Origin of the sequence: Winogradskyella ludwigii (genome assembly GCF_013403985.1) — a bacterium.
Lineage (GTDB): Bacteria > Bacteroidota > Bacteroidia > Flavobacteriales > Flavobacteriaceae > Winogradskyella > Winogradskyella ludwigii.
The window spans coordinates 1-57,671 of record NZ_JABFDF010000003.1; the positions used below are offsets into that span (position 1 = coordinate 1).

A 57,671-nucleotide genomic window follows, 5' to 3' on the forward strand; every position below is an offset into this window, starting at 1 on the left:
TGTTATTTCCTCAAGTTCTTTCTTCATTACTTTCAATTTGTTTTTTAGAGTGCCGTTCGTAAATTACTGGCAACGTGATTGTGTATGGTTAGTTGCGTGGTTCAGCAACTAAATTAGTAAACTTTTACGAACCCGTGAATATTCCGCAGGAATATTCGCAAGTAAGCTCAATAAAGCAATTAATTATACACGGTGTTAGCAAACGTTATTTTATTATTTGCAATTTTTGGAAATCAGACGTTTATTAAATTCATTCCAGAATTTTAATGAGTCTTTAAAAGTTAATTCTATATTCATCCGTTCCAAATTAAGAATCGCATCAGTTTCCAAAAAGTTTAATTCAGTATTATTCGTTCCAACGTATTTGATTATCGCTTTCGTTTTGTCTCTCCATTCTCCAAATGTCTCAAAGTAGAGAGTATCATTTTTAATTTCAATTTTTCTCCATTTTGATAATTCAACCCATACATTTTCTGAAGCGACTCTCATAGAATCTTTTTTGAAATAAACTTCTGTATATTCTCCATCAATACAAGACGAGTAATTTCCAAATAATGTTCCCGTATTTTGACAACCTAAAAAAAGGGTGGAAATTAAAATTATATTCCAGAAGTTTCGTTTCATTATATGTGGCTAACGTTTTTGATTTTATTCAAGGCACATAAACTAATTGAATGTCAATTAAATATTCACTATTGTTTTCTCTTATTTCAGCATTCAGAACTAAATCGCTCAATCCTTCGTCTTTTGTATAAAGGTCGATAAGTACATTCCAATAATCTCCATAACAAATATAAACTGATGAATTCCAAGTTTCATTCGGAAGTTCAACTAATTCTTCTCCATAATCTTCAATATATTCTTTGATTTGTTCAGCAGTTTCATTTGAAATCGGATTCACGTTTTTTATTTCTGAACTTAAATTATAATCTCCTTTAACAAAAGCGTTTATAATTGCTTTAAAACTCGGTCTCCAAATGTGAGGTATTGGAAGTTCATTTTCCTCGTTTTTCTCAACTTTAATTTCAGTCATTTCTTATAATTTATGATTTCCAAATTCAATTATTTCCTTTGTTGAGTTAGAGTGGTTAATGTTTGCTAACACTATTATATATGTTATTTATTAAAGATAGAAGAATTTAATAAAAAAACAATAAATCCTTTGTTTATAATTACTCGAGATAGATTTTTATTCATTATTTTATATATCAAAAATTGACTATCTTTATATCTGATATATAGAACACCTAATAAATGGAGCTGTCTGAATATAAATTTATAACTGGGAACCATAGGGGAAAGGAGGTGATATGGATTCATTTCAATTATAGTTTAGAGCTCAAAAATCAATTGCGTAAGCGATTTTCTTCCGTTAGATATAGTGCAACTCAAAAGCGTTGGTACTTGTCTGATTTACCTGCAATAAGAAATCAACTTAATATTAAAGAAAAAACAATTGGTCATAAATTGGTTTTAAAAATTCATCCAATTAATAGAGAGGCGTTTGTGTCTTTTCAAGATCAATTACACTTAAAAGCTTATAGCGTGCATACCCAACGTATGTATCTTTCTGAATTTGCCGAATTACTTGTGCTATTAGGTAGTTATTTTGTACAAGATTTAGATGCAAAACGTCTTAAAGACTATTTTTTGTATTGTGTTAAAACGCTAAAACATAAAGAGCGTAAAATGAATGGTAAAATTAATGCGATCAAGTTTTACTTTGAGCAAGTATTACATAGACCAAAAATGTTTTTTGATATTCCTAGACCTAAACAACCAAGTACGTTGCCAAAGTTGTTAAGTAAAAAGGAAGTAAAATCTATCATCGATTTTACATCAAATTTTAAGCATAAAATTGCTATAAAATTATGTTATGGTATGGGTTTAAGAGTGTCTGAGGTAGTTAATATAAAATTGATCGATGTAGATAGTTCTAGAATGTTGGTACATATTGTTGGTGCCAAAGGAAAGAAAGACAGATATGTGCCATTACCAGATTCTATATTAAATGAATTAAGGACGTATTACAGTGCCTATAAACCGAAAGAATATTTGCTAGAAGGTCGCTATGGAGGTATGTATTCTAAAAGTAGTTTACAGGCTATATTTAAAAATGCGATGGAAAAATCTGGAATTAAAAAGAAGATTGGTATTCATGGATTAAGACACAGTTATGCAACTCATTTATTAGAGTCTGGCGCAGATTTACGCTTTATACAAGAATTGCTAGGCCATTATTCCGTAAAAACCACTCAAATCTATACAAAGGTGTCTCATCGGAATCTTTCCAATATTAAAAGTCCTTTAGATTCATTATAATCACAGAAAAAACGCTCAACTATTTATTAGTTGAGCGTTTTGGGGTAGTTAAAATAATGTTGTTTTAATTGGGGACCGGAAATCCACGATCGCGCATTAAAGCTTCAATCTTAGCATCGCGACCTCTAAATTTTCTATAGGCTTCTGCTGGATCCATGGCATTACGTGGTGCAAATAAATACTTCACTAATTTTTTAGCGACCTCTTTATCGTAAAATCCACCTGGTGCATCTCTAAAAGCTTCAGATGCATCACTAGTTAAAACATCGGCCCACATATAACCGTAATATGCCGTTGCGTAACCTTCACCAGAAAATACATGTCCAAATTGTGGAGTTCTGTGACGCATTGGCAATTCTTTTGGCATCCCTAATTCGTCTAACGTTTCACGTTCAAACTTATCGATATCAATACTTGTAGGATCTGCTAAGTGTAATTTCATGTCTATTAAAGCCGAAGCTAAATATTCTGTCGTTCCAAAACCTTGATTAAAAGTTGAAGCTTTCTTGATTTTTTCAACTAATGAAGCAGGAATTGGTTCACCTGTTTTGTAGTGCACTAAAAACTGATTGATTACTTTATCTGTAGACAACCAACGTTCTAAGAGTTGCGACTGAAATTCTGTATAATCTCTAACTCCTCCATTTAATGTTGGGTATTTTACGTCTGCTGAAAAGAAGTGAAGCGCATGACCAAATTCATGAAAAAACGTAGTCGCATCATCCCAAGACACTAAAACGGCTTCTCCAGGTGCTGGTTTTACAAAGTTAGAATTGTTTGAAGCCAAAACATTGGTTTTGCCTTCAAAAGAATCAGAACTTCTATACGTTGTTGCCCAAGCACCAGAACGTTTACCTTGTCTAGAAAAAGGATCTAAATACCATAAACCAATATGCTTACCTGAATCTCTGTCTGTAACTTCCCAAACCTTCACGTCTTCATGAAAAACAGGAACGGTTCCCTCTTTAACTGGTGTGAATTTATAATTAAACAATTCTCCAGCCGTAAAAAACATTGCTTCTCTTAATTTGTCTAACTGTAAATATTGTTTGACTTCGTCGCTATCTAAATCGTATTTCTTTTTACGAACCTTTTCTGCATAGTATCTATAATCCCAAGGTTCTATAGTAATATTATCACCAAGTTCGTTGGCAACAGTTTGCATATCTACAACCTCTTCTTTTACTCTTGCTGTTGCAGCTGGCCAAACAGCCATCATTAAATCCATAGCATTTTCTGGTGTTTTTGCCATACGATCCTGTAATCTCCATTCAGCAAAATTCTTATAACCCATTAAGCCAACACGTTCTTTACGAAGTCTTAAAATTTGTGCTATAATTTCGTTATTATCAAACTCATCTCCATTATCGCCTCTAGAGTAGTAGTTTTCCCAAACTTGTTTACGTAATTCACGTTCAGTAGAGTAGGTAAGAAACGGATCTATTGATGAGCGTGTATTGGTAATGGCATATTTTCCGTCTTGATCTTTATCTGTTGCTATTTTTGCAGCCGATTTTATAAACCCATCTGCTAAACCACCTAATTGATTCTCGTTTAAATACGTAATGTAGTTTTCTTCGTCATGTAAAACATTATTAGCAAAGTCGGTGTAAAGCGTCGATAGTTCTTTGTTAATTGCTGCGTAACGTTTTTTCTTTTCTGGATTTAAGTTGGCACCATTCATTTCAAACTGCTTGTAGGTTAAATCTACCACACGTTGCGCTTCAGGTTCTAATGGTGTACTTTGAGACGCATTATAAACGGTTTTAATACGTTGAAATAATTTTTGGTTTTGTGAAATTTGAGATCTAAAATCGGAAAGTTTTGGAGCTAATTCAGATTGAATAGCTCTAAATTCAGGAGAAGATACATTACTTCCCATTATGCCATAGTAAGCAAATACACGACTTAAGGCTTTACCTGAACTTTCCATGGCAACAATGGTATTTTCAAAAGTTGCATCTTCTGTATTGTTGGCTATGGCGTCAATTTCGGCAAGATTTAATGCCATAGCTTCTTCCATTGCTAGTTTTATAGCATCTACAGACATCTTATTAAAGGCAGGAACTCCTTCAAAAGGTCCTGTCCATTCTTGGATTAATACATTGTTACTCATTTCTTTTTTTACTGTTGGTGTTGTGCCTTCTTTACAGCTTGCGAATAAGATAATACTGCAAATAAAACTGGCTTTAAGGGATTTAGAAATCATGGTTACTAATTTTTTTTTGAAATTTGATAGGGTTTTATCAAGCAAACAAGATACTGAAATTAGATATGATGTTTCTTAAATATTTTATAATTGTTGAAGATAATTTAACGGATTTTTTAAGTTCTTTATAAGAATTCAACTAACAAAAATGCTGATGAAAATTTTTCTAATATGAAATAGGAAAAGAATTGTATCGTCTTTTCATTTTTTTAGAAACGTTGAAACCTCATGAGCTCTGTTTACAACGCACTAATAAGTTCTACTTTTCTGATATAAACATTTTGTAAAGGCCAATCTCCCTCATCTGTTTTTACGTTCGCAATTTTATCTACCACATCCATACCAGAGGTAACTTCACCAAAAACGGTATAATCTTTATCTAAGTAGTCTGCTCCTCCGTTACGTTGAATAATGAAAAACTGAAAAGGAGACGCTAACTTATAAGCATTTTCCATTTCGCTACTTGGCATAGAGATCGCTCCACGCTTGTGAGTGTAACCTTGTTTTGTGTCTGGAGGTAAAAGATATTTACCTATTTTCTGACGTCTTTTAGCAAGGTTATAATCATCACTACTGCCTCCTTGAATCACAAAGTCTTTTACCACACGATAAAACTGTGTACCATTAAAATAGTTACGTTTGGTGAGATAAACAAAGTTGGCTCTATGGAATTTGGTTTTAGTGTAAAGCTGAATTTCTATGATTCCAAAATCGGTTGTAATCCTTACTTTATCATCTTTATTTTCTTTTTCATACTCCAAAAAGAATTCCATAGCATTTTTATCTGAGAGTACAGGAAACTCAGGATTAGCTTTCTTTTTAGGAATAATTTTAGTTTCGTTTAGAGTCGAATCTTTTATAACAGTTGTATTTGTTTTTTTTGAAGATTGCTTATCTTCACAATTCAGAAGTAATAATACACAGCCAATAGCCATTGGAAACACTAATTGAAATCTCATAAATGCTTTTTAAAACGTTTTTAGAATCTGTAGTAAAAATAAAACATCTGGAGCTTTCAGGCGAAGACTCGCATGCAAAAATGTCGCCTCCGTATCGTTTAGAGTTAGCAGATAAAATGAAAACGAAGTCTAAATCTGCTAGAAGAGCAGGAGTTATGGCTTTATTTTATCCAAAATCTAATAATGAAACACATTTAGTATTAATTCTTCGTAAAACATATAAAGGTGTGCATTCTGCTCAAGTAGGGTTTCCAGGAGGAAAATATGAAGATGCAGATCTTAATGATTTAATGCAAACAGCAATAAGAGAAACAGAAGAAGAAGTTGGTGTGTTAAGATCTGATTTTCAGGTTTTAAAAACGATGTCTCCAATTTATATTCCTCCAAGTAATTTTATGGTGCATCCTTTTATTGGTGTTTCTTCAGCGTATTTAAGTTTTGTAAAACAAGACGAAGAAGTAGAGGCTATAATAGAAGTAAAGCTTAAGGATTTCTTAAATGATATTAATATTGTAACAGCAACAGTACCAACCTCTTTTGGTGCAGAAGTAAAGGTGCCAGCTTTTAAATTGAATGAGCATATGGTTTGGGGAGCAACAGCAATGATGCTTGTAGAAATAAAAGACTTACTAAAACAAGTTTTATAACTTGTCTAAAATGTTACATTTGTAAATAGACTAAATTTTAAAATTATTTATGGGATTATTCAAACGAAATCCTTTCGGACATATACTTTGGGTTAAAAAATGGTTGATTAGAATCTTAGGTGCGTTAACACATCGCCGTTTTAGAGGTTTTAATGAATTACAGATTGAAGGTTCTGAGATTATAAAGAATTTACCAGAAACCAACGTATTGTTTATTTCTAATCATCAGACATATTTTGCTGATGTAATTTCTATGTTTCACGTTTTTAATGCGAGTTTAAGCAATAGAGAAGATTCTATTAAAAACATAGGCTATTTATGGAATCCTAAACTCAACATTTATTATGTTGCGGCTAAAGAAACTATGAAGTCTGGCTTGTTGCCTAAAATTTTGGCTTATGTAGGTTCTATAAGTATAGAGCGTACGTGGAGATCACAAGGTAAAGATGTAAATAGACAAGTGAAAATGAGCGATATTTCTAGTATAGGTAAAGCGCTAGATGATGGTTGGGTAATTACATTTCCTCAAGGTACAACCACACCTTTTAAACCCATTAGAAAAGGTACAGCACATATCATTAAACGTTATAAACCTATCGTTGTTCCTATTGTTATTGATGGCTTTAGACGCTCTTTTGATAAAAAAGGATTACGTGTAAAAAAGAAAAATATATTTCAATCTTTTGAAATTAAAGCTCCTTTAGAGATTGATTATGAAAATGAATCTATTGATTCAATAGTTGAAAAAATAGAGTATGCTATTGAGCAACACCCTTCATTTTTAAAAGTGATTCCACAAAAAGAACTGGAAGAAAAAGAACGTTTAAATAAAGAATTACGTGATATGTAATTTTTTAGATTATATATAAAAGAAAAAAGTCAGCAATTAATAGTGCTGACTTTTTTTATGAATGGTTGAGATTTATCTCACTTATTTACGTGCTAAACTTCTAGCTTCTTTAATTCCTTATAGTTTCTGTTTAAGCGCTTAATTAAAATACCATAAATCAATTTATAGAATAACCATATAAATAATAGAAACACAACTGTAATTACTACAGTGATTAAGAGCATTACAGCTAATTGTGCAGGAGAAGCTGTACTCAATTTTTCTGATATTTCAGGATGTTCATTAATGGAGAAATAAAGCGAAACTGGAATACTTATAAATGCAATCAATAAATTATAAAGCACATAGTATTTAATGATGCGTCTCGTTTTTAAAATACTTTCCATCAGTTTTTTTGCATTATCAGTAACTGAAATGGCTTTATGTGCATTCCAAAGGAGATAAACAAATAAAATGATAACGGCATAGCTTAATATATTCAATCCAATATAAATCCAACTATGGCTCATTTCTTCTAATTGTGCTTTCATTTTGTCTGAAAGTACAATAGGTAGAAAATTGACTAAAACCCAAAACACCAATTCGGCCATACTGATATAAAACAAAGTTTTAACAATGTTTGATGATTTTTTATGGCTCATTGTATAGATATCGCTATCTGAAAATGATTCGTATTTATTGTTGGATTTATTCCAATCTTTCTTTAATAATTCTAATTCATCCATAATGTTACGGATTAAGTATGGTTCTTAATTTCTTTTTTACGCGATTCATCTTCACTCTAGCATTAACTTCAGTTATACCTAAAGTTGCACTTATTTCGCGATAATCTTTGTCTTCTAAATACAAGAAAACTAACGCCTTCTCAATATCATTTAATTGATGTACGGCTTGATACAATAGTTTTAATTGTTGTTCTTCAGTATCATCATAGTCTTCCGCTTTAATTTTAAATTCTACAGCATCAAATTCTTGTGTTGTTATGCGTCTTTTAGATTTTCTGTATAATGTAATTGCGGTATTTAACCCAACGCGATACATCCAAGTACTAAATTTCGCTTCACCTCTAAATTTGGGGAATGCTCTCCATAATTGAATGGTGATCTCTTGAAACAAATCGTTATGAGCATCTGCATTGTTAGTGTATAAACGACACACTTTATGCACAATGTTTTGATGCTTTTGCAACTGTTCTACAAAACGATGTTCTAATTCTTTGTTCAATTGATGAGGTTGGTTAGTTATCTTATTAGTAGCAAGAGTTTCTGTTTTGTTACAAAATTATTCAACAATTGTTTTAAAACGCTGTTTTAGGCTCGGAAATTTGTAATTTTGTTTGTGAAATCTCAACTAGTATTCAATGAATATTCCACAGTCTAATTTACCAAGAATCGTTATTATAGGTGGCGGTTTTGCAGGTATTAATTTAGTAAAAGCTTTAGCTAATAAAAATGTTCAAGTCGTATTAATAGACAAACATAACTACCATACATTCCAACCTTTATTGTATCAAGTTTCTAGTTCTGGTTTAGAGCCAGATTCTATTGCTTATCCTTTAAGAAAGATTATTAAGAAGCATAGAACTACTTTTTTTCGACTTACTGAGGTGGAACAAATTCTACCCGAAACCAATGAAATTATTACGTCCATAGGGCATTTGTCTTATGACTATCTCGTTATTGCCACAGGAACAAAAACCAATTACTTTGGAAATAAGGCTATTGAAGCGAGTAGTATGCCAATGAAGACGGTTCCTCAGGCTCTAGACATACGAAGCCTTATTTTACAGAATTTTGAAAAAGCGGCAATTGCGGACTCAGAAGCAGAACGTGAAGCCTTTCTTAATTTTGTAATTGTTGGAGCAGGACCAACAGGAGTTGAGCTTTCTGGTGCTATTGCAGAACTTAAAAATAATATTTTACCAAGAGATTATCACGATTTAGATCCGGATGATATGCACATTCATTTATTAGAAGGTGCAGATCGCGTATTACCGCCAATGAGTGAGCATGCCTCTAAAAAAGCGGCTAAGTTCTTAGATAAATTAGGTGTAAAAGTACACTGTAACACGTTTGTAAAACATTACGATGGTAAAACAGTGACTACAAATTCAGAATTAAAAATGCAATCCGAAACCTTAATTTGGGCTGCAGGAGTTACAGGAGCACCAATACAAGGTTTAAAAGCAGAAGCTTTAGTAGAACGTGCAAACCGTTATAATGTGAATCACTTTAATCAAGTTGAAGATTATACTAACATTTTTGCTGTTGGTGATATTGCATTAATGACCTCTGAAGCTTATCCAAAAGGACATCCACAAGTCGCACAACCTGCGATACAACAAGGGCATTTATTAGGAAAGAATTTAATACGTTTAATTAATAAGCAACCGTTGAAACCCTTTGTATATAAAGACAAAGGTTCAATGGCAACCATAGGCAGAAATAAAGCGGTTGTAGATCTTAAACACTATAAATTTGGAGGCTTTTTTGCCTGGTTTATTTGGATGTTTGTGCACTTAATGTCTTTAGTTGGCTTTAGAAATCGTGTGATTGTATTATTTAACTGGACGTACAATTACATTAACTTTGATAAAGCAGCACGACTTATTATTAGACCTTTTAAGAAGTAATTTTTTTTGTTTAGTCTAAATATGATTGAATAAATATAAATTATGACCTCGTAAATTCAATTCGTCATTAAAAAAATACAACTCGGTATATTAGAATTCATTAGTTAGGTAAAATCATTGAAGTTTGTTTCATCAATAGATACTGTTTCGATAATAATCGGAATTAATTCAGCATTTAGAAACGAACTTTTAATCATTTAACCGAGATGAAATACCTAATCACCATTCTTGCTTTCCTTTTAATCACCATAGGAAATGCACAAACTACTATTTCAGGAAAAGTAGTAGATAAAAATAATTTACCCATTATAGGTGCCAATGTTTATTTAGAGGGCACTTATGATGGCGCAACTTCAGATGAGGTTGGTGGTTTTTCGTTTACAACAGATGAAAAAGGAACACAAACCTTAATAGTGTCATTTCTATCTTTCGAAACCAGATCGATTATTAATGACGTTTCTAAATTAAACCATCTCAATATTAAGTTACTTGAAGATGTAGAAACGCTAGATGCTGTAGTTATTAGTGCAGGAACGTTTGAAGCTAGTGATAACAGTAAGGTTTCGGTTTTAAAACCTTTAGATGTAGTTACCACTGCAAGTGCGCTTGGCGATTTTGTAGGAGCTTTGCAAACCTTACCAGGAACATCTAATGTGGCAGAAGATGGACGTTTGTTTGTTAGAGGAGGCAGTGCAGATGAAACACAAATATTTATAGATGGTATTCGTGTTTTTACACCTTATTCTCCTACAACCAATAACATACCAACTAGAGGACGTTACTCTCCATTTTTATTTGATGGTATTACGTTTTCTACAGGAGGTTATTCTTCAGAATTTGGACAAGCATTATCAAGTGTCTTACTATTAAATACAATTGATGAACCCGACCAAGAGAAAACAGATATTGGTATTATGAGTGTAGGAGCTACATTGGGTAATACACAAAAATGGGAAAAATCGTCATTAAGTTTTAACGCCTCTTATATTAATTTAGCTCCTTATTTAGGTGTTTTTAAAGATAAAAATGAATGGAAGACACCTTATACAGGCGCACAAGGTGAAACTGTGTTTAGACAGAAATTAAACAGTGGTATGCTAAAGTTTTATGCCGCTTTTGATGCGACTAAATTCGAATTAAATCAAGAAGATATTAATGATACCGATGGTATAGATTTTAAACTTAACAACAATAACTTTTACCTTAACAGTTCTTACAAAGGTGTATTAGGCAATAATTGGAGCATAACATCTGGTATCAGTTATACATATGCAAAGAATACTTTAGGGATTGAAACCAGTGATATAAATAATACAGAAAACTCAGCACACTTAAAATTGAAGTTAAAAAAACGTTTTAATAGTCGTTTAAAATTAAGCTTTGGAGCAGAACAATTTATTACAGATTTTAATGAAAACTTTGAAGACAGTTCTATTAACGAAACATATGGTTTTAATAATAATAATATTACAGCAGGTTTTGCTGAAGCTGATGTAATTTTCTCTAAAAAATTAGCTTTGAAAGTAGGACTGAGAGCAGATCACAGTTCTATATTTAATACAACAGATTTGGCTCCTAGAGCTGCATTGGCTTATAAAAGTTCAAAAAACGGACAGTTTTCGTTAGCTTATGGTAATTTTTACCAGAACCCAAACAGTACGGTTTTAAAGTTCGAAAAGAGTTTAAAAGCACAGCAAACAGCACATTATATAGCAAATTATCAATATGTAAATAATGGAAAGATATTTAGAGCAGAAGCATATCGTAAAGATTATAAGAACTTAATAAAGTTTGACGGTGAGTTTGAGACGTTTGCTTCAAATTTTACATCTACAGGTGATGGTTACGCACAAGGACTCGATTTGTTTTGGCGAGACAATACAAGTATCAAAGCAATAGACTATTGGGTCAGCTATTCGTATTTAGATACAGAACGCGATTACAGAAATTTTGAAACAGCAGCACAACCCAATTTTGCAACTAACCACAACCTTTCTATTGTAGGCAAGTATTGGATCGAAGATTGGAAAAGTCAGGTTGGTTTGTCTTACGGATTCTCTTCAGGACGTCCTTACACCAATCCTAACACCAATAAATTATTAAGTGAACGTACAAAGTCGTTTAACAGTTTAAGTCTTAATTGGGCTTATTTGCTAGATCAGCAAAAGATTCTGTATTTCTCTGTAAATAATGTTTTAGGATTCAAAAATATAAACGGTTACCAATATGCAGACACTTTAAATAGTGGTGGTCAATTTAATAGACGTGCCTTAACTCCTGCTGCAGATCAGTTCTTTTTTGTTGGTTTCTTTTGGACGATTAGTGAAAACGGTAATGACAATCAGTTAAATAACTTGTAGGTTTTAAGTTGTTGATTTTTAGATAAACATGATATATGTCATAATTTAAATGTGAGATAAGAATTAACTTTATAACATAAAATTAAACGTCATGGAACTCAAAAAAAACCCACAAGCCAATGTAGGTCGAAACAGCAGTTTATATTTTGCTGTTGGCTTAAACGTAATGTTACTCCTAACATATTTAGGACTTGAACATAAGACTTACGAAAAAGAAGCAACTAAGATTGATATCTTAATGTTAGATGACCAATTTGATGAGGACATTCCTATTACTACAATAGACCTATTACCTCCACCTCCTCCGCCTCCTGCACAGCAAATGGTTTCTGAGGTTATTACAATTGTAGAAGATGTGGTAGATGTTGAAGAAAGTGTTATACAAAGTACAGAAATAGGACAGGATGATATTATTGATGACCGAGAAGTTGGAGTAGAAGATGTCGCTGTTGTAGAAGTAGAAGAGGATATCGAAGTTCCTTTTGCAGTGATTGAACAAGTACCACAATTTCCTGGATGTACTGGAAATAATAAAGAATTAAGAGCGTGTTTTGAACGTAAAATTCAAGAGCATCTTCAGAAAAACTTTAGATATCCATCAGCAGCAGCAGAGCTTGATATTCAAGGTAAAGTATATGTGTTCTTCTTAATAGATAAAACCGGAAAGGTGACTAAAATAAAAAGTAGAGGACCCGATAAATTGTTAGAAACAGAAGCAGAGCGTATTGTAGATTTACTGCCAAGAATGGTACCAGGTAAACAACGTGATAAACCTGTAGGTGTTCCTTATAGTATTCCTATTAACTTTAAATTGCAAGAACAATAACTCTAAATTGTTACCTAATTTAAACAACAAGATCCCAGAAATGGGATTTTGTTGTTTCTATAAATAAGGGTTTTTTAAATTGTACCAATTGCATAATTCATTTTTATAAGTGAAAGTCCCTGAAACAGGCATGCCAATTTTTTTTAAAATAGCGTTAGATGCTAAGTGATCTACATCTGCAGCTGCACCAATCTCTTTTAGTTTTAAATCTTTAAATCCGTAATCTAAAGATGCAATAGCAGCTTCAGTAGCATAGCCTTTTCCCCAGAACTGTTCTTTAAGTCGATAGCCTAAATCGTAATAATTGAATTCTTTTCTTAAAATCTTTTCATATTTAAGACCAGCCCAACCTATAAATTCATTAGTCTTTTTATTAATTATAGCTAAACGTCCTAAACCATTGGTTTTATATTGTTGTAATATGTCTGCAACCATTTGTGCTGATTCTTCGATACTTTTAACGGGTTTCTTCTCAAGAAAAACATGAACTTTTGGGTTAGAATCTAACTCAAAGAAATCATGTACATCAGCTGTTGTTACAGGTCTTAATAAGAGTCTTTTTGTTTCTATGTGTTGGAAATCCATAATTGGTGCTATCTTGACGGTTAAAATTATTGCAACAATATATACTATAAATTCATTCAAGTAAATTTAAGTCTGTATCTTTTATCTCCAAAACGATTACAGGTTGAATTTAAAAGTCAAAAAAACATACTAATATGAGTCAGATTATAACATTCGGTGAGGTTTTATTACGTATTTCTCCTAGAGGTAATAAAACGTTTATGCAATCTAATAATGTTGAATTTTATTTTGGTGGTACAGAATTGAATGTTAACATTTCTATTGCTAATTTTGGTGGAAGTGTAAAGCATATAAGTGCCGTTTCTGAAGATTTTATTGGTGACACTGCCATTTCCTATATTAGAAAGTTTGGAGTCAGTACATCATCAATTGTGCGTTCTAAAAGGCCTTTAGGTGTTTACTTTTTGGAAGTAGGTGCTGTAATGCGACCGAGTAAAATTTCATATAACAGATCCCATTCTTCTTTTTCTGAAATTGTACCAACCATGGTAGACTGGGAAAAAGCGTTAAAAAAAGGGAATTGGATGCATTGGACAGGTATAACTCCTGCATTATCTCAAGGTGCTTATGATACTTTGAAAGAAGGTTTAAAATTAGCGAATGAAAAAGGATTGACGGTTTCTGCAGATCCTACGTATCGTAGTGGTTTATGGAAATATGGAAAAGATCCTAAGGAGACTTTAATAGAATTATTGCACTATTCTAATATTTTTATTGGTGGTATTAATGAAATTAATGAAGTTTTAGGAACAGATTACACATATTCGAATGACGATTTTATAAAAGCGAGTCAGCAACTAATGGAAACATTTCCATCAATAAAAAAAGTGTTTGACAAGATTAGAACCTCACTAAATGCATCATGGCATAAGATTAGAGCAAGAATGTGGAATGGGTCTGAATTTAGAGAAACTGAAGATTTAGATATAACACATATTGTAGATCGTATTGGTACAGGAGATGCTTTTGCAGCCGGATTAATCCATGGTTTACAGCATTACGATGATTATAAAGCCATGTTATTTGCGAGCGCTGCTTGTGCATTAAAACATACTTACGAAGGTGATGTAAATCATAGTAATGTAGATGATGTAGTGCAAATTATTGAAGGTAATATTTCAGGACGTTTTGTGAGGTAGAGCTATTGTAATCGTATTTAAATTACAGGCCTATTATTTCCATTTAATTCCACAACCCATACTCGGTTTTTGATTTGGGTTTACAGTGGTATCATTAATTAAGGCATCCATGGCTTCTCTTATGTCTTTTCCAGTTACGGGTAAGCCATTTCCAGGTCTAGAATCATCTAATTGCCCAGCGTAAACAAGTTTTAAGTCTTTATTAAATAAGAAAAAATCGGGAGTACAAGCGGCAGTATAAGCTTTTGCAACCTCTTGGGTTTGATCGTATAAGTACGGAAAAATAAAACCGTTATCAATAGCAAATTGTTTCATTAGCAAAGGGCCATCCTGTGGGAATTTTTCAACATTATTACTAGAAATTGCAATACAATTAATACCTTTTGAAATGTAATCTTTAGCCAATTGAGCCAATTGCTCAGTTTCATGAATAACAAACGGACAATGGTTACAAATAAATAATACCAACGTTGCTGTTATACCTTTTAATTCGTTAAGTGATTTTTGAGTATCATCTACTGTATTTATAAGTTTAAAATCCGGAGCTTTAGTTCCTAGAGGTAACATATTTGATATTGTGTCTGCCATGACTTAATTTTTATTAATTTTATAGAATGGAAAAGATAGTAACTTATGAAGACTTTACAAAGGTAGATTTGCGTATTGGAACAATAATAGAGGTTATCGATTTTCCAAATGCCCATCGTCCAGCATATAAGCTCACTATAGATTTTGGGGATTTAGGACTAAAAAAAACATCAGCACAAATTACGACACAATATTATAAAGAGGATTTGCTAAATAGGCAAATAATAGCTGTAGTTAACTTTCCTAAAAAACAGATTGCTAATTTTATGAGCGAATGTTTAGTTGTAGGTGCTGTTAAAGCTAAAGATGTCTTTTTATTACATCCTGAAACTAAAGTTAGAAATGGAGTAGTGGTTTCATAACAAAAGATCATTTAGAGGATTTTACAAGTTGAGGTATTCATCTCATAAACCTGAAATAGAAATAAAGTAATTACTATATTTTTCGTCCTCACTACTTCGTGAAAAACTACATTTCTTCACGAAAGTAAATTGCATTCATTAATAATTTATTTGTGCCATACCAAAACGCTCTAAAATTAGTGTTATCTGTAAAAGCTATAATATTACCACGGCCAAGACGTGCTATTTTTAAAGGCACCGTTTTGCTAATACTATCTAAATTCATTTTAGAAATATAACCACTCAATAATGGATTTTTGGAGTATTGTATAGGATTGTTATAGCTGTTTTTATCTGGATTAACAAATAATGTAGAATTTCTAAACAACGCCAAATTATCATTTTTATAACCAAAATTAATAGGATGAGAACGGTCTAGTTGCGTTTCAAAAATGGCACCTCCAATAACTTGAGATCCTCTAAAATCACTACGTTGTTCGAAGCTAATATTTTTAGCGATGAGCTTATTCTTTTTAAAATCGATTTTCATTAAATTTTTAGAATTCAACCACTTCAAAGCATTTTTATAGGCAATTAAAGTCCCTCCATTTCTAATCCAAGACTGTATCTTTTTAGTATTATCATCGCTTAATCCAGAAGAACTCACCGTTATAATTGTGTTGTAACGACTCAAATCCACTCTACTAATAGTTTTGGTATCTAATTTTGTCGCGATGATATCGTAACGTGTATCAAATAAATGCCAAATTTCGCCAGCATCGCTAGAGTTTATGCCATCGCCAACTAAAAGAGCAATTTTGGGCAGTTCTAAAGCTTTAAAATTCCGGCTTCCTAAGTCTATACCTTTATTTAATCCTGTTGAAACAGCATCAATTTTAATATAACTCTCTTGAGCATTATCATTTAAAAACGTATAAATTTCAGAGGTTGATAATTCTTGATTTTGAACAGGAATCATAATCGTTCCATAGTCATAAGATTTACCATTGGCTTCAAAATTTTTCATCGCTACTTTGGCTCTTAAACCTTTCTTTAAAATAGCATTTAAAAGTTTTGGAGAATAATATTCATTCCACTCAAATAAATAAGCGTAGTCACTTTTTGAATTTACACCACCTTTAAGATGTTGTAAATCTTTGATAATAGAACCTGCTTTGTCAGTTGTCGTTTCAGTATAATCTAAATTAAACGCTAAAGGAAACGTCCATGCAGAGACATCGTAAAATAAAGAATCTTGAAATGTTGTTCTTTTTTCGAACATGGCATTAATCAATCTTGTATTCTTTTGGTTTTTAGGAACCACATAACTGTAGCCTTTTTTATAATTTTTTCCATCTTTTGAAAAATCGGCTTTTAAGGCATGGAATTTAATATGGTGACGTTTTAAAATTTCAGCCAAATGATACGTTTTTGCAGCATCTTTTTCATCTCCAAACACAATAGCATTTTTGCCTTCTTTTGAAGCTTCACTTCGTGCATTTTTAAAGAAGTTGTATTGGTACTCTAAAATATCTTCTCGCATGCCATTAGAAGCTGCAAGCGTAGATAATGCTGCGGTAAATTGATTTCTTATTGTAAACGGAAAAGTTAATATGCCATTTTCACTTTCTTGAACATGACCTCTAGAACTCGCTTGTTCAAATAAAATACCAATACCTCCATTAATGTCTGGAAAGGTTGAGCCTTTTCCGTAATAGAAATCGTCAAAACTCTCTTCAGAATAATAGAGCGAGCCTATTTTATCTAGTGCTTTTGCATGATATGTGGCAATACCTTTAGTGAGCTCTTGATTTAATTGTGGAGTTAATGGATGTGTACGTGAAGGAATACCAGGTTGAAAAAAGAAGCTAGAATTAGTTCCCATTTCATGATGATCCGTTAAAATATTTGGTAACCAATTATGATAGGTTGTAATACGTGCTCTAGATTCTGGTAATTGCACAGGGAGCCAATCTCTATTCATATCAAACCAATAATGATTAGTACGTCCTCCTGGCCAAACTTCGCTGTATTCTCTGTCGTTAGGATCTGGATTTAGGTTTATATTCTTATTAGAATTTGCCCAATATGCAAAACGTTGTAAACCATCTGGATTTAAAGACGGATCAAATAAAATAATAGTATTATCTAATAAATTATCTATTTCAGAACCATTTGCTGCAGCTAAATAATAGGCAACTAATAAAGCTGCATTAGAACCACTTGGCTCATTACCATGAATTGAAAATCCTTGATACACAACAATAGGTCTGTTTTTTAGATTCGCAGAATTGGTTTCGGTGGCTTCAATATGTTCTGATTGAATGGTCTCTATATTTTTGTGATTTTTAGGAGATGTAATGGTGAGTAGAAGTAGAGGTCTATCTTCAAACGTTTTACCTCTATCTTCAATGGTAATTCTATCCGAAGCATTTGCTAAAGCTTTCATGTACTCTACAAGCTTATCGTGTGTAATATGCCAATCTCCAACGTTATGATTTATGACACTTTGTGGTGTGGGAATACTTGGGTTATAAGTAATGTCTTGAGGTAAATAATAAGATAAATCTGTAGACGATTGTGAGAATAATGTAGATGTTGTTATCAGTAAGAGTAGAAAGATGCGTTGCATAGAAAAAGGTTGGTTAAGAGCTAAAAATAGAAAAACCGTTACGAAGTGTAACGGTTTTTCTTGTTATTTAACAAAAGTATGTTTAAATATCGTCGAAACTGATATCTGTAAAATTGTCTATACTTTTAGTGTCTTCAGGTGTTTTTGCTTCTTGTGCTACAAAATCATCTTCGCGTTTAAAGTCTTTTTGGTGACGCTCGCTAATGACTTCTTGCCCTTTTTCGTTAATGATATAATCAGTCATTTCAGCTAAAATTTCTTTAAACTCAGAAAAGTCTTCTTTATAAAGATAGATTTTATGCTTTTTGTAATGAAAAGATCCATCGTCATTAGTGAATTTTTTACTCTCTGTAATAGTTAAATAATAATCACCAGCTTTAGTAGCTCTCACATCAAAGAAATATGTTCTTCTTCCAGCACGTAATACTTTAGAATATATTTCTTCCTTATCCATCATTTCATAATCACTCATATCTCATTTTTGTTTTTAATTTCCATTCAAAAATCTTAAAAAAAAGTAACCTAAGCAACAAATTACTACATTTCTTTTTCGGAGAGTTGTTTGTTGTATAATTCCTTGTAATAGCCATCTGAATTTACAAGACTTTCATGGTTTCCAGACTCTATAATTCTACCATCTTCTAATACAATAATTTGGTTTGCATTCTTAGCCGAAGACACGCGATGACTTACAATAATGGTGGTTTTATCTTTGGTTAGTTTTACAAGATTCTTTAATATTTTTTCTTCTGTTTCTGTGTCTACAGCAGATAGACAATCGTCAAACAATAGAATATCTGGTTTCTTGATTATTGCTCTTGCGATAGATACACGTTGCTTTTGTCCACCAGAAAGTGTAATACCACGTTCTCCTAATACCGTATCATAGCCATTACTAAAATCAATGATATTTTTATGGACACGTGCATTTTTTGCAGCTTCGATAACTTCATCTTCTGTAGCATCTTCTTTACCAAATTTTATATTATTTTTAATGGTATCTGAAAACAGAAATGCATCTTGAGGCACATAACCAATACTTTCTCTTAAGCTGAAAAGATTTAGTTTTGAAATTTCGGTATTATCAATTAAAATTGAACCGTTATTAATATCATATAAGCGACCAATTAAATCTAGAATAGTGGATTTACCGGAGCCTGTTTTGCCTAAAATAGCTAGTGTTTGTCCAGATTTTAAACTGAAACTTACATCTTTTAAAGCTTCAATATTGGTGTCAGGATAAACAAAGGATACATTTTTAAACTCGATATCTCCTTTAATTGGAGTCAGTTCTGTTGCTGTGTTTTTTATATCTGGTTCTGTATTTAGAAATTCATTAATACGTTCTTGTGATGCTTCAGCTTGTTGTAATAAGGACGTTACCCAACCAACGGTTGCAACTGGCCATGTTAGCATGTTTACGTAAATAATAAATTCTGCAATAGTTCCTATTTTTTCAATTTCGCCATTCATGTATTGCATACCACCAACGTAGATCACGATGAGGTTACTTACTCCGATTAATAAGATCATCATCGGAAAAAATAACGCTTGTACTTTGGTAAGGTTAATTTGTTTTTGTCTGTTTTCTGCCGAAAGATTTTCGAATTCTGTATTGGTTCTAGGTTCAATGCCGTAAGATTTAATTACAGAAATACCACTAAAGGTTTCTTGCGAATACGTAGAGAGTGTTGACAAGGATTGTTGTACAATAGTGCTTCGTTTATTAATTAAACGGCTCAATTTATATATCGCAACCGAAAGAAAAGGCAAAGGAAGTAGTGTATAAAGTGTTAAAGTTGGAGATCTATCTACCATATAAATTATAGCAACAGCAAATAATGTAATGGTATTAATGGTGTACATTATTGCAGGACCAACATACATTCTTACTTTACCAACATCTTCACTAATACGGTTCATTAAATCTCCAGTTCTGTTAGATTTATAGAAATTTAAAGACAGAATTTGGTAATGGTGATAGATTTCATTTTTAAGATCATATTCAATATATCGCGATACATTGATGATAGTTTGACGCATTAAAAAAGTAAATATACCAGCAATAACAGCTGCTCCAACGAGGTAGAGGATGTTAGTCATTAATTCACTTCTAAAAATTTCTTCGGATATTTTCCCATCCAAACGGTCAGAAACAATATTAATAGAAGCTCCCACTAAGCGCGGAGTAAAGAGTGCAAATATCTTCGCAATTATAGTAATTATAATTCCGATAATGATACGATACCTATACTTGTAGAAGTATTTGTTGAGATGTTTAAGTGCCTTCATTATGTATTTAGTAGGTCAAAAGTATTATGACAATCTTATTTAAATAGTTTATATTTTGCTAATCCTTTAATTATAATTTACTTTTGCACGCTAGTTTTAGAATATCTTTAAACTCCCTAAAATTTAATGAACATGACTTCAGAAATTATAACTTCAAAAGAATTGAAAAAAATGGATCCGGTTTTCGGACAACATTCTTTTGATGATCATGAGCAAATTGTATTTTGCAACGACAAAGATACTGGTTTAAAAGCTATAATTGGTATTCATAACACAGTTTTAGGACCTGCTTTAGGTGGTACTAGAATGTGGAATTACGCTAATGAATGGGAAGCACTTAATGATGTATTGCGTTTATCTCGTGGTATGACATTTAAATCTGCTATCACAGGATTAAACCTTGGTGGAGGTAAAGCGGTTATTATTGGAGATGCTAAAACGCAAAAAACTCCAGAATTAATGAAACGTTTTGGTGAGTTTGTACATTCATTAAGCGGCCGTTACATTACAGCAGAAGATGTTGGAATGACGACAGAAGATATGGATACCGTAAGAGAGGTAACTCCTTACGTCACCGGAATATCGGAAAGCAAAGGTGGTGCTGGTAATCCATCGCCAATTACAGCCTATGGTGTTTTTATGGGAATGAAAGCTGCTGCAAAATTTCAGTTTGGTTCTGATATCCTAGAAGATAAAAATATCTTTGTTCAAGGTATTGGAAATGTTGGTGAAGCTTTAGTAGAACATTTGGTTAACGAAGGTGCCAATGTTACCATTTCTGATATTAGTCAAGATCGTTTAGAAGAAGTGCGTTCTAAATATGGTGCTACTATTTATGGCGGCAACGATATTTATAGTGAAGCTATGGATATTTATGCTCCTTGTGCTTTAGGTGCGACTATAAACGACGACACTATTTATAAATTAAAAGCTAAAATTATTGCAGGTGCTGCAAATAATCAATTAGCAGAAGAAAGCAGACACGGTAAAATTTTACAAGAACGTGGTATTGTTTATGCTCCAGATTTTTTAATTAATGCAGGCGGAATTATTAATGTTTATGCAGAATTAGAGAATTACGACAAACAAGAGATTATGCGTAAAACAGGGAATATTTACAATACAACATTAGAGATTTTAGATAATGCAAAAGTGAATAATCTTACAACACATAATGCAGCTTTAAATATTGCAAGAGAACGCATTGAAACACGTAAAAGAGAAAATTCGAAATAGAGCACATTTTATTTTTATTTCAGAAGTAATTAATAGTATTTTTGCAAGGTGAACTTTTAAAGGTTCACCTTTTTTAATAATTAAAAATAAAGTGAGTTCTTACACATGCTAAACCGAAGACACATCAGAATTAAAGTCATGCAATCCATGTATGCTTTTAGAGGAACAGAGAGTGATGATTTAATAAAAGAACAGAAATTTTTGTTGCACAGTTTAGAGAGCATGTTCGATCTTTATTTAGCACAATTAGCTCTATTCACAGAATTACATAAGAAGAGTAGAAATTATAACGAGAGACTTCAGAATAAAATAGTAAAATCAGAAACTGATAGTAATCCTAATTTAAAATTTCAAGAAAATCAACTTTTACAAGCTATAACTAGCAACACCATGCTACAAGAAGCTATTTCTAATAAGCACTTGAATTATTGGGATTTAGATTTTGAATACGTTGATATTATTTTCAAAGAGATTCTAAAAAGCGAGCTGTATAAAGTTTATACAGAAGAAGAAGAGACTAGCTTTAAAAAGGACAAACAATTTGTTTTAGATATTTTTACTGAAATAATTGCACCTAACGAAAAGCTCTATGATTTCTTTGAAGATAAGAAACTTACTTGGGTAGATGATTTGCCAGTGGTAAATACGGCCATGTTAAAAGTACTTAGAAAATTAAAGTTAACATCTCCAGAAACGGCTTTGATACCAGAATTATATAAAGACGAAGAAGATAAGGATTTTGCAATAGAATTGTTTTCAAAAACATTTCTTAACAGTTCAAAATTTGGAGAAGAGGTCGGGAAGAAAACAACCAATTGGGATTCTGAACGTTTAGCAAGTTTAGACGGAGTGTTGTTAAAAATGGCACTTTGCGAATTTCAAAAGTTTCCATCGATACCTTATAAAGTAACGATTAATGAATATTTAGAAATTGCTAAAGAATATTCTACACCAAAGAGTAGTTTATTTCTTAATGGTATTTTAGATAAAATTGTAAAGGAATATCAATCAGAAAATATTCACTTAAAAGCAGGAAGAGGCTTAATGTAAATTAAGAATTTTATTACAAAAGACCTCTTGTTAAGATTATACTGCTTTTAAAGACCTAAAGTAATATTAACAGTACATATTTGAGCCACTTTCAATATTTTGAAAGTGGCTTAATAGCTTTATAGACGTTAGTATTTCTTGTTTTACATTGATTTTAATCAAATTGTATCACCAATAAGGTAAATTCTTACAAAATTGTGTTAACAAAGGTTTAAAAATTTTAATTCGATGAAATAATCATTAACTTCGGCAGCTGAGATAAATTTCTAACAATAAAAATTAAAGTAATGAAAAAAGTAATTTTAGGACTTAGCGCATTGTGTATGGTAGCCTTTACATCTTGTAAAGAAGATGCTGCTAGTAAAATCAAATCAGAAAACGTAGCTGTTGCAGCAGAGAGAGATGCAAACGCTGGTGATTTCGCGGTACTTTCTTTAGACAAGAAAGAACATGATTTTGGTACAATAGCAAACGGAACACCTGTTCAGACTATATTTAAGTACACAAATACAGGAAACTCTATGTTAGTTGTAAGTAACATTAAAAGTACTTGTGGTTGTACAGTACCTTCTAATTACACAAAAGAAGTTCAACCAGGTGAAACTGGAGAATTTACAGTAAAATTTAATGGAAAAGGAAGTGGTAAAGTTACTAAATCTTTAACTATGATCACTAATACTGAAAAAGGACAAGAGCCAGTAAAAATTACAGCATTTGTAGAAAAAGATCCTAATGCACCAGTAAAGCCAGCAACGGCAGCTAAAACAAACCCTTTATCTGTTTCACCTTCAACAGCAGTAAAGTCTTCTACACAACCAGGACACGAAGGACATAACCACGATTAATAATTTTTACTTATAATTACTAAATGGACGCAATAGGATCATTTTTACCGTTTATCGCCATTTTTGCTGTGATGTATTTCTTTATGATTGCACCACAAATGAAACGCTCTAAACAAGAAAAAAAGTTTGCCAGCGAATTAAAAAAAGGCACTCGTGTTATTACTAAAAGCGGTATGCACGGAAAAGTTGTAGAGCTTAATGATAAAGATAACAGTTGTATTATTGAAACATTAGCAGGTAAAATTAAATTTGACCGTTCTGCAATTTCAATGGAAATGAGTAATAAATTAAATGCACCAGCTGTTGTAAAATAAACACTATTGCATATTATTATATAAAAACCGTTCATTAAGTTGAACGGTTTTTTTGTGTTTAAAAGCATAGTTACTCAATAATAATTAATAAAATATTTATTAATTTAAAAGTGTCATTTGATTTATTATGGGGTAATCGTATAAGTCCTGTTTAAACACATAAAAAAAGCAATAAACTAAATAGTATAGTTTACTGCTTTTTTAAAATGTAATTTGTAATTGAGGTTATTTCTTTAAAGCCGTTAATTCAGCAATCTTACAAATAACTTCCACTGCTTTTTGAATACTTTCTACAGGAACATATTCATAACGACCATGAAAATTATGACCACCTGCAAATATATTTGGACAAGGTAAGCCCATATAAGACAATTGAGAACCATCGGTTCCTCCACGTATGGCTTTAATCAAAGGTTTTACTCCTACAGCTTTCATGGCTTCTTCTGCAATATCTACAATATGCATTACAGGTTCTACCTTTTCTTTCATGTTGAAGTATTGATCTTTCAATTCAATCTTAAAAACTTCGCTTTCGTATTTCGTATTTAAATCATCAACAACTTTTTGCATTAAAGCTTTTCTGGCTTCAAATTTATCTTTGTCATGATCTCTAATAATATATTGTAGTGTAGTTTCTTCAACATCACCTTCAATATTATGTAAATGGAAAAAACCTTCATAACCTTCGGTATGTTCTGGAGTTTCAAGCCTTGGTAAAGTATTCATAAATTCCGATGCATAATACATAGAATTAATCATCTTTCCTTTAGCATAACCAGGATGAACAATTTTACCTTTAACCGTAATTTTTGCACCTGCAGCATTAAAATTCTCGTATTCTAATTCTCCAACCTGACTACCATCCATGGTATATGCCCATTCAGCACCAAATTTTTCTACATCAAATTTATGTGCTCCTCTACCAATTTCTTCATCTGGAGTAAAACCAACCTTTATAGTTCCGTGTTTAATTTCTGGATGGTTAATGAGATATTCCATAGCAGTAACAATTTCTGTAATTCCTGCTTTATCATCGGCACCTAAAAGAGTTGTTCCATCAGTTGTAATCAATGTTTGACCTTTATACATCAATAAATCTTCAAAATAATCAGGAGATAAAATAATGTTTTCTTCAGCATTTAGAACAATATCCTTTCCATCGTAATTTTCTACAATTTGAGGTTTTACGTTAGCTCCTGTGAAATCAGGAGACGTATCAAAATGAGAAATAAAGCCAATGGTTGGTACTTTATGAACTACGTTGCTAGGTAAGGTTGCCATAATGTAGGCATTCTTATCAATACTTACATCACTTAAGCCAATTGCCTTTAATTCTTCAACTAATTTATTGGCTAAATCCCATTGTTTGGCAGTACTAGGTGTACTATCAGAATCTGCATCAGATTCGGTATCAATAGTAACATAGCTAATAAAACGATCTATTATATTTTGCATTAGTGGTTATTGAAAATTAAAGTTTAAATGTTACCACAGGTAGTTTAGAATGATTAACTACTTCCTCAGAAATACTACCTTCAAAGAAATGACTTAATCCTGTTCTTCCACGTGTAATCATTGCTAAAGCATCTGCTTTATGTATGGTAGAATATGCTAAAACACCATCTTCTACGCTATGATCTGAAATACGAGCAATATTTACATCTGATTCTTTTAAATCTGCTAATTCTAAAAACTTAGCGATTTTTTCATCAATTTCAAACGTACTAAAGAAACCTAAGTTTGGTAAGTTAATATGAAGTAATGTTGTTTTTGTACTTAATTCAGCTAGTACTTTTAAAGCATTTTTCACAGCAGGAATACTATCTTCAGTAAAATCTGTTGCCATCACAACATGTTCAAAATTTATAGAATTTGGTTTAGACTTAACTACTAATACCGGAGTTTTGCTATAACGTACAACTTTCTCTGTGTTTGATCCTGTAAATATGCCATCGTGATTACTATGTCCTCTAGACCCCATTACTATTAGGTCTGCTTTGTTTTCAAGAGCAACTTCTGCAACTTCTTTTAAAACTTTGTGATATTTTATTAAAGAAGTAACATTTACACCTTCTAAGTATGGTTTATCTAAAAAAGCAGAAAAGTTTCTGTTTGTTACCATCATCATAAATGCATTTTCCTCATTTCGCTCTTCAGTCGAAGCAGAAAAAATGGATTCAGACATTTCTAACATGTGCATAACAATTAATTCTGAATTATGCTTTTTTGCTAATGCAGCAGCAGTTTCTAAAGCAAATTCTGAATGTTTTGAAAAATCGACAGGAACTATTATTCTTTTCATGATATATTGGTTTTTATATGTGAAGTCAAAGTTAATAAATTCAATACTTAAAAAGAATGATTAATGACAGTTTCTGATAAAATTAATAGAGTATTTTAACGATTAGATTCTTACTTTTGTAATGTTAAACTCCAGCCATGTATAAAGCATTACTAAGACCCATTTTATTTCTCTTCGACCCAGAAAAAGTACACTATTTTACTTTTTCTTTAATTCGTAATTTATCTAAACTCCCAGGCTTTAAAAGTCTTTTTAAATCGCTTTACGTTATAGAAGATAAACGCTTAGAACGCCAATTATTTGGACTCACATTTAAAAACCCAGTAGGTTTAGCTGCAGGTTTTGATAAAAATGCTGTGTTGTATAATGAATTGGCCAACTTTGGATTTGGTTTTATAGAAATAGGAACGGTGACGCCAAAAGCACAAGAAGGTAATCCTAAACAACGTTTATTCAGACTAAAAGATGATAAAGGTATTATTAACCGAATGGGGTTTAATAACGAAGGGTTAAGCACTGCTATAACTCAATTAAAAGGCAATAAAGGGAAACTTATTATTGGTGGAAATATTGGGAAAAACACGCAAACGCTTCCTGAAGATTACACCAAAGATTATTTAGAGTGTTTTAATGCGCTACATCCTTATGTAGATTATTTTGTGCTAAATGTAAGTTGCCCTAATGTTGGAAGCCATGCCAAATTAAATGATAAAGATTATTTGCTAGAACTTATAGGATCGGTGCAAAAAGCCAACAAAGCATTCGCAGAACAAAAACCTATTCTTCTTAAAATTGCTCCAGATTTAAACGCCTTGCAATTAGATGAAATTATTGAATTAATGGCAGAAACCAATCTCGATGGAGTTATTGCAAGTAATACATCTATAGATCGAAGCGGTTTAAAAACGTCTGAAAAGCGTTTATTAGAAATTGGTAATGGAGGATTAAGCGGTAAGCCAATTAAAGAGAAGTCCACAGCAGTTATTAAATACTTAGCCGATAAGAGCAATAAAGCGTTTCCTATAATTGGAGTAGGTGGAGTGCATTCTGCAGAAGATGCGTTAGAGAAAATTGAAGCAGGAGCAGATTTGGTTCAGGTTTATACCGGTTTTATTTATGAAGGTCCGTCTTTAATTAAACAAATTAATAAGGCTTTGTTAAAGTGATAACTCATTAAATGCGTGTCTAAAAAATAATACTTTCTATTGAATTACGATATTCTTATATCATTCGCATTTGCAACATCTGCATTGGCAATTGCGCCAGGTCCAGATAACATTTATGTTTTAATACAAAGTATTACCAATGGTAAATCTTATGGATTGGCAACTGTTTGTGGTTTAATTACAGGTTGTATTATTCATACCACATTACTTGCGTTTGGTGTTTCTGCAATAATAGCAGCCAATGAACATTTATTCTTTGGTATTAAATTGTTAGGTGCAATTTATCTTTTGTTTTTAGCTTTTAAAGTTTTTAAATCTGATAGTCAGTTGGATTTAGAATCTAATATTGCAACTAAAAAAAGTTTGAAACAATTGTTTGTTCAAGGTTTTTTTATGAATGTTCTCAATCCAAAAGTCACCATTTTCTTTTTAGCCTTTTTTCCTGGTTTTTTGTTTAGTGAAACGATGAGTACCGTTTGGCAGTTTTATATTTTGGGAGGACTCTTTATGTTGGTGTCTTTTGTGATTTTTTCATCAATTGCCTTGTTAGCCGGACAGATTAAAACCTATACCTTAAAACATAAAAATTCTGGATTGTTTTTAAAATGGCTTCAGATTGTGGTATTTGTTGGGATTGCAGTTTTTATTTTAATTTAGAAGAATCATTTAGGCTAATTATTATCTCCTTCAAATTTCATTTCGAATTCAATTTCAATTTCAATTAATGTATATTTGAACCAATGAATAAAGCGGTTAAAATAATAGAATGTCCAAGAGATGCCATGCAAGGCATTAAGGATTTTATACCTACAGAAAAGAAGGTACAGTATATTCAGTCGTTGCTTCGTGTAGGTTTTGATACTATTGATTTTGGTAGTTTTGTGTCTCCAAAAGCGATTCCGCAAATGGTAGATACTGCTGAAGTTTTAGCACAATTAGATTTGAGTAAAACAGAAAGTAAATTATTAGCTATTATTGCAAATACTAGAGGTGCAGCTGACGCTTCAATGCATAAAGAAATAGAGTATCTAGGCTTTCCGTTTTCAATTTCTGAAAACTTTCAAATGCGAAATACGCACAAAACGATTGCGCAATCTGTGGTTACATTGTCTGAAATATTAGAAATAGCAGATAAAAGTCATAAAGAAGTTGTGGTTTACATTTCTATGGGATTTGGAAATCCGTATGGTGATCCTTGGAATGTGGATATCGTTGGAGAGTGGACAGAACGTTTATCTAAAATGGGAGTTAAAATTTTATCATTAAGTGATACTATTGGAAGTTCTGATCCTGAAAATATTTCTTATTTATTTTCAAATTTAATTCCTGCCTATTCTAATATAGAGTTTGGTGCACATTTACATACCACACCAACCACATGGTTCGAAAAAATTGACGCAGCTTACCAAGCGGGTTGCAGACGTTTTGATGGTGCCATTCAAGGTTTTGGTGGTTGCCCAATGGCAAAAGATGATCTTACAGGTAATATGCCAACCGAAAAAATGCTATCGTATTTTACGCAAAAAAAAGCACATAATCTCAATGCCATGTGTTTTGAGAGTTCTTATAATGAAGCGACTAAGATTTTTAGTGCTTACCATTAACAAAAAAGTCCTAACAGTTTATGTTAGGACTTTTTTGAACTTAAAAAATGTAAATATTAGTTAAGAATTAACTTCTTAGAAACACTTTGATTTCCTGATGTTAATTGTACGACGTAAACTCCACTTTCTAAAGTGGTTAAATCTAAATTCTTTTTGAAAATTTTAGAAGTTTTAACTAAATTGGTTTCAAATACTTTTTGACCTAAAGTAGAAAATATGGAAACCGTATGTGTTGTATCACTCAGTTTACTTTCATCATAAACTAAATTAACGATCTTGTTTGTTGTAGGATTTGGGTAAATTAGTAATTGATTAGTAATGGTAAACTCATTAATACTTAAACTTTCCTGTTGGTTAGTATACACTTTTGTTATAGCATCACTGTTACTATTAAGACCCGTTAAAACAAAATCTAAATCTCCATCATTGTCATAATCAGACCAATCAGCAGCGCTAACGTATGTTCCGTAAATTCCTATTTCGGCATTTGTATCTTCTGTAAAATCTCCATTTGTATTTTTATAGAATTTAGCATAGGCATTGGTATTGGCATCTGCTCCAGATAGAAAAATATCTAAATCGCCATCATTATCATAATCTACAAAATTTGAAGTTCCCCAATAAAGTTGTCTTAATGTAACTGCAGTGTTTTCTGTAAAGTTTCCGGTACCGTCATTATTGTATAATATTGTAGAAGGTACATAAGCGGAATTAAAACCTGAAATTAATACATCCATATCTCCATCATTATCATAGTCAGCTGCACTAGACGTTGAGAAATATACATCAGCTAATATAGTAGTGCTTTCCGTAAAAACAGCAGCTCCGTTATTAAGATATAGTTTTGTTTCTGGAGCATAGCTACCACTAAATCCAGTAAGTAATACATCTATATGACCATCATTATTGGCATCAAAAATCGTTATATCATTGTAGGTACTTCCAAAAAAAGGAACATCAGCTTCTATAAAGTTACCGTCCAGATTCTGTAAATATAATTTTGCGATATAATTATAATTAGCATCAGAACCAGTAACTATTATATCACTTAGATCATCATTATTTAAATCTTCAATTTTCATTTTCCCATTGGATGTTCCAGGAATCGCTAAATCTTGTGTAGTATAAGAACCATTTCCGTCGCTTATATATAATATAGTGCTTTCTGTATTTTCAGCGTTTAATCCATTGATAATAAAGTCTGTAAATCCATCGTTGTTATAGTCTAATTTTCCAATTGATGAAAAATAAGAAGGATCAATAGTAATTGGTAATAGACCAATATTATCTGCTTGATAAGAATAGAGTGCAGAGTAAGCTTCATAATTGACATCATATCCAGAGATTAACAATTCATCGTTACCAGAGTTGTCTATATTTATCCACTTAGCTTCTCCGTATAAAATTCCTGTTAAGCTAACTTCGGTGTTTTCAATAAATTGTTGAGAAGTTGTGTATTGATTGTTTAATATGATGCAAATGGTTAAGAGTAATATTTTTTTCATAATATGTATATTTATTTAGACTAAATAAAAATAATTAAATAAGATTTAAAAAAACCATCTCTTTAGAGATGGATTTTTAAATAAAATTTAGATTTTTATAAATTTTAGATTAGTTATCGTTTTCTAATAACTCATACTGAAATTGAGGATAACCTCTTTCTCCAGTTTCACTTTCTACCGCTGTAAATCTTAACTTATAGTAATTGCTATCAGTATCTTTTACAATGTAATACCTATCTTCTCTTACTGAAGTTTCACCTGTCATGTAATCTACACTTCGCCAGCCACTACCAATAGTAGTACGATCTCCATAAACAAGACTAGATTCACTAATGTCACTGAAAGTAAAATTGGTATATGTTGGAGTTGTTTCATCTTCAACTGTAATTTGATATAAACTGGCACCTCCTAAAGTATTGTGTAATGTATAATCTGAATATGTTAAACCAGCGGCTAAAGTTCCCTGCAAACCATAAAAAGAGAATACTCCTCCTAAATCAAGATCCCAATTAGCAGATTGTGGTTCTACACTCACAATTTGTTCATTTGTTAAGCTTATAGCTGTTAGATTATAGCTACCATCTTTAGTTACGCTAATTTCAGAAAAATCATTAGTGTTAGAAAGTGAAGCATATTGAATAGTGTAACCGTTACCATCTGCTAATATTCTAACTTTCATGAAGCCTCTAGAGTCTCCTGTAGTGTTTATAGTACCGTTATTAGCTGTTGGGATTTCGTTTCCTAAATTTACAATATATACATTATTGTCGCTATCAGTGGTAGAAATTTGGTCAAAAGCAGTACCTGTTAATTCACCTTCTTTACTATCGGTAAAAGAAATACCAGCTTCTAAATTTCCGTATTGGTAATAATTTACGGGTAAGCCTTCCATTAACTCGGCAACCGTGTTAACAGTTATTGTAGTTGGAGTAAAAGTTTGATCTAATGCATTTAAAGTTAAAGGTGTGGTTAAAGTTGTTGTCTCAGAAACCGTTGTGATGTCAGTAATTCCTTCTAATTCTGCAGCAGAGACTAATAATGAATTATTAAGATACACTCTATTTTGAGAACCGTTATATACGGCAATTTCCCATGAATCTCGTTGAGAAGTTACTTGTGTACCAGTACTTAAATCTACATAGACACGGTTTGGTTGATTAAATCCTCCAACTTGAGGATCTATAATACCACCAGAAGCAGGAGGAGTTACAGGTGTTGAAACATCATCATCACTGCTACAACTTGTAAAAAGCGTAACACAGATAAATAGGATTAAAGTAAAAGACTTGTTTGTCATAATTGTTAGTGTTTAAAGTTTAAATTATATGAAAGTTTTAAAAAATAAGATCGGCCATTACCGATTAATTGAGATGTTGATGTTGAGCTTGTATGCGCTCCAGATGAGGCAGCAGTATTTATATTTACAACATCAAAAATATTTCTAGCTCCGAGAGTGGCTACTAGTTTAGAGTTTATTTGAGTTCGGATAGAGGCATTTAACCACGTAAATGATTCTGTAATGCCAATGAATTGTTCTCCATCATTATTATTAAATATACCTTGAGTTTCTCCAGTATACTTTAATTGAGCAGAAACAGTTGAGTTCCATTTTTTTATTTTATATGCTAATGACGTTTGTAAATTTAGACTCCATAAATAATCATCATTACCAGTTTCATTTTCTTGAATTTCATTTTTAACTCCAAGATATGTTCCACCTAGACCTATGTTCCAGTTTTTATAAATAAAACTGTTATCTAATGTAAAACCTAATCGGTTACTATAATCAATATTGTCTTGTGTAAATAGCGTTGTACCATTATCATCTTCTGCTGTTATGCTAGCAATTGCATCCTTTAAATAGATATGAAAAAAGTTAAAACTGGTATTTAAATAGCCTTCTTTAGCAATCTTAAAGTTATCTTTTAGATTCACAAATACAGAGATACCATCTTCAGGTTCTAGGTCTGGATTTCCTTGCACATTATGATTAGCATCTACAAAGTAAAAGAAAAGCTCTTCAAAATTTGGAGCTCTATATGCTGAGCCAACGACAGCTTTAAGTTTTAATTTTTCTGAAAAATCATAATTAGAAGATAAAGACCAAATTAAATGATTGTTAAATTGAGAGCTATGTGTAAATCTCGCACCAGGATTAATAGATAATTTTTTTGTTGGTTGTAGTTCAGTAATACCAAATAATTCATAATTTGTTATGGTGTTTTTCACAACTTCATTTGAGTAAGCTCCTGTAGCGTTGGCATCAAAACCAGATTGATTGGTAAATTCATATCCTAGTTGAAGATCTATAAATTTACTTTTAGAGATTATACTGTTTACAAAAGCTTTAGAATACCATACATCACTTGATTGACTTAAGGCATCTGTTTCTACAGATTGAGTTGTTTGTTCTAAAATGTTGTAAATTAATTCTTTATAATGGCGTTTTTGATTCTGATAAGAAAATGAAAAATTATATTTTGTTGCACCATTAAGAGGTCCTGCAACATTTATATTATTGACCCATCTATTAGTAGCGTAATTTTGATCTAAAGCCGTGGGATTAAGTCTTCCATTTTCATATCTACCATTTACAATTTTATTATAAATGTCTAAATCTTCATTGAAGTACTGTAATTTATAAAAGATATTATGCTTGCCTAAATTCAAATCAATATTAGCTGATGCTGTTATTTGTTCTTTAGGATTCCATTCTGTTCCTCTTAAACTATCATTAACAACAATATTATCTTGAATATTTACATAGTTCTGACCTTTATAACCGTTATAATAACCTGCAAAATCATTTCGAGCAAGACCAAAAGAATATGATAATTTTTCATTAACCTGATTAATAGCTCTGAAATTTTGGATGTGTTTACCTTCATCAAAAAACTCAAATTCATTACCTACAGTTTCTTCCTGAAGTGATAACTGAAGTTGCCATCCTTCATCCTTTAATCCTCTTTTAGTAATAATATTAATGACACCTGCAACAGCATTATCTCCATATAACACACCCATTGAGCCTTCAACAATTTCTACACGTTCTACATCATCAATATTTATTTGAGAGATATCTATATTGTTTCCAAGACCATTATCGCTAATTATAGGAATGCCATCTACTAATATTTTTACATATTGACCATCTAGACCAAACAAACTAACGGTTGAGCGTCCCGTAGAAGCATCTGGATTAACTGTAATGTTTAGATTATTGAATAAGATATCTGCAAGATTTGAACCAGCGACATTGTCAATGTCTTTTCTACTGATAGTGCCTACTGTAAATAGTTTTTTACTTACAGACATCACATTGGTTTCTCCAACAACGACAACTTCCTTTAATTTTTCAGTTGTAACACTGTCCTTTTCTTTTTCTTGAGCTCCTAAGGTGGAACTTAAAAAAAGTAAAAAATAAATTAGATTTTTATTTTTAATTAGACTCATTCTATATAAATTTGTCGCAAATATATAATCTTATTTTAATTCATTCTAAATAAGAATAGTTTTTTTTAATTTTTTTCAAATCACAATAATAAAATCTAACAGATGAAGAAATTCGTTCCAGTACTATCTATTATTCTAGCATTCTCTTTAAGTGCAAATGCTCAAAAGAAAAAGACACAAGATCAAGAATCCATTAAAGAAATGTGTGGTTGTTTTGAGGTGACATTTAATTTTACCGAAACTTTCAATTACAGTAATGATTCGCTTTATAGACCTTCAGAAACTAAGGTAGACAAAGGGTTAGAATATGCATTGGCTATTGAAGATGAGGATAATAAAATTTCTATTCAACACTTACTACAAGTAGGAAGACCAGATGATCCAATGATTATTAAACATTGGAGACAAGATTGGTTGTTTGAGAATCAAGATTTCTATATGTATAACGGTGATAATAACTGGACGTTTGAAAAAAAATCTAAAGACGACGTAAAAGGGCAATGGACACAAAAAGTGTATCAAGTAGATGATAGTCCACGTTACGAAGGCTCTGGAACTTGGGTTCATGTAGATGGTAAAAACTATTGGGAAAATATAACGACAGCACCATTGCCAAGGCGTGAATACACTAAGCGTAGTGATTACAACATAACATTAAGAGGTAACCGTCATGAAATTACTAACTTTGGTTGGGTACATGATCAAGACAACGAAAAAGTAGTACGTGTAGCAGGTTCTGAAGATATAATTTTAGCTAAAGAAAAAGGTTACAATACTTATAAAAGAGTTGATGAAAGCAGATGTCAGGCTTCAAAAGATTGGTGGATAGCACAAGAAGGAAAATGGAAATTGGTAAGATCTAAATGGGATGATGTGTATGGAAGAGATAAAGATTTAACATTAGCGGAAAAAGTTGATAATAAAGTATTGTACAAATACTTATTTGATGATAAAATTATAGAAACAAAAGAAATCAATAGTATTATAGAATCTTTTGTAAAATAAGATTAAAAACAAACATTTATACATGAAAACAATTAAGACTGTAGTAGTATTACTTCTTGTCATATTGGCATTACCTGCTTTTGCCCAGAATAAGAAGAACGAAAATATCTTTTTAAATCGTGATTATTGGGGAACAAAACCAAGTGTAGAAACGGTTAAAGCAATGATAAAAGAAGGGAATAATCCTTCAGAATTAAACGGATCTAGTTTTGATGCTGTTGTTTTTGCAACGTTACAAGACACACCATTAGAAACCATTAAATTTCTTTTAGCTCAAAAAGGTAATGATGTAAACAAACTGACGCATGATGGTAGAACATACATTTTTTGGGCAGCATATAGTGGTAACGATGAATTAGTTAAATACCTTTTAAAAACAGGAGCTAAAACAGATATTACGGATGATAAAGGAAGTTCTATAATTAATTTTGCAGCTTCAGCAGGACAACAAAACACTAAAGTTTATGACCTTATTTTAGAAAAAGGAGTAAACTTAAAAACAGACTTAACACCAAGTGGTGCAAATGCTTTATTATTAGCTGCACCAAGTGATAAGGATTTTAAACTTGTATCTTATTTTCAATCTAAAGGATTAGATATTAAAAGTGTTGATAAAAATGGAGACGGAATTTTTAATTATACAACGAAAACCGGTCATATTGATGCTTTAAAATCTCTTGTAAATAAAGGATTAATAGGTACAGATCAAGCTTTTATTTTTGCAGCTAATGGAGCAAGAAGATCATCTAATGGAATAGAGGTTTATGAGTATTTAGAAAGTATTGGTTTAAATCCAAATACAACAAATAAAGAAGGAGTATCACCGTTACATGTCTTAGCGTCAAGAAGTAAAAATGTAAACATCATTAAGTATTTGCTCAATAAAGGATTAGATGTTAACCAAAAAGATCACAAAGGAAATACACCTTTTATTAATGCTGCTTCTGGTAATAATTTAGAAGTTATAAAGGTATTGGCTTCAAGTTTAAAAGATATAAACGATACAAATAAAAAAGGGCAAACAGCTTTAAGTTTGGCTGTTGCTGGCAACGATGTAGATGTTGTAGCTTTCTTAATTGAGAATAAAGCTAAAACAACTTTATTAGATACAGACGGAAATAACTTAGCATACTATCTAATTGATTCTTATTCAGAAAGAAACAAAAAGCAATTTTACAGTAAAAAAGAGTTCTTGAATATGAGTAAAGTAGATTTAACTGCTACTCAAAAAAATGGAAACACATGGTTTCATTTAGCTGCCGAAAAAAATAGTTTGGAGTTATTAAAAATTGCACTAGAGATGAAACAAGATATCAATGCTAAAAATAATGAAGGCAATACAGCATTGCATTTAGCGGCTCTAAAAGCTAAAGATGACAGTGTTTTAAAATTTCTTTTAGAAAACGGTGCTAAGAAAGATATTGTAACAGATTTTGAAGAGTCTGCTTACGACTTAGCTAAAGAGAACGAGTTATTAGCTAAGAATAATGTCTCAGTTGAATTTTTAAAGTAATATAATTTTAAATATGAAGAATATAAAACTTATAATTTTAGTCTTTACTATAGCTTTTGGCTTAGTATCTTTTAATACCTTATCTGAATCTTCAAAGTATAAATGTATGATTCAAATGACGAATTATACAGGTGAAGGCGCCTATATTGTAATTTCATTATTAAACCCAGAAGGAGAATATGTAGAAACCCTTAATGTTATTGGAGATGATGACGAATGGTATAACACCATTGAGTCTTGGTGGGATTTTTACGGTAAAAAGCGAAACGATATCGATGCTATTACAGGAGCAACGGTAAGTGGAGGTCAGCGTACAATAAATGTTATTGAAATAGATAACGATAAATTAGACAAAGGCTATAAACTTCGCTTTGAATCTGCAGTTGAAGATCAAGAATATTACCAAAGTGATGTCGAATTAGAGTTAACTTCTGAAAGTGTGAAATCTAAAGTTGAAGGCAAAGGATTTATCCGTTATATACGTATGATGCCTCAATAAAAGCAATGCAAATGACCCTTTCTATTTGGAGATTTAGTCACCTTATGTTGGCTTTGGTGTCTTCTCTTTTTATTGTTTTAGCTTCCGTAACTGGTACCATTTTGGCTTTCGAGCCTATTTCTAATCAGTTGGAATCTTATCAAATTAATGAGGACACAACTTTAGCCACAACGATAGAAAGTTTAACTAATAACTATGACGAAATTATTACCATCTCAACGGATGAAAATGATTTTGTCATAGCGTCGGTTATTACAAAGGAAGGTGATAGTGAAACTTTTTACATCAACCCAGAAACAGGGGAGAAGTTAGGTGAGCTTATTGAAAAATCACCACTTTTTAAGTTTACCACTAATTTACACCGTTCTTTATTTCTAAAATCTACAGGACGTTTTATTGTAGGTTTGGTGTCGTTCTTTTTAATCTTAATGGCTATTACAGGTTTGGTTTTAATCGCCAAAAGACAAGGAGGAATTCGTCGGTTTTTCTCTAAAATAGTTAATGAAAATTTTGAACAATATTATCACGTAGAATTAGGACGTTGGTTTCTAATTCCTGTGATTATTGTAGCCTTAACAGGTGTTTATTTATCATTAGAAAAGTTTTCCCTTTTACCAGAATCAAATATTACGCATACTTACCCCGAAGATGTATCTGAGGATATTGATAAAATACCATTTTCAGATTTTGAAGTTTTTAAGTCTACACCAATTTCTGAAGTTGAAAATTTAGAATTTCCTTTTTCTGATGATGTAGAAGATTACTTTTTTATCACATTAAAAGATAGAGAACTTTTAGTCAATCAGGTTTCTGGCGAAATTGTAAGCGAACAACGGTATCCTTTGGTTCATATGTTATCGCAATGGAGTTTGTTTCTGCATACAGGCCAAGGCACTATTTTATGGGCTATTGTTTTAGCATTGGTTGGTGTTGTCTTGTTATTCTTTATTTATTCTGGTTTTGCTATGACTTTAAAACGTCAGAAATCGAAAGTGAAAATTAAGAATAAATTTAAAAAAGAAGACGCAGAATATATTGTTCTAGTAGGTTCAGAAACAGGAAGTACATTTCGTTTTGCAACCTTATTTTACAAAGCTTTATTAGCGGGAGGAAAGAAAGCTTATATCACCGAATTAAATCAATATACAACATATCATAAAGCAAAAGAACTCATCATTTTTACAGCAACTTACGGAGAAGGAGATGCACCAATAAATGCAACTAAATTTGAAAAGTTATTGGGAACAATTGAAAATTCTAAGCTAAATTATTCAGTAGTAGGTTTTGGTTCTTTATTATATCCTGAATATTGTAAATACGCAGAAGCAGTTGATGAGCTGCTAAATGTGCATCCAAATTTTAATCGAAAATTAGAATTAATAAAAATCAATAATCAATCTTTTGAAGCATTAAGAAATTGGGTTTTACAATGGAATACCGTTTCTAATCAAGATCTAATTATCACACAACCAACGGAGAAATTAAATTCAAAATATACACGAACGTTTAAAGTGGTAAAACGAACGGAGTTAAATATAGATGATACTTTCTTGTTGCAGTTAAGGCCATTAAAGAAGATTAAATTTCAGTCGGGTGATTTATTAGCATTTAAGCCTAATGAAGATGAAGCTGCCAGAGAATATTCAATTGCCAAAGTAGAAGGAGATATTCTTTTAAGTATTAAAAAACATGAAAAAGGACTGTGTTCTACCTATTTAAGTACATTAAATAACGCTGATACTATTACAGCAACGATAAGTGAAAATAAAGATTTTCACTTACCTGCTAAAACAAAAGACGTCATTTTAATAGCCAACGGAACCGGTATTGCGCCATTTCTTGGGATGATTAACGACAATAAAAAACAGAAAAATATACACTTGTTTTGGGGAGGACGAACCAAGGCATCTTTAAAGTTGTATGCTGGTTTATTAGAAGAGGCAAAAAAGCAAGATAAACTAAACCAATTGCAAACAGCATTTTCTCAAGAACAAGCAGAGAAAATTTACGTCCAAGATCTTTTAATTCAAAATAAAGAATTTATTGCAAAGCACTTACAGCAAAATGGAGTAGTCATGATTTGTGGGGCTATAGCCATGCAGAATCGTGTTTTAGAAGTCTTAAATAATATTACCACAAAACAACTCAACAAACCATTAAGTGCGTTTGAAAGTAACGGGCAAATTAAAATGGATTGTTATTAAAGAAACAATATATGTGCAAAAGTGTAAAAGTATTATCTAAAGTTAATAGTGGTGAGTTATTGTTTTGTGAAGACTGTGAACTGTTTCATTTAGCATTCAATAATTTATTTTTTGTTCTTAATTATGACGAGTTAGAACGTCTAAAAGTTTATATGGAAGATATAGACATTGAATATTGGGAAGATAAGTATGAAAATGCAACGGTAAGGAGAAAAATACCACTGCCTTCTACACAAGAAAACTTGGTTATTATGTTTAGTAGGCAAGAGCTAAAAGAACTAAAAACGTTGTTAAGCTTCAATGATTATGAAGAGAGTAATTTTATAAAATTTCTGAGTGTAGATGATATTGATTATCATCTAATCTTAAATTAAGATGGAGGATATTAGATTAATTTATGGCAATTATTTAGGAATTACTTTTTTCTTAAAGCGAGGAACATTAATTCCTACAAATAAAGTACAGTTGGTATTTAATAAGTGTGTTTTTGAGTTTACCAATGAAGAGTTAGTTATTTGTTATCACACAATAAAGAACGCTTTAAAAACCTTATCGAGTAATAGTAGAATAGCCAAAAAGAACGTTATTACTGTGGTCTTTCCTATTAAAAAGGATAAAGAATTTTACTTTATGTTCCAGGAATTAAAAGCTTTGGAGGATTTAATAAAAGGGACATTATTCAGCTTAAATTATAAAACTATTTTTAATCCCATATCAAATCATTGAAACTTTATTTAAATTTAATCTAAATAAAGTTTGTAAAATCTAAAATCTAACTTAAATTTGTGGCTTCAATCTAAATCTATTTGTAATTAGTCTAAATAAAGGCTTAAAAAAAATTAAAATGAAAAGAATTGCGTTAAGTTTATTTGTTATAGGAGCCTTATTCACATCATGTGAAAGTGATGATGATAATGGTGGAAATGGAGAATCACAAATTGAAACACCAGCAACCTATCAATTTGAAAGAAATGGTAACACAACCGTGAGTTATGGCGGACAGACCACACGTATAGAAATGGGTGAAGAATTTGTATCGTCTCTTAGTGATAATACAAAATCAGAAGTAGAATTAGATGGACTTTTTACAAATACCGGTAATTATTTCTCTACTTCAGAATTAAATGAGTCAGGTAAAGATATAAGAAGTAAAACAGCAGCTTCAACAGATTATTTTTCTGCTAACACAACAGATGCAATAGCTATAAAAGCACAATTTGATACTTGGATCGCTAGTCAAGTTAGTGAAGTATTTCCTAATTGGGATATTGATGCTGTTGCTGGTACTGCAGGTAAAATTCAACAAGCAGGTGGCGGTTCTACGCGTTATGTGAGTGCAAAAGGTATAGAATATAACCAAGTTATAGCTAAAGGATTAATTGGAGGTTTAATGTCAGATCAGATACTAAACAATTATTTAAGTCCTGCGGTTTTAGATGCTGGTGATAATATTAGTAATAATGATAATGATGTGTTGGACGGTTCTAGTAACTATACATCAATGGAACATAAATGGGATGAAGCATTTGGTTATTTATATGGAACTGATGATGCTTTAGCTCCACAGTTAGATGCAGATAGCTTTTTAAATAAATATTTATCTCGTGTAGAAGGTGATGAGGATTTTGCTGGTATTGCTGAAGATATTTACAATGCTTTTAAATTAGGAAGAGCGGCAATTGTAGCTAAAAATTACACTATTAGAGATCAACAAGCTAATATCATTAAAGAAAAAGTATCAATGGTTATTGGTGTTAGAGCTGTACATTATTTACAAGGAGGTAAAGCAGGTTTAGGATCTGATTATGCATCTGCGTTTCATGATTTATCTGAAGGTTTAGGTTTTGTTTACAGTTTACAGTTTACACGTCAGCCAGGAACGGATAGTCCATATTTGTCAAAGTCTGAAGTTGATACATTTATGTCTCAGTTAACCGCAGGTAATGGGTTTTGGGATGTAACAACAGAAACATTAGATGAGATATCAGAAGATATAGCATCACGTTTTAATTTTACTGTTGATGAAGCAGCAAATTAATATTTTAAAGTAGAAATAGTATAGCATAAGCTTTCATTAGGATGAAAGCTTATGCTTATTTATCTTTGCACCCGAAAATTAATAATTATGTTAAAAAAAGTATTTATTCTCTTTACAATAGCAATGGTGGTTATTGCATGTAGTTCTACAGATGATTCCAATGGATCAGGCACTAATGATGGCTTTAATAGAACAGAGTTACTAACCAACGTAGCTGATAATCTTATTGTACCAGCATTTCAGGATTTACAAACTAAATTATCTGCTTTAGATGCGGCTAACGAGAGTTTTGTTACTAATAAATCTGTTACAAATTTAGAATTGTTAAGTGATGCTTGGTTAGATGCCTATAAAGTTTGGCAACATGTTCAAATATATAATTTAGGTGAAGCAGATAATCTTGGAGGAGGTGAGCGTGGTTTTGTAAGTTTCTTTAATATTTATCCGGTTACTGTAGCTGATATTGAAAATGGAGCTAATACAGGAAATTATGATCTAAATACAGCAAATTACCATGATGCACAAGGTTTTCCTGCTTTAGACTTCTTAATACATGGTGTCGCAACAGGAGATGCATTACCAATAGATAAGTTTATTACTAATAGTGACTCTAATGGCTACACAACATATTTAACAGATGTTATTACACAAATGATAACCTTAAATGATGCCATAGTTAATAGTTGGGAATCTGGTTACAGAGATACATTTATAGACAACACAGATAGTGGTGTTAATGGTTCTTTCAATAAATTAGCTAATGATTTAATCTATTCTTATGAAAAAGATTTTAGAGCACAAAAAGTAGGAATTCCTGCAGGTGTTTTTTCAAATGGAGGATCACTTCCTGAAACTGTTGAAGCATTTTATAAAAAAGATGTTTCTAAAGAATTGGCCTTAGAAGCTTTAATAGGAATAGAAAATTTATTCAATGGTGTTGGTTATGCAAGCACAACTACAGGTTCTTCTCTAAATACATATTTAGAGTTTTTAGATAGAGCAGATTTAGTCATAGAAATTAATAATCAATTTACAGCTGCCAAAAATGCTATTAATGGTTTAAATGAAAACTTTTACCAACAAACAATAGACAATAATGCACAAATGACGGCTGCCTATGATATCATACAAGCTGCAATTCCGAAATTAAAAGTAGACATGAAACAAGCTTTAAATTTTGTGATTGATTATGTAGATGGTGATGGTGACTAATTTATCATAAAAATGAAATAAAAGAGGTTGTCTAATGGCAACCTCTTTTTGTATTACATATTAAATGCAAACAAAACTAAAATCATATTTAAACCGTACAACTAGCGCAGCACCTTTAGCTGTTTTTAGAATAGGTTTTGGTGCTATGATGTTAGCTAGTATCATTAGGTTTTGGTCATTGGGTTGGATAGATAAGCTCTATTTACAACCAAAATTTCAGTTTTCTTATTATGGTTTTGAGTGGATAAAACCAATAGGGAATTATACCTATCTATTGTTTGCAATAGCTGGTTTGGCAGCACTCTTTGTGCTCATTGGTTTTAAATACAGAATTGCCGTTATTACATTTTTTCTGAGTTTTACTTATATAGAATTGATGGATAAAACCACCTATCTTAATCACTACTATTTTATAAGTGTATTGAGCTTTTTAATGTGTTTTTTACCAGCTAATGCCTACTTTTCTTTGGATGCATTCATCAAAAAAACACAATATAAGCAAATACCAAAATGGACTATAGATAGTATAAAACTATTACTTGGTATGGTCTATTTTTATGCTGGCTTGGCCAAATTAAATAGCGATTGGTTGTTTAAAGCAATGCCATTAAAAATCTGGTTACCATCTAAATACGATATTCCAATTATTGGAGAAACTTTAATGCATAAGGAATGGTTTCATTTTGCCATGAGTTGGTCTGGTATGTTATACGATTTAGCAATTCCTTTTTTATTATTGTATAAAAAAACGAGAACAGTTGCCTTTATCATAGTTATAATATTTCATGTGTTTACTAGAATATTATTCCCTATAGGTATGTTTCCGTATATAATGATTGTGTCAACTTTAATATTTTTTGATGCCAATATTCACGAAAAAATATTGAACGTTTTTAGAAAGGGAATTAGTCTTCTAAAATTAAAAGCAACAGAACTCAATACTCAAGTTTATAACTATTCTAATCGAAAAATTAGTATTCCAATTCTCGTTGTGTTTTTTACTTTACAATTGGCAATGCCTTGGCGCTATTTATTGTATCCAAACGAATTATTTTGGACAGAAGAAGGCTATCGATTTTCTTGGAGAGTGATGCTAATGGAAAAAGCAGGTTATGCTAATTTTAAAATTGTAAATAGCGAGACTAATGATTTTTTCTATGTGAATAATCTCGATTTTTTAACACCATTTCAGGAAAAACAAATGAGTTTTCAGCCTGATTTTATTTTAGAATATGCACATTATTTAGGTGATCATTTTAAAAGTCAAGGCCATGAGAATGTTCAAGTTTTTGTAGAATGTTTTGCCGCTCTAAACGGAAGAATGAGTCAACCCTATATTGACCCTAAAATAGATTTATACAATGAAAAAGAATCGTTTAACCATAAAAAATGGATATTACCATTCAATGATGAAATTAAAGGTTTATAACACATTACTCGTTTTATTTATTGCAATGACTACTGTTTTAGCTCAGAATAAAGTATCAGGAGTTGTTACAGATAAAGCATCAAATAAGACATTAGCTAACGTAGAAATATTTGAAAAATCGTCTGGTGTATTAGCTAAGACAAACACTGATGGTTATTATGAGTTTACAACAAATAAGAAGACGATAACATTGGTTTTTTTCTCTTATGAATTTCAAGTGGCAGAAATTCAATTGACAATAGCTACAGACACAACAATTAATCAACAACTTGAAGCTTTAGGAGAACAATTATCAGCTGTAGAAATTACAGCAAGAAAATCTAAAGTATTTGAATTAAGCAGATTAAAAGATGTAGAAGAAACCGCTATTTACGCAGGTAAAAAAACGGAGGTTATTCTTGTAGATCAGTCTATGGCAAATTTAGCATCTAATAATGCTAGACAGATTTTTAGTCAGGTGGCAGGTTTAAATATTTTTCAGAATGATGATGCAGGTTTGCAATTAAATATTGGTGGTAGAGGCTTAGATCCAAATAGAACGTCTAATTTTAATACAAGGCAAAACGGTTACGATATTAGTGCAGATGTTTTAGGATATCCTGAGAGTTATTACACACCAGCATCAGAAGCTTTAGAGCAAATACAAGTGGTGCGTGGAGCAGCATCTTTACAGTATGGAACACAATTTGGAGGGCTTATTAATTTTAAAATAAAATCGCCTAATCCTAATAAACCTATTGAGTTCTTAACCAGAAATACATTAGGAAGTAATGGACTATATACCAACTTTACAAGCTTAAGTGGTACCAAAGATAAGTTTAGTTATTACACCTATTTCAATTATAAAAAAGGAGATGGATTTAGACCAAACTCAGAATTCGAATCTAAAAATGCGTTTATCCATTTGGGCTACCAATTATCCGATAAAACTAAACTTACAGGCGAGTTAACATATCTGCGTTATTTAGCACAGCAAGCAGGTGGTTTAAGTGATGCTATGTTTAATGAAGATGCTTTTCAAAGTAACAGATTACGAAATTGGTTCCAAGTAGATTGGTTGCTTTATAATTTTAAACTAGCGCATAAATTTTCTGAGAAAACTAACTTTACATTTAATTTCTTTGGACTAAACGCAGAACGTAATGCTTTAGGGTTTAGAACAAATCGTCAGGATATACCAGATAATTTTGCAGAGCGTGATTTAATAATTGGTGAGTATAATAATTTTGGTTTTGAAGCGAGGTTACTTAATAAGTACAAGTTATTTGGTAAGGATGCAACAGGTTTAATAGGTACTAAATTCTATAAAGCAGATAATACATCTATTCAAGGTCCAGGAAGTGATGGTATTGGACCAGATTTTGAATTACAGACAGATGACTTCCCTAATTATGGAAATCAATCTAACTTTAGTAATCCAAACCTTAACGTTGCTATTTTTGGAGAAAACATATTTTATTTAAACGATAAATGGTCAATAACACCAGGATTTAGGTTAGAATATATAAAAACTGAAAGTGATGGGTTTTCTAAACGTATTAATTTAGATGGAGCTGGAAATGTGATATTAAATGAAACAGAATTTTCAGATGAGTTAAACGAACGTTCTTTTGTATTGTTTGGATTGGGTACAAGTTATAAACCCAATGATAATTTAGAATTTTATGCTAACGCTTCTCAAAATTATAGATCTGTAACATTCTCTGATATTAACTTAGTGAATCCAAATTTTAGTGTAAGACCTTTAGTTGATGAAACAGGTTTAACTGGTGATTTTGGTTTTAGAGGAACTTTAAAAGAGGCAATTTCGTTTGATATTAGTGCTTTTAGTCTGTTCTATAATGATAGAATTGGGATTACGTTAGAAGTGCAAAATGATAATAGTGTTAGAAAAGTAAGAGACAATATTGGTGATGCTTTTATTGTTGGCTTAGAATCTTTAATAGATTTTGATCTCAACAAACTTTTTATAAACGATAGTAAATATAGATTCAACTATTTTATAAATACGTCTGTCATTCATTCAGAATACGTACAATCTGACGAATCAGGGATTGAAGGTAATCAAGTTGAATTTGTACCACAATTAAACATAAAAACAGGTTTACGTTTTGCTTATGAGAATTTACAAGCAAGTATTCAGTATACATATTTGTCTGAGCAATTTTCTGATGCACCCAATTCTAGTAGTGATCCTTTAGGTAGCTCTGGAATCATTGGTTTAATTCCTTCTTATGATATTTTAGACCTTTCGTTATCCTATCAATACAAACAATTTAAATTAGAAACAGGAATCAATAACGTTTTAGATAATACTTATTTTACACGAAGAGCAACAGGATATCCTGGACCAGGGATTTTGCCATCACCACCAAGAAATTGGTATACAACTTTAGAAATTAAACTTTAGTTAAAGGATAGTAGAGGCTATGTAACGATTGTAAAAGATATATTTGTAAAAACTATTGATATCGTTACAGCTAACACTAGCACTATATATATTGTATCTTTATTTTTTAAATTGTTTTAAAAATATTTTAATTAATTCAACTTATTCTTTTTTAGTAAAATATCCATTTCAATCTGAAAAATGGTACCTTTTAATAAATCTACCATTTGATTAATTTCAATATAACTCATCGCAAAACTTACCATTCCAGAAGGTGTTTCAAGTAGTATAGCTTTAATTGAATTGTCTGATTTGCATTCTTCGCATAATTCCAGATTGTCCAATATTTTAGTTATATATTTTAATAATCTTGTTAGCTGTCTGTTTGTAAGGTTTAATCCTGTATTTCCAAATACGATTTGAATTTTTTTCGTGTTTTTGATAGGACTATTTTTCCATTTAAATGCAATTCCAAAATCGTTATGATAAAGTTTATATATATCGTTCATTGCACTAGTCTTTTTTTGTTTTCAAAAGCTTTATAAGACAGAAATTTCTAACCATCTGGATGCATAATTTGTTTGATTTGTTTTGAGATATATCTGAAGTTTGAATGAATACTCTGGCATCAGGATTAATAATCTGAAAAGCGTCCATATTAGAGGTTTTATAGGAAATCATTTTATCTAAAATTGAAATCAAATTTAATAATTTAAAACCATTCTAAATAATAATTCAAGTATTTAATGGTAACTAATAGTTTAGAGTGCTTATATATTTAATTAGAGGATTTAAATAAGCATTTAAACTTTATTACCTTTATAAAAAAATTAAATTATGAATTCATCAATAGAACAATTATTAAATAATCAAATAAAATATGAAGCTCAAGCTTCAATCCAATATTTAGCCATGGCATCTTGGGCAGACGCTCAAGGTTACAACGGTGTTGCAGATTTTTTTTACAGTCAATCAGAAGAAGAACGTCTTCACATGACTAAGCTTGTAAAATTTGTAAATGAGAGAAGTGGTAAAGTGCTTATACCAGCGTTAGAAGAACCTAAACATGATTTTGAATCGCTTAATGAACTTTTTGAGAAGTTTTTAAATAGCGAGATATATGTTACAGAACAGATTAGTCATGTTATTTATGAGTGTTTACAAAACAAAGATTATAACGTTCATAATTTTATGCAATGGTATGTTACAGAGCAGTTAGAAGAAGAAGCAATGGCAAGAACTTTATTGGATAAATTAAACATTATTGGTAATGATAAATCTGGTCATTATTTATTTGATCGAGATATAAATGTTATAGCTGCTAAGCAAAGTAATGAATAATAAATAGTGTTAATATTTAAAAGACTCCTTATTAAGGAGTCTTTTTTTTTGTAAATTTGTTTTTATTTAGAACAGATAAGAATAATGAACACGGCTATTATTGATTCTCAAAATGTATTAATCATTTTACCATGTATGATGTCATGTGGTAGTGATACCAAGAAAAAATGCTGTAAAAAGTTTAAGAAAAAGGGAAAGACTAACTGTAAGCGTTGCCCAAAACTTTAAGTTTAATCTCCATCAGTATCTGTTGTAGTAATTACAATAGATAAAATACTTCTTACATCAACAGCAAATAAAATACGTAAATCTTCTAGTTTAGAATGTAAGTCTTCTACTTGGCTATGGTTTTGGACTACAGCTTCGCTTAAAGGTGTGGTTATAGCATTAAGAGCTGCATAAATTTCATTTATCTTGTTTTGTATAGCGTCATTTAAGTCTGTTGTATTAGTAATAGAAAACACGTAATCATCCAACCCTAATCCACTTGGGTTAAAATAAGCAGTCTCTACACTTTCAATACTTGCTAGCACAAGTGCTTTAGAAGTACCACTATAATAGGCTTGTGTTAATTCAGAATTAATAACTTGAGAATTTTCTAAACCAGCAGGTTTACCAACCTTTGTAGTTTTAGTAACATCTAATGCATTATGAATACCATTGTAATATTGATTAAATGAACCTTGAATTCCAGAATCATCATTATTGCTAAATGAAGTCGCAAAATCGTCTCCAGAAGTAGACCATATTTCTTTAAGTCTTTCAGCTCTAGATGTTAAGTAAGCCGAAGATAATCTTAAATAATTTCGTCGTTTTTCAGAATCTAAAAAGCTTTGATTAGTAGTTGATGCATCTTCAGCAAACAATAAATATTCTAAAGCTGCTAACGATTTTGCTTGAGAACTAATTGTTGACATAAAATTTTCATCAATAGTGTCGTTATCAGAGATAAAAAATTCAATAGCTCCTTCTACAGTTGGCCAATTATAGATGGATGTGTGTATAAATTGATCTCTAGCACTACCAATATGGTGTACATAAGTTTTTTCATAAGCAATAGCCGCAACTTGCCATTGTGCTTTTGCAGTTTCTAAATTAGCAGTTGTAGTATTATTTAAATAGTTATTTACAGCCAGCTCAAACGTAATGCTAGAATTAGCAAACGTATCTATGGAAGGTATTATTTGTTGATTAGTTAAATCAGTTAATAACGTTTTAATTTTAAATCCGTTATTAGAATCGTCATTACTGTTACAATTAACAAATAGAAGTAATGCAATGGTTAAAAATAATGCTGTTTTTTTCATAATTTCTTATAATGAGTTTACAAAATCAATAACGTTTTCACGTTCCTCTTCTGATAAATTTTTAAAGGCTGTTTTAATAGTTTCAGCTTCTCCACCATGCCAAAGTATGGCTTCTTCAATATTGCGAGCACGTCCATCATGCAAGAAAAACGTATGATTATTAACTGTAGAAATAAGACCAATTCCCCAAAGTGGTTGCGTACGCCATTCGTTGCCATTGGCATCAAAATCTGGTCTGTTGTCAGCCAAATCATCTCCCATATCATGCAGTAGAAAATCAGAATAAGGTTTTATAGTTACATTTTCTAAAAGTGAACTTACTTCTGAAGGTCCTGTAGTTTGATTAATGGCATGGCAGCCAATACAATTTAATTCACTAAAAAGAGCTTTTCCTTTTAACACAGATTCTTCTGTGAAATTTCGTCTATTGGGAACTGCTAAATTAGATTGATAAAATAAAATACGATCTAATTGAGTATCTGTAACTTCTGGTTCTCCACCATTAGGAGCGTCAATACAATCTTGTTGTGGTGACGGACAATTAGTTTCTGGAAAAAGCGATGTCGTTAAGCCCATATCTCCACTTAAAGCTCCAGCTATTTGTTGCTTTAGAGTAGGCATATTAGCTTTCCAACCATATTTTCCGATTTTATCAGTAAGCTCTTCAACATCGTAAACGTAATTTGGTCGTCCAGAAATACCATCATCATTAATATCAAACTCATCTGCAAATTGTAAAATTTCACTATCTGGTAGTGCACTTACTAATCCTAAACCTATGGTTTGTTGTGCTACTCTAGGTGACATTTCTACACCTACCAAACTTCCAAATTGTTCATCAGAAAATGAATAAATTGGTTTTTGTAGTTGGTAAGACGTTCCATCTGCATATTCACCATTTATATACTCATAAGTAACATTTACTTTGGCTTCATACGGAATATCGTTATTAGCTCTATCTTGAAGTTGCGTGCCGTAATTTGCAACAGGATTGTTATTACCAAAGCTATCTTGTCCAGGTAAACTAATTCGCATTAAAAAACCATCAGAATCTTGTCCATTAACTAATGGTCCACCGCGACCATCTTTAAAATGGCATCCTGCACAAGCTCTAGCATTAAACGTAGGTCCTAAACCATCTCTTCCTGTAGTCGAAGCAGGTGAAGACACCCAATTTTGATTGAACAAAGAATTTCCTGTAGAAAATTGACCAATTTCTGTAAACGATAAACCGTCAATTTCAAAACCAAAAGCATTACCACTAGTACTATTAACACCTAAAGAACCTGTTAAATACTCTTCACCTTCTTCGTATAGATTTTCAACAGAAGTGTAATTGTCATCATCAGATTTACAAGATGTAAATCCAATAGTTAAGATCATTAAAAAAATGAAATTTGTTTTTCTTTTTAACAAGGTCTAAAATGTTTTAAATAGATAAATCCCAAAACGCAAAGTTCGGGATTTATCTATGTTTACTAAAATTTAATATTAAATTATTTAGTTAAGGTTAATACCTATAACAGATGCTGATGCACTAATTTCATCTGCTAATGTAAATAAGGCTTCTACAGCTTGCATTACAGGACCAGAAAGATCATCAGAAGTTTCTTGAGTAATTAAATAATCAAAAGGCTGCGCATTGTTACCAACAATATTAACTTTAGTCATTGCATCAGTGGCAGCAACTTGTAAAGCTAATGCTTGTGCAGCGTCTTCTTGGTTTACTAAATCGTAAAAAGAAGCCCCTTCAATAGATCCGTAAGAACCGTAGATAACATTTATTACACCTTGTGCATTTGCAAATACATCTCTGTTAGTGTTGTCAGAAAAACAAGAATGTTCATCTTCTTGTCCTAGTCCATTAATTCCATCTGTAGAATCTACAGGTGCAATCATACGCTCAGAGCTTAATTCATCACCAGCAATAAAGAAAGCACCATTAATAGCTTGTTGTAAAGCCGTATCTGTATCTAAGTTTTCAAATACAGTTCTATATGCTCCACCAACAGCCCAAGTATTAACTAAATCTAATAAATCACTAACTAATAAGTCAGTAGAAACAGTTAAATATAAACCTCTTCTCGTTGCATCATCAGCAGTAGTATAGTCTGTATAACTACGTTGACCAGGTAAATCATCTGCAGGTACAGTATTGTCTTGTCCCCAAAGTAAAAATTCAATAGCGTGCCATCCTGTACTAATAGATTTGTCATCTTCACCTTCATTTAATCCTGCAATTGTAGCTTCATCAATGGTTACACTAGTATCACTAATGATACTTCCATAAGTACCAGCATAATTTTCAGTACCAGATGCTACATAATCAATGTAACTTTCGTCAATTGGCCATGCATTCATTTGTCCTTCCGTACCTAAGGACCAAGAATCAGATTCTGTATCAATTGGGCCATTAGTTTCTCTGTAAGCTTCTGTTTGTCCATAAAACTCTCTTGCAGCCAACCAAGACGTTTTTGCAGATGTAAGACCAGCTTCACTTGGGTTGGTAACAAAATTGTTAATTGCGTTTTGCATAGTTACAGCTGAGTTATAACTATCTAAATAAGATTGATATACAATATCAGCATAATTAGAAATCACTTCTGCTTTTGTAACATCAGTATTGTTACCGTTGTTATTGTTGTCGTCATCACTTGAACAAGCTAATACAAGTGATACTGCTAGTAATAGAATTGAAATTTTTTTCATTATGGTTATATGATTGTTAATTAAAAGACAAAATTATTTTTTATGATTGACACAACAAAACTTATTTAGACTAAATTCAAATAAGAAATTGATATTTATGAATATGTGAATATTTTAACTGGTTTTTAACCATTAACAAAATTTAATACATAGCTAATTATCATTTTCTCAAAAGGTGAATAATGCAAAAAAAATGCGTAGATTTGTTCGCAATTATATCTTAATTGCCATGACAGCACACGAAAATAAAATTGTTGGAGAAGGTCTTACTTACGATGACGTACTCTTAGTTCCAGCATATTCAGAAATACTTCCTAGAGAAGTTAGTATCAAAACAAAATTCACACGAAACATTACCATTAACATTCCTGTTATTTCAGCAGCTATGGATACGGTTACGGAAAGTAAAATGGCAATTGCTATGGCACAAGAAGGTGGAATAGGAGTGTTACATAAAAACATGACTATTGCACAGCAAGCCGATAAGGTAAGGCGTGTAAAACGTGCAGAAAGCGGAATGATTATCGATCCTGTCACCTTACCAATGACGGCAACTGTTTTTGATGCAAAATCAAATATGGCTGAGCATAGTATTGGAGGAATTCCTATTGTAAATGAAGATGGAAAATTAAAAGGAATTGTTACTAATAGAGATCTACGTTTTGAACATGAAGGAACAAAACCAATTATTGAAGTAATGACCAAAGAAAATTTGGTAACTGCTGCTGTTGGTACATCTTTAAAAGATGCAGAACAAATTTTACAACAAAACAAGATTGAAAAATTATTGATTGTTGATGATAATTTTAATCTAAAAGGACTTATTACTTTTAGAGATATTACTAAAGTAACTCAAAAACCAAATGCGAATAAAGATTCTTTTGGTAGATTAAGAGTTGCTGCAGCTATTGGAGTTACTGCAGACGCTGTAGAACGTGCTTCTGCTTTAGTAAAAGCAGGTGTAGATGCTGTAATTATAGATACGGCTCATGGACACACCAAAGGTGTGGTGATGGTATTGAAAGACATAAAAAAGAAGTTCCCAAAGCTTGACGTTATTGTTGGAAATATAGCAACAGGTGCTGCTGCTAAATATTTAGTAGAAGCTGGAGCAGATGCTGTAAAAGTAGGGATTGGACCAGGTTCAATTTGTACAACTAGAGTAGTGGCAGGAGTTGGTTTTCCTCAGTTTTCTGCGGTTTTAGAAGTCGCTGCAGCTATTAAAGGCTCTGGAGTGCCAGTTATTGCAGATGGTGGAATTCGTTATACAGGTGATATTCCTAAAGCGATTGCAGCTGGTGCAGATACGGTAATGCTAGGTTCGCTTTTAGCAGGAACAAAAGAAAGTCCTGGTGATACGATTATCTACGAAGGAAGAAAATTCAAATCTTACAGAGGGATGGGTTCTGTTGAAGCCATGAAACAAGGAAGTAAGGATCGTTATTTTCAAGATGTTGAAGATGATATTAAGAAATTAGTACCAGAAGGTATTGTTGGTCGTGTGCCATATAAAGGTGAGTTGGTAGAAAGTATTCACCAGTTTATTGGTGGACTTAGAGCTGGAATGGGGTATTGTGGTGCTAAAGATATCGAGACGTTGAAAGAAACGGGACGCTTTGTGAAAATCACAAGTTCAGGGATTAATGAAAGTCACCCTCATGATGTAACGATTACTAATGAGTCGCCTAATTATTCAAGATAACTAAATTCCTGCGAAAACAGAAATCTATATAAAAAACAAAAACAGCATCTTTTAAGGTGCTGTTTTTTTGTTACTATAATAATCTAGGGGTTGTTTTAAATTTCTTTTTATGAGAAATTATTCTAGTCCCTTTTTTTCAGGGTTCCAAAAAGGTTTTGTTTTTATTCGTTTGGTGTCCCAATGCAATTCTTTCCTGAAAAAATGATTTAAAGCGATACATGTTCTGCTATCGCCAGCAATATAAGCTATCGTTTTGCCCTTTAAAGTAGGAATAATTTCTTTTAATTGAACAATGATTTCATGGTATGGATTTTCAGGTAATTCATAAAAGTTAAAAGGAAAGCGTCCATCAATATCAGAAAAGAAATCGCTTTTATCAGAATTATAGATAACACTAACTATTTGCTTATCCTTGCCAATATTTCGGTTAATCATGTATAAATGAGAAAGGGCAGAAAGGTCTCCTATCATAATATAGCTATCGGCTGAATCATCTGCAGTAAAATTACCTTTCTTCCATTTGTAATAAACGATATCGTCTTCTTTACAATCTTTTGTCCATTTCGAGCCTACACCATTACTATGAGTAGCAATTGCTAAATCTAATGTGCCTTTTTCTTTATCAATATCCCAAATGCTATAGCTTCTTATTTTGTCTTTCATTGACAGTTCTTCTTTGCCAATACCTACAGCCATTCTTAAGAACGCACCAGGTGTGAACGTTGCTTTACGAATGCTGTCTCCTTGAAGACGAATTCTAAAAGCACTCTTAGAAAGTGTAACCTTTTCTATAATAGTAGCTTCCTCTAAGACTACCGTTTTTAATATATTTTCTAAAATGCTCAATGGTCTTAAATTTAGTTTTGAACGTGATTTTGATGGTAAGCCTCTATTAGTTTTAATGCCGGTTTATGTGCTCTACCAGTAGCTTTTTCATAATCAGAAGGCACATCATTGGCACCATTTTTAATGCCTTCGTAAATTCCTGCTATAATAGTTCCTAGAAACTCACCAAGCTCAGCTATTCTATCGGCTTTATAAGCTTCTACAGAAACAGCATTATAGACTAATTTTGTGCCGTAAACCTGATTAATAAAGTCTGCAAGTTGCTTTTGCGTAATCGCTTCACCTACTAAATTATAGATGTTACCATTATGTTTTTCTTCTAATAACATTTTAGCATAGGCAAGTCCCAATTCTTCACGACTCGTATAAGTACATTTTCCTTGATCTGCACAATTTCTTATCTCACCGTCTTTTATATAGGTATCTAAATATTCTAAATCAGGTTCAATATAAATACCATTTCTACCAATACCCCATTGTAAACCGGAATTACGGATGTCTTCTTCCGTCTGACGATTACTTTGCACCACAGGACTAAAAGCATTGTTTTCTTCAGCACCTACAATACTCGTATAGACTATTTTTTGAACGCCGTTTTGTTTGGCTGCTTCAATGACATTTCGGTGTTGTTGTAATCTTTTCTGTGGATCATCCATACCAGAAACTAACAATACAGTGTCTATTCCTTTTAAAGCGGCAATGAAATCTTCACGACTGTTGTAATCTCCTTTTCTGACTTCTACACCTAAGTGTTCTGCTTTTTCTGTGGTTCTTGCTATGGCTATAACATTTTCTTTTTTAGTGGCTTTTAAAAGTGCTTTTACAATGGCAGATCCTAAATGTCCGCTTGCTGATGTTACTGCAATTTTCATAATTAATGGTTTATGAATGTTTAGATTTTAAAGCCTCTAACTCTTTTTCAAGTTGTTCTGCTTTTGTTTTAAACTTTTCAAGCGCTTTCTTCATTTGGCCAACTTTTTTTAAAGCCTCTTCATCTTGTACTGCTTGATAGGTGGTTTCTCCTTCTTTTTCTTTTATTTTAGAATAACTGCCACATGTAGGGCATTTTGCAATGTCGCTCATAATATTTATTTATTACAAAGTTCTGAAAAGTACTAAAGTGGCAAAAGGTAAATGATCTGTTAAAAATGGTAAATGTGAAACCTAAATCTAAAGTGTAGATTTAAATTCCTTAGGCGAGAGACCTGTATGTTTTTTGAAAAACTTGGTGAAATTAGTGACTTCATCAAAACCATTTTGATAAGCGACTTCTTTAAGACTTATAGTACTACTAAAGATTACACGCTTAATTTCTAAGATGACGTAGTTGTCAATAAAATGCTTTGCTGTATTTAATGTGGTTGCTCTAACTATGGTGTTGAGATGTTTTGTAGATATATTTAGTAGTTGAGCGTAATCTTTGACGTTCCGTGTTTTTATATAATGTTCTTCTACCAAATTCTTGAAATTGATAAAAACACTTTGGTGTGTTTTATTGAACGTTTCATCTGAGACTTTATGAGCTTCACGCTCTAATTTTAATAAAAATAGCTCTAATATTTTAGCAATTATTTCCTTTTGGGCGTAAGTGTATTTGCTTTGAATTTCTTCAGTTATCCGTGCTAAAAAAAAGTCGGTTAAAGTGCTGTTTTCAACTAATGGATCTGAGATATGATAGTTGTATAAATGCGAAATAAATCCGACCGAAGATTTTGAGAAATATTTTAAAATAAAATCCTCTGTAAATACCACTAGATACCCATCGTATTGAAAATGATCTTGAAAAGCATGAACCTGACCTTTCGCAATTTTAAGTACAGAGCCTTTTTGGATGTTGTAAGTCTTTAAATCGATTTGATGTTCACCTTTACCTTCTGTGACAATCAATAAGGCAAAAAAGGAAATTCGGTGCGGCTGATATGGATTGTGATTAGGATCTTTTTTAATTCTTGAGAATAATTCGTCTAATGAAATACATTCAATATCTGTAGCTCCTTCGCTACTTTTAAAAGCTATATTTGGGAAATGATTCAATGATGACTTGATTTATAATTTTTGAATAAAAATAACAATAAATACTGAATGTATTAGGAATTGAAAATTAGGGAATTTTGTTCTTAGTCTCAATATATTTATACCTTTAAAGCTAGTTGTAGGTAATATCGCTTAACCAACAAACTTAATTACTAATCATTAAACAACGGAAAAACTATACCTCTTTTAAAGAAGCTTATATGCAAGAGAGCCATAATATTTGCACCGATTTTTATAGATGATTTAGCCGAGGCAATTGTTGCACATTGTAGTTATACAAATATAAATGGAGTAGATTTAACTTATGCCAAAAATTTGGGTTTGGGAGGACTCAAAGGCAATGAAGTATTTACAGACGCAAATAATCTTACAGAAACAGAACAATTAGAAGCACAAACTTTATTAGCTTATGAAAAATTTAATGACACTAGTAATGCAAAAGGAAAAAAAACTTGCAATTAAAAGTATCTGTATTTTACTTTTACTTTACTTTCCGACAATATCATCACAACAAGATGATGTAAGCAGTATTATTGAGCAATCTATAGAAAATTTTAAGTATAAAAAAGACTCAATGGTATGCTCAATGAAAAGTATAGATATTACGAATATGAAATCAGAATTAAAACATTACTATGATTTTAGGACTAAAAATAGACCGTTTTATACATTTTTCGCTATTGATAGCATTACAGGCGAAGATTATATAGATAGTATTCCGAGTGAAAATTCAATTAAATATTGGAAAAAAAAGTATGGAGCTTTAGATAGTTTATTTACCGCAAAAGAAGTAAACCATATAATAGATGTAGAACTTTCAGAAAGTAAAGATTATGTTTTTAATAGTAAACAGCAAAGTATGGAATGGTGTAAAGATTGCGAATGTACAAACAGAATATCTAAACCATTTTTTAATACGAATAGAGATGTAGTGCTAGTATTGCATAGAATAAATAATAGTTATATTTCAAATCATAAGATTGCTTATATCTATCGAAAATCAGATGGAGAATGGCTTTTGTACAGCACAATAAACACTTTTGGAAGTGGATTATAAAAAATACTGACTACAGCAATATATAAGAAATAGCAGTTAAGAGCTAAACCAAAGGTTTGGTTCTTAACTGCTATCTTTGTTTACAATCTGAAAAATAATTACATTTTACCTGCTACTTTTCATATACGGAGACGTTGAAAAATAAAAACAGCATCAAAATGATGCTGTTTTTTTATAATTGTTATTTTAAGGAACCTTAAGCCTTACTAGCTTTTACAGGACATCCTATAGCTTTTGTGAAATTAGGGCTTGGTTTTTTACCTTTTTCTAAAGCCTCAATAGCGTCTTTAACGTAGTTTACTTTGACGTCTTCTGGTGATTTTGCATTATCATCTACAGTACCAATATATTGTACTTTACGATCTGCATCTAATAAGAAAACGTGAGGTGTTCTTACAGCACCATATTGTGGATATATTTTTTGTCCTTCATCTACTAAGTAAGGAAATGTAAATCCTTTGTCTTCTGAACGTTTTTGCATTGCTGCATAGCCTTCTTTTTCGTTTTCAGGACTGTTAGGGTTAATCGC

General features: G+C 31.7%; 54 protein-coding genes (1 of these 54 running past the window's edge). 29 read left to right on the top strand and 25 right to left on the bottom strand.

The annotated features are described in order from the left end of the window. Nucleotides 1-213 precede the first annotated feature (213 nt). Both HM981_RS08445 and HM981_RS08450 read right to left on the bottom strand, forming a co-directional pair. Nucleotides 214-624, bottom strand: coding sequence for a hypothetical protein (locus HM981_RS08445; RefSeq protein ID WP_179338355.1), 411 nt, complete (start codon nt 622-624; stop codon nt 214-216). Between the two features lie 28 nt (nt 625-652). Further along, entirely contained in the window at nt 653-1,033 is a 381-nt protein-coding gene (locus tag HM981_RS08450) for a DUF7668 domain-containing protein (RefSeq protein WP_179338356.1), read from the bottom strand. A 221-nt stretch (nt 1,034-1,254) separates the two neighbouring features. Here HM981_RS08450 and HM981_RS08455 point away from each other — a divergent pair, with 221 nt between their 5' ends. Beyond that, nucleotides 1,255-2,322, top strand: coding sequence for a tyrosine-type recombinase/integrase (locus HM981_RS08455; RefSeq protein ID WP_179338357.1), 1,068 nt, complete (start codon nt 1,255-1,257; stop codon nt 2,320-2,322). A 64-nt stretch (nt 2,323-2,386) separates the two neighbouring features. Here the strand turns inward: HM981_RS08455 and HM981_RS08460 are convergent, their stop codons facing one another. Together HM981_RS08460 and HM981_RS08465 are read right to left on the bottom strand one after the other, a co-directional pair. Beyond that, complete coding sequence (locus tag HM981_RS08460; protein WP_179338358.1) at nt 2,387-4,531, bottom strand: M3 family metallopeptidase; 2,145 nt, start codon at nt 4,529-4,531, stop codon at nt 2,387-2,389. A 239-nt stretch (nt 4,532-4,770) separates the two neighbouring features. Beyond that, nucleotides 4,771-5,490, bottom strand: coding sequence for a peptidylprolyl isomerase (locus HM981_RS08465; protein WP_179338359.1), 720 nt, complete (start codon nt 5,488-5,490; stop codon nt 4,771-4,773). A gap of 2 nt (nt 5,491-5,492) precedes the next feature. Between HM981_RS08465 and HM981_RS08470 the strand changes: the two genes are divergently transcribed. Next, nucleotides 5,493-6,137 (top strand): NUDIX hydrolase, encoded by a 645-nt coding sequence (locus HM981_RS08470; RefSeq protein ID WP_179338360.1) that lies wholly within the window; start codon nt 5,493-5,495, stop codon nt 6,135-6,137. A gap of 49 nt (nt 6,138-6,186) precedes the next feature. Continuing rightward, nucleotides 6,187-6,987 (top strand): lysophospholipid acyltransferase family protein, encoded by an 801-nt coding sequence (locus HM981_RS08475; RefSeq protein WP_179338361.1) that lies wholly within the window; start codon nt 6,187-6,189, stop codon nt 6,985-6,987. Between the two features lie 92 nt (nt 6,988-7,079). Here the strand turns inward: HM981_RS08475 and HM981_RS08480 are convergent, their stop codons facing one another. Together HM981_RS08480 and HM981_RS08485 are read right to left on the bottom strand one after the other, a co-directional pair. After that, nucleotides 7,080-7,712 (bottom strand): hypothetical protein, encoded by a 633-nt coding sequence (locus HM981_RS08480; protein ID WP_179338362.1) that lies wholly within the window; start codon nt 7,710-7,712, stop codon nt 7,080-7,082. Nucleotides 7,713-7,716: 4 nt separating this feature from the next. Continuing rightward, entirely contained in the window at nt 7,717-8,211 is a 495-nt protein-coding gene (locus HM981_RS08485; RefSeq protein WP_179338363.1) for an RNA polymerase sigma factor, read from the bottom strand. Nucleotides 8,212-8,347: 136 nt separating this feature from the next. Between HM981_RS08485 and HM981_RS08490 the strand changes: the two genes are divergently transcribed. From HM981_RS08490 to HM981_RS08500, 3 genes are all read left to right on the top strand, one after another. Beyond that, nucleotides 8,348-9,619, top strand: a complete 1,272-nt coding sequence (locus HM981_RS08490; protein ID WP_179338364.1) for an NAD(P)/FAD-dependent oxidoreductase — start codon at nt 8,348-8,350, stop codon at nt 9,617-9,619. Nucleotides 9,620-9,825: 206 nt separating this feature from the next. After that, nucleotides 9,826-11,979 (top strand): TonB-dependent receptor, encoded by a 2,154-nt coding sequence (locus tag HM981_RS08495; protein ID WP_179338365.1) that lies wholly within the window; start codon nt 9,826-9,828, stop codon nt 11,977-11,979. A gap of 91 nt (nt 11,980-12,070) precedes the next feature. Beyond that, nucleotides 12,071-12,805, top strand: coding sequence for an energy transducer TonB (locus HM981_RS08500; RefSeq protein WP_179338366.1), 735 nt, complete (start codon nt 12,071-12,073; stop codon nt 12,803-12,805). A gap of 57 nt (nt 12,806-12,862) precedes the next feature. Here HM981_RS08500 and HM981_RS08505 read toward each other — a convergent pair whose 3' ends face one another. Then, complete coding sequence (locus tag HM981_RS08505; protein WP_179338367.1) at nt 12,863-13,390, bottom strand: GNAT family N-acetyltransferase; 528 nt, start codon at nt 13,388-13,390, stop codon at nt 12,863-12,865. A 134-nt stretch (nt 13,391-13,524) separates the two neighbouring features. On the opposite strand from HM981_RS08505, the gene HM981_RS08510 reads away from it, so the two are divergent. Beyond that, nucleotides 13,525-14,529, top strand: a complete 1,005-nt coding sequence (locus HM981_RS08510; RefSeq protein ID WP_179338368.1) for a sugar kinase — start codon at nt 13,525-13,527, stop codon at nt 14,527-14,529. Between the two features lie 33 nt (nt 14,530-14,562). Here HM981_RS08510 and HM981_RS08515 read toward each other — a convergent pair whose 3' ends face one another. Then, the gene (locus tag HM981_RS08515; protein ID WP_179338369.1) at nt 14,563-15,117 is read right to left on the bottom strand and encodes a thioredoxin family protein; all 555 of its coding nucleotides are present in this window, start codon (nt 15,115-15,117) and stop codon (nt 14,563-14,565) included. Nucleotides 15,118-15,143: 26 nt separating this feature from the next. Between HM981_RS08515 and HM981_RS08520 the strand changes: the two genes are divergently transcribed. After that, complete coding sequence (locus HM981_RS08520; RefSeq protein ID WP_179338370.1) at nt 15,144-15,479, top strand: tRNA-binding protein; 336 nt, start codon at nt 15,144-15,146, stop codon at nt 15,477-15,479. Nucleotides 15,480-15,585: 106 nt separating this feature from the next. Here the strand turns inward: HM981_RS08520 and HM981_RS08525 are convergent, their stop codons facing one another. The 3 genes from HM981_RS08525 to HM981_RS08535 all read right to left on the bottom strand — a co-directional run bounded on the left by HM981_RS08525 (nt 15,586) and on the right by HM981_RS08535 (nt 20,382). After that, nucleotides 15,586-18,090, bottom strand: a complete 2,505-nt coding sequence (locus HM981_RS08525; protein ID WP_179338371.1) for a M14 metallopeptidase family protein — start codon at nt 18,088-18,090, stop codon at nt 15,586-15,588. Between the two features lie 82 nt (nt 18,091-18,172). Beyond that, the gene (locus tag HM981_RS08530) at nt 18,173-18,562 is read right to left on the bottom strand and encodes a PUR family DNA/RNA-binding protein (protein WP_179338372.1); all 390 of its coding nucleotides are present in this window, start codon (nt 18,560-18,562) and stop codon (nt 18,173-18,175) included. A 65-nt stretch (nt 18,563-18,627) separates the two neighbouring features. Further along, nucleotides 18,628-20,382: an ABC transporter ATP-binding protein gene (locus tag HM981_RS08535; protein ID WP_179338373.1), complete on the bottom strand. Its 1,755-nt coding sequence runs from the start codon at nt 20,380-20,382 to the stop codon at nt 18,628-18,630. A 132-nt stretch (nt 20,383-20,514) separates the two neighbouring features. Here HM981_RS08535 and HM981_RS08540 point away from each other — a divergent pair, with 132 nt between their 5' ends. From HM981_RS08540 to yajC, 4 genes are all read left to right on the top strand, one after another. Further along, nucleotides 20,515-21,618: a Glu/Leu/Phe/Val family dehydrogenase gene (locus tag HM981_RS08540; RefSeq protein WP_179338374.1), complete on the top strand. Its 1,104-nt coding sequence runs from the start codon at nt 20,515-20,517 to the stop codon at nt 21,616-21,618. Nucleotides 21,619-21,723: 105 nt separating this feature from the next. Continuing rightward, a complete protein-coding gene (locus tag HM981_RS08545; protein WP_246286193.1) occupies nt 21,724-22,668 on the top strand; it encodes a transcription antitermination protein NusB in 945 nt (314 codons plus the stop codon). 287 nt (nt 22,669-22,955) lie between these two features. Then, nucleotides 22,956-23,513, top strand: a complete 558-nt coding sequence (locus HM981_RS08550) for a DUF1573 domain-containing protein (RefSeq protein ID WP_179338375.1) — start codon at nt 22,956-22,958, stop codon at nt 23,511-23,513. Nucleotides 23,514-23,536: 23 nt separating this feature from the next. Next, nucleotides 23,537-23,827, top strand: a complete 291-nt coding sequence (yajC, locus tag HM981_RS08555; RefSeq protein ID WP_179338376.1) for a preprotein translocase subunit YajC — start codon at nt 23,537-23,539, stop codon at nt 23,825-23,827. A 225-nt stretch (nt 23,828-24,052) separates the two neighbouring features. Here yajC and pepT read toward each other — a convergent pair whose 3' ends face one another. Further along, nucleotides 24,053-25,282, bottom strand: coding sequence for a peptidase T (gene pepT, locus HM981_RS08560; RefSeq protein WP_179338377.1), 1,230 nt, complete (start codon nt 25,280-25,282; stop codon nt 24,053-24,055). 16 nt (nt 25,283-25,298) lie between these two features. Then, entirely contained in the window at nt 25,299-26,129 is an 831-nt protein-coding gene (locus HM981_RS08565; protein WP_179338378.1) for a universal stress protein, read from the bottom strand. 137 nt (nt 26,130-26,266) lie between these two features. On the opposite strand from HM981_RS08565, the gene HM981_RS08570 reads away from it, so the two are divergent. From HM981_RS08570 to HM981_RS08580, 3 genes are all read left to right on the top strand, one after another. Then, nucleotides 26,267-27,295, top strand: a complete 1,029-nt coding sequence (locus tag HM981_RS08570; RefSeq protein ID WP_179338379.1) for a quinone-dependent dihydroorotate dehydrogenase — start codon at nt 26,267-26,269, stop codon at nt 27,293-27,295. Between the two features lie 39 nt (nt 27,296-27,334). Continuing rightward, complete coding sequence (locus tag HM981_RS08575) at nt 27,335-27,952, top strand: LysE family translocator (protein ID WP_179338380.1); 618 nt, start codon at nt 27,335-27,337, stop codon at nt 27,950-27,952. Nucleotides 27,953-28,035: 83 nt separating this feature from the next. Further along, nucleotides 28,036-28,899, top strand: a complete 864-nt coding sequence (locus tag HM981_RS08580; protein WP_179338381.1) for a hydroxymethylglutaryl-CoA lyase — start codon at nt 28,036-28,038, stop codon at nt 28,897-28,899. A gap of 56 nt (nt 28,900-28,955) precedes the next feature. On the opposite strand, the gene HM981_RS08585 is transcribed toward HM981_RS08580, so the two are convergent. The 3 genes from HM981_RS08585 to HM981_RS08595 all read right to left on the bottom strand — a co-directional run bounded on the left by HM981_RS08585 (nt 28,956) and on the right by HM981_RS08595 (nt 33,857). Beyond that, complete coding sequence (locus tag HM981_RS08585) at nt 28,956-30,404, bottom strand: T9SS type A sorting domain-containing protein (protein WP_179338382.1); 1,449 nt, start codon at nt 30,402-30,404, stop codon at nt 28,956-28,958. 109 nt (nt 30,405-30,513) lie between these two features. After that, nucleotides 30,514-31,701 carry an HmuY family protein gene (locus tag HM981_RS08590; protein ID WP_179338383.1) on the bottom strand — a complete coding sequence of 396 codons (1,188 nt, stop codon included), beginning with the start codon at nt 31,699-31,701 and terminating at the stop codon, nt 30,514-30,516. A gap of 5 nt (nt 31,702-31,706) precedes the next feature. Beyond that, nucleotides 31,707-33,857 (bottom strand): TonB-dependent receptor plug domain-containing protein, encoded by a 2,151-nt coding sequence (locus HM981_RS08595; RefSeq protein WP_179338384.1) that lies wholly within the window; start codon nt 33,855-33,857, stop codon nt 31,707-31,709. A gap of 102 nt (nt 33,858-33,959) precedes the next feature. Between HM981_RS08595 and HM981_RS08600 the strand changes: the two genes are divergently transcribed. The 10 genes from HM981_RS08600 (at nt 33,960) to HM981_RS08645 (ending at nt 46,167) form a co-directional block, all read left to right on the top strand. Beyond that, nucleotides 33,960-34,862 (top strand): DUF6607 family protein, encoded by a 903-nt coding sequence (locus tag HM981_RS08600; protein ID WP_179338385.1) that lies wholly within the window; start codon nt 33,960-33,962, stop codon nt 34,860-34,862. 22 nt (nt 34,863-34,884) lie between these two features. Beyond that, nucleotides 34,885-36,375, top strand: coding sequence for an ankyrin repeat domain-containing protein (locus tag HM981_RS08605; RefSeq protein ID WP_179338386.1), 1,491 nt, complete (start codon nt 34,885-34,887; stop codon nt 36,373-36,375). A gap of 13 nt (nt 36,376-36,388) precedes the next feature. After that, nucleotides 36,389-36,874, top strand: coding sequence for a DUF2271 domain-containing protein (locus HM981_RS08610; protein WP_179338387.1), 486 nt, complete (start codon nt 36,389-36,391; stop codon nt 36,872-36,874). 11 nt (nt 36,875-36,885) lie between these two features. Then, nucleotides 36,886-39,078: a PepSY domain-containing protein gene (locus tag HM981_RS08615; RefSeq protein ID WP_179338388.1), complete on the top strand. Its 2,193-nt coding sequence runs from the start codon at nt 36,886-36,888 to the stop codon at nt 39,076-39,078. Nucleotides 39,079-39,089: 11 nt separating this feature from the next. Beyond that, on the top strand, nt 39,090-39,452 hold the full coding sequence (locus HM981_RS08620) for a DUF6686 family protein (protein ID WP_179338389.1): 363 nt from the start codon (nt 39,090-39,092) through the stop codon (nt 39,450-39,452). Between the two features lies 1 nt (nt 39,453). Continuing rightward, nucleotides 39,454-39,804, top strand: coding sequence for a hypothetical protein (locus HM981_RS08625; protein WP_179338390.1), 351 nt, complete (start codon nt 39,454-39,456; stop codon nt 39,802-39,804). Between the two features lie 118 nt (nt 39,805-39,922). Next, nucleotides 39,923-41,116 carry a DUF4856 domain-containing protein gene (locus HM981_RS08630; protein WP_179338391.1) on the top strand — a complete coding sequence of 398 codons (1,194 nt, stop codon included), beginning with the start codon at nt 39,923-39,925 and terminating at the stop codon, nt 41,114-41,116. Nucleotides 41,117-41,203: 87 nt separating this feature from the next. Further along, nucleotides 41,204-42,328 carry an imelysin family protein gene (locus tag HM981_RS08635; protein WP_179338392.1) on the top strand — a complete coding sequence of 375 codons (1,125 nt, stop codon included), beginning with the start codon at nt 41,204-41,206 and terminating at the stop codon, nt 42,326-42,328. A 64-nt stretch (nt 42,329-42,392) separates the two neighbouring features. After that, nucleotides 42,393-43,757 (top strand): HTTM domain-containing protein, encoded by a 1,365-nt coding sequence (locus tag HM981_RS08640; protein WP_179338393.1) that lies wholly within the window; start codon nt 42,393-42,395, stop codon nt 43,755-43,757. Continuing rightward, nucleotides 43,690-46,167 (top strand): TonB-dependent receptor domain-containing protein, encoded by a 2,478-nt coding sequence (locus HM981_RS08645; RefSeq protein WP_449489495.1) that lies wholly within the window; start codon nt 43,690-43,692, stop codon nt 46,165-46,167. The genes HM981_RS08640 and HM981_RS08645 overlap by 68 nt, the downstream gene beginning before the upstream one ends. A gap of 131 nt (nt 46,168-46,298) precedes the next feature. Here the strand turns inward: HM981_RS08645 and HM981_RS08650 are convergent, their stop codons facing one another. Continuing rightward, a complete protein-coding gene (locus tag HM981_RS08650) occupies nt 46,299-46,655 on the bottom strand; it encodes a DUF6686 family protein (protein ID WP_179338394.1) in 357 nt (118 codons plus the stop codon). 328 nt (nt 46,656-46,983) lie between these two features. Between HM981_RS08650 and HM981_RS08655 the strand changes: the two genes are divergently transcribed. Next, a complete protein-coding gene (locus HM981_RS08655; protein WP_218846354.1) occupies nt 46,984-47,487 on the top strand; it encodes a ferritin in 504 nt (167 codons plus the stop codon). A 230-nt stretch (nt 47,488-47,717) separates the two neighbouring features. On the opposite strand, the gene HM981_RS08660 is transcribed toward HM981_RS08655, so the two are convergent. The 3 genes from HM981_RS08660 to HM981_RS08670 all read right to left on the bottom strand — a co-directional run bounded on the left by HM981_RS08660 (nt 47,718) and on the right by HM981_RS08670 (nt 51,503). After that, entirely contained in the window at nt 47,718-48,794 is a 1,077-nt protein-coding gene (locus HM981_RS08660) for an imelysin family protein (RefSeq protein ID WP_179338395.1), read from the bottom strand. 6 nt (nt 48,795-48,800) lie between these two features. Continuing rightward, the gene (locus HM981_RS08665) at nt 48,801-50,177 is read right to left on the bottom strand and encodes a di-heme oxidoreductase family protein (protein ID WP_179338396.1); all 1,377 of its coding nucleotides are present in this window, start codon (nt 50,175-50,177) and stop codon (nt 48,801-48,803) included. A gap of 117 nt (nt 50,178-50,294) precedes the next feature. Beyond that, nucleotides 50,295-51,503, bottom strand: coding sequence for an imelysin family protein (locus HM981_RS08670; RefSeq protein WP_179338397.1), 1,209 nt, complete (start codon nt 51,501-51,503; stop codon nt 50,295-50,297). A 229-nt stretch (nt 51,504-51,732) separates the two neighbouring features. Between HM981_RS08670 and guaB the strand changes: the two genes are divergently transcribed. Next, on the top strand, nt 51,733-53,205 hold the full coding sequence (gene guaB / locus HM981_RS08675) for an IMP dehydrogenase (protein ID WP_179338741.1): 1,473 nt from the start codon (nt 51,733-51,735) through the stop codon (nt 53,203-53,205). Between the two features lie 117 nt (nt 53,206-53,322). Here guaB and HM981_RS08680 read toward each other — a convergent pair whose 3' ends face one another. From HM981_RS08680 to HM981_RS08695, 4 genes are all read right to left on the bottom strand, one after another. Next, nucleotides 53,323-54,051, bottom strand: coding sequence for a siderophore-interacting protein (locus tag HM981_RS08680; RefSeq protein ID WP_179338398.1), 729 nt, complete (start codon nt 54,049-54,051; stop codon nt 53,323-53,325). 11 nt (nt 54,052-54,062) lie between these two features. Next, the gene (locus tag HM981_RS08685) at nt 54,063-54,923 is read right to left on the bottom strand and encodes an SDR family oxidoreductase (protein WP_179338399.1); all 861 of its coding nucleotides are present in this window, start codon (nt 54,921-54,923) and stop codon (nt 54,063-54,065) included. A 10-nt stretch (nt 54,924-54,933) separates the two neighbouring features. Next, nucleotides 54,934-55,134 carry a hypothetical protein gene (locus tag HM981_RS08690; RefSeq protein ID WP_179338400.1) on the bottom strand — a complete coding sequence of 67 codons (201 nt, stop codon included), beginning with the start codon at nt 55,132-55,134 and terminating at the stop codon, nt 54,934-54,936. An 87-nt stretch (nt 55,135-55,221) separates the two neighbouring features. After that, nucleotides 55,222-56,085 (bottom strand): helix-turn-helix domain-containing protein, encoded by an 864-nt coding sequence (locus HM981_RS08695; protein WP_179338401.1) that lies wholly within the window; start codon nt 56,083-56,085, stop codon nt 55,222-55,224. A gap of 321 nt (nt 56,086-56,406) precedes the next feature. Between HM981_RS08695 and HM981_RS08700 the strand changes: the two genes are divergently transcribed. Beyond that, nucleotides 56,407-56,547, top strand: a complete 141-nt coding sequence (locus HM981_RS08700; RefSeq protein WP_179320119.1) for a hypothetical protein — start codon at nt 56,407-56,409, stop codon at nt 56,545-56,547. After that, nucleotides 56,519-57,142, top strand: a complete 624-nt coding sequence (locus tag HM981_RS08705; protein ID WP_179338402.1) for a hypothetical protein — start codon at nt 56,519-56,521, stop codon at nt 57,140-57,142. The genes HM981_RS08700 and HM981_RS08705 overlap by 29 nt, the downstream gene beginning before the upstream one ends. 196 nt (nt 57,143-57,338) lie before the next feature. On the opposite strand, the gene HM981_RS08710 is transcribed toward HM981_RS08705, so the two are convergent. Next, a protein-coding gene (locus HM981_RS08710) for a thioredoxin family protein (RefSeq protein WP_179338403.1) crosses the window boundary here: on the bottom strand, nt 57,339-57,671 show its final stretch. 438 nt of this gene lie beyond the right edge of the window; only the last 333 of its 771 coding nucleotides appear in the window; its start codon lies beyond the right edge, outside the window — the gene reads right to left on this strand; it ends in the stop codon at nt 57,339-57,341.

What these genes read in the sequence shown, in the direction of transcription:
- HM981_RS08510 (WP_179338368.1), top strand. Translation starts at nt 13,525, where the DNA reads ATGAGTCAGATTATAACATTCGGTGAGGTTTTATTACGTATTTCTCCT.
- HM981_RS08620 (WP_179338389.1), top strand. Translation starts at nt 39,090, where the DNA reads ATGTGCAAAAGTGTAAAAGTATTATCTAAAGTTAATAGTGGTGAGTTA.
- HM981_RS08525 (WP_179338371.1), bottom strand. Translation starts at nt 18,090, where the DNA reads ATGCAACGCATCTTTCTACTCTTACTGATAACAACATCTACATTATTC.
- HM981_RS08515 (WP_179338369.1), bottom strand. Translation starts at nt 15,117, where the DNA reads ATGGCAGACACAATATCAAATATGTTACCTCTAGGAACTAAAGCTCCG.
- HM981_RS08640 (WP_179338393.1), top strand. Translation starts at nt 42,393, where the DNA reads ATGCAAACAAAACTAAAATCATATTTAAACCGTACAACTAGCGCAGCA.
- pepT (WP_179338377.1), bottom strand. Translation starts at nt 25,282, where the DNA reads ATGCAAAATATAATAGATCGTTTTATTAGCTATGTTACTATTGATACC.
- HM981_RS08585 (WP_179338382.1), bottom strand. Translation starts at nt 30,404, where the DNA reads ATGAAAAAAATATTACTCTTAACCATTTGCATCATATTAAACAATCAA.
- HM981_RS08600 (WP_179338385.1), top strand. Translation starts at nt 33,960, where the DNA reads ATGAAGAAATTCGTTCCAGTACTATCTATTATTCTAGCATTCTCTTTA.
- HM981_RS08635 (WP_179338392.1), top strand. Translation starts at nt 41,204, where the DNA reads ATGTTAAAAAAAGTATTTATTCTCTTTACAATAGCAATGGTGGTTATT.
- HM981_RS08475 (WP_179338361.1), top strand. Translation starts at nt 6,187, where the DNA reads ATGGGATTATTCAAACGAAATCCTTTCGGACATATACTTTGGGTTAAA.
- HM981_RS08530 (WP_179338372.1), bottom strand. Translation starts at nt 18,562, where the DNA reads ATGAGTGATTATGAAATGATGGATAAGGAAGAAATATATTCTAAAGTA.
- HM981_RS08465 (WP_179338359.1), bottom strand. Translation starts at nt 5,490, where the DNA reads ATGAGATTTCAATTAGTGTTTCCAATGGCTATTGGCTGTGTATTATTA.
- HM981_RS08550 (WP_179338375.1), top strand. Translation starts at nt 22,956, where the DNA reads ATGAAAAAAGTAATTTTAGGACTTAGCGCATTGTGTATGGTAGCCTTT.
- HM981_RS08705 (WP_179338402.1), top strand. Translation starts at nt 56,519, where the DNA reads ATGCAAAAGGAAAAAAAACTTGCAATTAAAAGTATCTGTATTTTACTT.
- HM981_RS08470 (WP_179338360.1), top strand. Translation starts at nt 5,493, where the DNA reads ATGCTTTTTAAAACGTTTTTAGAATCTGTAGTAAAAATAAAACATCTG.
- HM981_RS08535 (WP_179338373.1), bottom strand. Translation starts at nt 20,382, where the DNA reads ATGAAGGCACTTAAACATCTCAACAAATACTTCTACAAGTATAGGTAT.
- HM981_RS08480 (WP_179338362.1), bottom strand. Translation starts at nt 7,712, where the DNA reads ATGGATGAATTAGAATTATTAAAGAAAGATTGGAATAAATCCAACAAT.
- HM981_RS08445 (WP_179338355.1), bottom strand. Translation starts at nt 624, where the DNA reads ATGAAACGAAACTTCTGGAATATAATTTTAATTTCCACCCTTTTTTTA.
- yajC (WP_179338376.1), top strand. Translation starts at nt 23,537, where the DNA reads ATGGACGCAATAGGATCATTTTTACCGTTTATCGCCATTTTTGCTGTG.
- HM981_RS08595 (WP_179338384.1), bottom strand. Translation starts at nt 33,857, where the DNA reads ATGAGTCTAATTAAAAATAAAAATCTAATTTATTTTTTACTTTTTTTA.
- HM981_RS08685 (WP_179338399.1), bottom strand. Translation starts at nt 54,923, where the DNA reads ATGAAAATTGCAGTAACATCAGCAAGCGGACATTTAGGATCTGCCATT.
- HM981_RS08545 (WP_246286193.1), top strand. Translation starts at nt 21,724, where the DNA reads ATGCTAAACCGAAGACACATCAGAATTAAAGTCATGCAATCCATGTAT.
- HM981_RS08495 (WP_179338365.1), top strand. Translation starts at nt 9,826, where the DNA reads ATGAAATACCTAATCACCATTCTTGCTTTCCTTTTAATCACCATAGGA.
- HM981_RS08455 (WP_179338357.1), top strand. Translation starts at nt 1,255, where the DNA reads ATGGAGCTGTCTGAATATAAATTTATAACTGGGAACCATAGGGGAAAG.
- HM981_RS08605 (WP_179338386.1), top strand. Translation starts at nt 34,885, where the DNA reads ATGAAAACAATTAAGACTGTAGTAGTATTACTTCTTGTCATATTGGCA.
- HM981_RS08610 (WP_179338387.1), top strand. Translation starts at nt 36,389, where the DNA reads ATGAAGAATATAAAACTTATAATTTTAGTCTTTACTATAGCTTTTGGC.
- HM981_RS08490 (WP_179338364.1), top strand. Translation starts at nt 8,348, where the DNA reads ATGAATATTCCACAGTCTAATTTACCAAGAATCGTTATTATAGGTGGC.
- HM981_RS08690 (WP_179338400.1), bottom strand. Translation starts at nt 55,134, where the DNA reads ATGAGCGACATTGCAAAATGCCCTACATGTGGCAGTTATTCTAAAATA.
- HM981_RS08660 (WP_179338395.1), bottom strand. Translation starts at nt 48,794, where the DNA reads ATGAAAAAAACAGCATTATTTTTAACCATTGCATTACTTCTATTTGTT.
- HM981_RS08630 (WP_179338391.1), top strand. Translation starts at nt 39,923, where the DNA reads ATGAAAAGAATTGCGTTAAGTTTATTTGTTATAGGAGCCTTATTCACA.
- HM981_RS08655 (WP_218846354.1), top strand. Translation starts at nt 46,984, where the DNA reads ATGAATTCATCAATAGAACAATTATTAAATAATCAAATAAAATATGAA.
- HM981_RS08565 (WP_179338378.1), bottom strand. Translation starts at nt 26,129, where the DNA reads ATGAAAAGAATAATAGTTCCTGTCGATTTTTCAAAACATTCAGAATTT.
- HM981_RS08625 (WP_179338390.1), top strand. Translation starts at nt 39,454, where the DNA reads ATGGAGGATATTAGATTAATTTATGGCAATTATTTAGGAATTACTTTT.
- HM981_RS08645 (WP_449489495.1), top strand. Translation starts at nt 43,690, where the DNA reads ATGAAAAAGAATCGTTTAACCATAAAAAATGGATATTACCATTCAATG.
- HM981_RS08665 (WP_179338396.1), bottom strand. Translation starts at nt 50,177, where the DNA reads ATGATCTTAACTATTGGATTTACATCTTGTAAATCTGATGATGACAAT.
- guaB (WP_179338741.1), top strand. Translation starts at nt 51,733, where the DNA reads ATGACAGCACACGAAAATAAAATTGTTGGAGAAGGTCTTACTTACGAT.
- HM981_RS08460 (WP_179338358.1), bottom strand. Translation starts at nt 4,531, where the DNA reads ATGATTTCTAAATCCCTTAAAGCCAGTTTTATTTGCAGTATTATCTTA.
- HM981_RS08500 (WP_179338366.1), top strand. Translation starts at nt 12,071, where the DNA reads ATGGAACTCAAAAAAAACCCACAAGCCAATGTAGGTCGAAACAGCAGT.
- HM981_RS08590 (WP_179338383.1), bottom strand. Translation starts at nt 31,701, where the DNA reads ATGACAAACAAGTCTTTTACTTTAATCCTATTTATCTGTGTTACGCTT.
- HM981_RS08520 (WP_179338370.1), top strand. Translation starts at nt 15,144, where the DNA reads ATGGAAAAGATAGTAACTTATGAAGACTTTACAAAGGTAGATTTGCGT.
- HM981_RS08540 (WP_179338374.1), top strand. Translation starts at nt 20,515, where the DNA reads ATGACTTCAGAAATTATAACTTCAAAAGAATTGAAAAAAATGGATCCG.
- HM981_RS08505 (WP_179338367.1), bottom strand. Translation starts at nt 13,390, where the DNA reads ATGGATTTCCAACACATAGAAACAAAAAGACTCTTATTAAGACCTGTA.
- HM981_RS08450 (WP_179338356.1), bottom strand. Translation starts at nt 1,033, where the DNA reads ATGACTGAAATTAAAGTTGAGAAAAACGAGGAAAATGAACTTCCAATA.
- HM981_RS08615 (WP_179338388.1), top strand. Translation starts at nt 36,886, where the DNA reads ATGACCCTTTCTATTTGGAGATTTAGTCACCTTATGTTGGCTTTGGTG.
- HM981_RS08570 (WP_179338379.1), top strand. Translation starts at nt 26,267, where the DNA reads ATGTATAAAGCATTACTAAGACCCATTTTATTTCTCTTCGACCCAGAA.
- HM981_RS08650 (WP_179338394.1), bottom strand. Translation starts at nt 46,655, where the DNA reads ATGAACGATATATATAAACTTTATCATAACGATTTTGGAATTGCATTT.
- HM981_RS08670 (WP_179338397.1), bottom strand. Translation starts at nt 51,503, where the DNA reads ATGAAAAAAATTTCAATTCTATTACTAGCAGTATCACTTGTATTAGCT.
- HM981_RS08580 (WP_179338381.1), top strand. Translation starts at nt 28,036, where the DNA reads ATGAATAAAGCGGTTAAAATAATAGAATGTCCAAGAGATGCCATGCAA.